Source organism: Photobacterium sp. (genome assembly GCF_057456235.1).
In genome coordinates this window covers 1-57,671 of record NZ_JBVCPH010000018.1, presented here as the reverse complement: position 1 = coordinate 57,671, position 57,671 = coordinate 1, and the positions used below count along the sequence as shown (strand labels likewise).

Below are 57,671 nucleotides of genomic sequence, written 5' to 3'. Positions count from 1 at the left end.
GGTAACGTTGTGCTTACTCCAACTATCCTGCGTGACTCTCAAGCATACTGTGCAGAGAAGTTCGGTATCGCACCTAACGCTCTGAACTTCGTATTCCACGGTGGTTCTGGTTCTTCTGAAGCAGAAATCCAAGAGTCAATCGGCTACGGTGTTATCAAAATGAACATCGATACTGATACTCAGTGGGCGACTTGGGACGGTATTCGTCAATACGAAGCAGCTAACCATGATTTCCTACAGGGTCAAATCGGTAATCCAACTGGCGAAGCTGCGCCAAACAAAAAGTACTACGATCCACGCGTATGGCTACGTGCTGGTCAAGAGTCTATGGTTACTCGTCTTGAGAAAGCATTCTCAGACCTTAACGCAATCGACGTACTGTAATTTATTACGGAACGGTGTAATCCACGCTTAGGCGTTGGACATTGAGATTATTTAAAAGCCCGCATTGCGGGCTTTTTTATTATCCGGAGAAATAAATTGGTATATATTAACAGGTAGAAAAAATCGATTCCTATCAATAGCCTTTCAATCTTTAATGAGAATGTCGAGGATATCGGGGGAGTGTTAATTCTGTCGGGATAAATAAAGAGAGAGTAATAATGAGTGAGAGTGTTACAGACAAGGTTGTTGATACCCTGGCCGATAATCAGTTAACAAATGGCGTACTGAATGCCGGAACCTGGGTGACCGATAATCAGGATCTGTTGATCCAGTACGGGGTTAACCTGATTTCGGCGATTCTGATCCTATTCGTTGGTAATCTTATTGTTAAAGGAATCGCCAACGGCGTGGCGAAAGTGCTGCGTAAAAAGAGCATGGACGAGGCGGTTGTTGAGTTTCTGCATTCGCTCGTGCGCTATCTGCTGTTTGTAATTGTTCTGATTGCAGCACTTGGTCGTTTAGGCGTTCAGACGGCATCTGTCGTTGCGGTTATCGGTGCCGCGGGTTTGGCGATTGGCTTAGCACTGCAAGGCTCACTATCTAACTTTGCCGCGGGTGTGCTGATTGTCGGGTTCCGTCCGTTCAAGTCCGGTGATTACGTTGAAGTTGGTGGCGTGGCGGGATCGGTTGAGTCGATTCAAATATTCTCAACGGTACTGTGTACGCCAGATAACAAAATGGTTGTGGTACCGAATGGGGCGGTTATCAGTAGCCCCATTACGAACTATTCACGCCATGCAACCCGCCGAATTGATTTTGTTATCGGGGTCTCTTATGACGCGGATTTGAAGAAAACCAAAGAAGTGCTCGCACGTGTGGTTGCCGCTGAGCCGCGGGTATTAAAAGATCCTGCACCCACCATCGGTGTCGTGGCACTGGCGGATTCCTCTGTTAACTTAGTGGTTCGGCCATGGGTTAAAACCGCTGATTACTGGCGCGTATACTTCGATTTGCTACAAGCGATTAAAGAAGAGCTTGATAAAGAAGATATTACAATCCCATACCCTCAAATGGATGTGCATTTGAATAAGCTGGAAGGCTAAGATCTGATAAACCAAAATGGAGCCGGGTGGGCTCCATTTTTTTCTGGAATCATTAATCGCCGCGACACGGACAGTGAATATGGTTTAAGCCTGTTCAACCGCTGGCAGAGTGATCACTGGATTCGTTAAGTGCATGAGCAGTTTATTCAGTTCAGCGCTATCAAAGGCAAAGGTATAGTCCGGTTTTCCGGGGGTAAACATCAGCTCTTTATGCTCATAAACCACCGGGTCGACGAGCAAGGTAATATGCTCCGGCAAGCCAAACGGGCACACCGCTCCGGGCACACAGCCAATCTCAACTGCCATCTCCTCATTGCTGCATACCGACACCCTTTTACCCAGCACCTGCTTAACCAGCTTACTGTTCAAACGACGGTCGCGATGGGTCAGGAGCAAACAATAACCCCCTCCCTTAATTTTCATGAACAGGCTTTTGGTTGGTGCTGCTGTCCAGCCCAGTTCTTTAGCAATACGCTCATCGGTTGCAAAATCCAGGATCGGCGCATGTTGCCATTGCCGATAACCGACACCGGCTTTGCTGAACAGGGCAAGATTTTTGCGATAGATAGCTTCCAATTGTTCAGGCAACATATTGTTTAAATAGTCCTTTTAGTGGCTGGCGATGAGAGCATCATAGCGGCAACGGCGAGATCAATACTGCGCTTTACCTTTGATTTTAACAAGGTAGAACCTCATTTTACCGTACCGATAGCAAAAACGACGCGATCATGGCTTTCAAACACCCAGTCATACATATCATCGGCCGTTGATATTGACTGCTCAATAAAACGGCATTCAAAAAAGAGAACAAGGGGGATAATTTGGTGAGTTCTGTTGTCGAACCCATACACGTAACGCATTATCGAATATTCGCCATCAATAATATCTTCAATAACAAGAGAGTAGGAAAGCAATATGAAGAAACATTTACTCGCGGTGGTATTAGTCGGCGCCAGTTCATTGATCTCTGCGGGAGTAATGGCTGCGGATGTTGATTTTCCGCATCTGGAAACCACAGGGATGGGCGAAGTCATGGCCCAGCCTGATATGGCAGTGTTCACGGTTGAAGTTGTCGAAACCCGGCAGACGGCAAAAGAAGCCAAGCTGGCGGTAGATAAAGCTGTCACCGCCTTTAACGAACGCCTGAAGCAGCAAGGTGTGGATCGCACAGATATTACGAGTGCGAATATTACGCTGCACCCACAATACCATTATCCAAAAGATAAACAGCCAGAGCTAACGGGCTATCGTGCCAGTCGCCATATAACGGTAACCGTCAAGTTGCTAGAGAAGTTGAACGAATATTTAGATGGCGCTTTGGGTGATGGTATTAATCGGATTAATCACATCGAGCTGAAAGTCAGCAATGAAGCGGAGTTCATCGAGCAGGCACGTCAGGCTGCGATTAAAGATGCCCGGGAAAAAGCTGAATCGCTTGCTAAGGGATTTGGTGAGAGCATTGAAGGGGTGTGGAAGATCACGTACCACGCCGCTAGCCCACGTCCGATAATGATGAGGGCAATGGCCATGGACGCCGCCGGAGAAACGGCGGCAACCTATCAAGATGCTCACATGACGATTCGGGATCGGGTGGAAGTGGTGTTTAAGCTTGAGGAGTAGAAGATATTTTGAGTTGCGAGATTCTAGTTTCTAGTTTCTAGTCACGAGGAAAATCAAAAGCTTGACTTCAAAATCTGACTCGAAGAGTCTGCCGGACCATAGGACCATAGGACCATAGGACCATAGGACCATAGGACCATAGGACCATAGGACCATAGGACCATAGGACCATAGGACCATAGGACCATAGGACCATAGGACCATAGGACCATAGGACTAAAACACAAAAAGGAGAGCAAATGCTCTCCTTTCTCATATCTCGAAACTAGGATCTCGAATCTCAAACCTCGAAACTAGGCTCTCGATTCTGTCGTTTTGATATTAATGCAGAATACGGGCACGAATGGTGCCGTCGATAGCTTTCAGCTTTCGGAGGGCTTCTTCCGAGCGCTTGGTTTCCACATCAATAACCACATAACCGATCTGGGCACCTGTTTGCAGGTACTGCGCAGCAATGTTGATCCCTTCTGCGGCGAAGATCGTGGTGATCTGATTCAGGATCCCCGGGCGGTTTTCATGAATGTGCAGCAGACGCGAACAGTCGCGGTGCTCAGGCAGTGACACTTCAGGGAAGCCAACTGCTGACAGTGTTGAACCATTATCGGAATATTTCACTAACTTACCGGCGACTTCAAGCCCGATGTTTTCCTGCGCTTCCTGGGTTGAGCCACCGATATGCGGTGTCAACAATACATTGTCAAATTGTGCCAGTGGCGATATGAACGGGTCTTTGTTGGTTTTCGGCTCTACCGGGAAGACGTCAATTGCAGCGCCCGCGAGGTGCTTGCTTTCCAGCGCGCTGCAGAGCGCATCGATTTCAACCACAGTGCCACGCGCGGCATTGATGAAAATAGCCCCTGGTTTCATGCGAGCAAACTCATCAGCGCCCATCATATCCTGAGTATCAGGGGTTTCCGGCACATGCAGGCTGACCACATCACACTTGTTGAGCAGCTCGGTCATTGAGCGAACCTGCGTGGCGTTACCCAGTGAGAGTTTGTTTTCGATATCGTAGAAATAGACTCGCATGCCGAGGTTTTCTGCCAGAATACCCAGCTGCGTACCGATGTGGCCGTAACCAATGATGCCTAACCGTTTGCCGCGCGCTTCATAAGAATGATCGGCAGACTTCTGCCATTCACCACGGTGGGCTTTGGCATTTTTTTCCGGAATACCGCGAAGCAGCAGCAGTATTTCTCCCAGTACTAACTCGGCGACACTTCGGGTATTTGAGAAGGGGGCGTTAAAAACCGGAATACCCCGTTTGCTAGCTCCTGCAAGATCAACCTGATTGGTACCGATACAGAAACAACCCACAGCCATCAGCTTCTTGGCTGAGTCAAAGACTTCTTCCGTTAGCTGAGTACGCGAGCGAATACCGACAAAGTGGGCGTCTTTGATCGCATCAAGCAGTTCGCTACCGGCAAGTGAACCTTTATGGTATTCAATATTGGTGTAACCAGCCTGCTGTAAAACCTCAATTGTAGAAGGGTGGAGGCCTTCCAATAAGAGAATTTTAATCTTTTCTTTATCCAGTGAAACTTTAGCCATTGGGTTCTCATCCTTTAAAACATGAGTGGCAGGAGCTCAGGTTGGGCAACCGGCGAAGCGGAACGGAAAAGGATTTACGGTATTATATAGCGGGCTGCGGGTAATATCCTTTTCCTGCTTGCCAGTAGCCTGAGGCTTACACTCAAACGATTGCTACATGCTGTTCATTAAAGTATCAAATAATAACCAGTAAGGGTAAGAATATTACAAAAAAGACAATAAAAAACGGCATATATTATGCCGTTTCGTAATCTAATAACATAAGCTGCGGGTATGCTTGCTTATTTTTCGAATTTTTTAACACCATCTGGCGAGCCAACCAGCAGAACATCCGCTCCGCGGTGAGCAAACAGACCGACAGTCACCACACCTGGCAAGGCATTGATTTTGTCTTCCATCGCCTTCGCGTCAGTGATTGCCATGTTATGCACGTCAATAATAATATTGCCGTTATCCGTCACAACACCTTCACGGTATACCGGATCGCCACCAAGCTTGACCAGCTCACGACCGATATATGAACGTGCCATTGGGATCACTTCAACGGGCAGAGGGAACTGACCCAGAACGTCTACTTGTTTAGTATTATCAACAATGCAGATGAATTTTTTAGACATTGCAGCAACGATTTTCTCGCGAGTCAGTGCCGCGCCGCCGCCTTTGATCATGTCATATTGTTCATTGATTTCGTCGGCACCATCAACATAAATATCGAGGCCGTCAACGTCATTGGCATCAAAAACCGGAATACCGATTTGTTCCAGACGTTCAGTGGAGGCGACAGAGCTCGAAACCGCTCCTTTGATCTCTTCTTTGCGGGTTTCTAGTGCATCGATGAAGTGATTAACGGTTGAGCCAGTCCCTACACCGACAATGCTGCCTTTTGTAACGTATTCCAGTGCAGCCCAGCCAGCCGCTTTTTTCATTTCATCTTGTGTCATGCCTGTCTCCTAGTAATGGCTAATACCAAACTGAACAAGTCTCTGCTCGAGCAGAGACTTGTTCAGTTTGGTATCACGTTGCGCGGAGCGCTGATTATAGCGAAGAGTGGATGATACGTCAGGGCAAATTTTGACTGAGATCGCTGTTATCTAACTCATAAATCATAATTCTATTAATAACATAGAGTTAGCGGTGAAGGCTGTGGCACATAAATACCAAACGTTTGCGTGGTTCGATTGGGATTGGCTGAGGAGACGTCAGTATTCGTCCATTACCAGGAAAAATGGCAGGAAGGCGTAATAATTTCTGGTAGCGGAACATCCCAGGCTTCGAACGGCAGGTTTTCGACCTGCTGGCAATCATGAGCCAGCCCCAGCGGGCGCGGGCCTTGTTTCTCATGATGCCAGCGATTGAGCGTGCGGTCATAATAACCGCCCCCCATTCCCAGCCGCTGACCGGTATTATCAAAGGCGACCAGCGGGGTGCAGATCAGATCCAGTTCACTTACCGGCTTGACCAGGCGAATATCTAATACCGGCTCTTGGATGTGATATTTATTCAGCGTCATCCGTGTCTCTGGCGTATAGTGCAGAAACAGTAACTGGCCTTTGCTGAATGGATGCAGAACAGGCAGATAAACCGCTTTGCCGTGCTGCCACAGCCAGTCAATCAGTGGCTGAGTATTGATTTCACCGTCATTAGATAAATACAGGGCAATATGATGGGCGTCGATAACACTTGCCACCTGTTGGAATAGTATCAGCAGATCGTGCGCGGCATGCTGTTGTTGCTGAGGGCTGAGGCCACGGCGACGCAGGCGAATATGCTGGCGAATGTGCTGGCGAGAAGATGAGGGTTGAACAGGTGAACTCATAGGTCATCCAATGACAGAGGTAGTTCGGGTAATTATAGAGCGAGTATCTAGTGGAAGAGCGTCTAGAATCTCAATTCTCGTTACGATCGAGGTAGAGGGGATGCCCCAGGGTGCCGTTGCGCATTGTGGCCCTTGAACCAGATGTTCAAGGTGGATCAGCAACATCAACCGCAGGCTTCTCAGTCAGGCTGAGCATGCTCAATAGCTAATAGACAGCTAATCCTGTTTTTTTGCTTATCGGCTCGGGGACGTTAATACGCTGACGTACACCCCAGGGTCAATTCATTATCAACGCTTTGGTTGATTTTGCAATGCTTTATCCAATGTTTCTGCTAGCGTGCTGATTCTATTGGATAAATTTGAAGCACTGCCGTTGTGTTCTCTACGCTCGCTGTGCATTTCACTGCACACGTTTAAACCGGCAAACATCAGCAGTTGCTCGGTGTTTGTTACCTTTGTGCGTTCAGACAGATCTTTCAGACGCTGATCAAAATCTGCCGCCGCTTCTCGCAGCGCATCTTCCTGACCTAATGGACAGTTAACCTTTAAGAACCTGCCTAAAACTTGAATTTCAACTGCCTGAGTACTCATAAATCTCTAATCAGCTCCGTGCAAGAATACTGTCTGCTTAGCATTCCGCTTGCAATAGGAAGATAATATAGGAAAAGCCTTTTCAACATGCAAGTCCACTCATCACGCTTTAGGGGGATGAGTCACTGACTAATCAGAAATTAACCAGTCTGCTGCAATCTGCTGCAACTGCAAACATAGCCCAAGCTTTCCCCAAAGGGTATTAGCCTGATTTGAGGCTAAGTGGTAGCATAACACAATTAAGATTAGCACCAATGAGACGAAGGTGAACCCCCCATGAGCGAAGTTAAAATCCCTCTATATGAAGCTGTTGATACAGCATTAAAAGATCACGGTTTAGCGGCTTCACCGTCAGAGCTTCACGGCCTGCTGAGCGGTATGATCTGCGGAGGCCTGGCGGTAGACGATGAAAGCTGGATCGGTCCGGTAAGCGACTACGCCAACGAGGGTCAACCTTTAACTGATGGTGCGAAAGTGGCAGTTCGGACGGTATTTGATGCCGCCTCCACCGAGCTGGGGGGGGTAGCAACAATATTGTTTACCTCAACGGCTGCTGAACTGGCTCATTACGAATTCAACATTTCTCTACTGCTGCCTGCTGAAGACGCTGAGCTGATGCTGCGCGCCGAAGCATTGAGTGAATGGACGACTAATTTTATTTCAGGCCTGGGTTTGATGGGGCTGGAAAAAGCCAAGCTGTCACCGGAAGTGACGGAAGCCGTGTCGGTGCTGGAAGAGATCGCCCAGTTAGGTATCGATGAAGACGAAGACATGGCAGAGCAGGCGCAGTTGTTCGATAATGTGGTTGCCTATGTGCCTGAATGTGTGTTGGCCTGTCTGGTTGAGTTGAGCCAGCGTCCGGGAGCGGTTGAAGAACCGACTATCCCTGGTATTGGTCAGGGTGAAAAACCGACGCAGCATTAACTAACGCTAAGGGACTGGATGTGAAACAGTATGATGTTGTAATTGCCGGGGGCGCGATGGCCGGTGCGGCATTGGCAATTGCACTGAATAAACTCTGTGGCAATCGTTGCGATAGTGTTCAGGGGTTGCGTATTGCGGTTGTTGAAGCCGTCAAACCGACACTGGATCAGCACCCGGGCTATGATGCGCGCAGTATCGCGTTATCTTTAGGCTCTGCCAATCTGCTGGATAAAATCGGGGTCTGGCCTAAACTGGCTAATGCCGCGACCGCGATTTCTCATATCCATGTTTCTGATCGCGGCCATGCGGGTATGGTTCGTATGGATGCCAAAGAGTTGGCGGTTGATGCGCTCGGTTATGTGGTTGAACTGGCTGATACCGGCACGGTATTTCATCAGCAGCTTAAGCAACAGGATCAGACCGATCTCTATTGCCCGGCGACGATCGCCGACATCTCACGTACTCAGCAGCAAGTCAATCTCACCCTTGGGTCGGGAGAGCAGTTGCAAACCCGGCTACTGGTGACCGCTGATGGTGCCTTGTCGGGGTGTTGTGAACTGTTAGGCATTCCCCGGATCGAACACGACTTTGAACAAGTGGCCGTGATTGCCAATATAACCACCGCAATAGCACACCAGGGTCGAGCTTTTGAGCGTTTTACCCCTTTTGGCCCGGTTGCGATGTTGCCGATGTCGGAAGGGCGGAGTTCACTGGTATGGTGCATTAAGCCCGAGCATCAGGCCGCAGTCATGGGGTGGGACGATGGGCGGTTCCTGGCAGAATTGCAGCAGGTTTTTGGCTGGCGTTTAGGCCAGTTAGTTAAAACCGGCGAGCGTGCAGCCTATCCGTTATTGCTGCGCCAGTCGCAGTCACTGACCTCGCACCGTGTCGCCGTGGTGGGTAATGCTGCGCAAACGCTGCATCCGATTGCGGGGCAAGGGTTTAATTTAGGACTGCGTGATGTCATGTCACTGGCCGAAGAGATCGTACGGGCTCTCGATCTGGGCGAAGATGTAGGTTGTGCTGCGATGTTAAGTCGCTACCGCCAGCGTCGCATGCCGGATCGCGAGGCGACAATTGCCATGACATCAGGGCTGGTGAGCCTCTTTGCCAATGACAGTTTTCCTCTCGTTGCTGGCCGTAATACCGGCCTGATGATAATGAACCTTTTTGATACGTTAAAGGCACCGCTGCTAAGGCGTGCGATGGGACAGGTAGAAAGATAATTAATGGAATTGGTATAATGATGCAGAGTGTTGATGTTGCCATTATTGGTGGGGGAATGGTTGGCCTGACCCTGGCCGCTGCGTTAGCGGACACCGAGCTGCGTGTTGCCGTGATTGAAGGTCAGTTGCCTGAACCTGAGCTTGCTTCATTACCGGATTTACGTGTTTCCGCATTAAGCCGAGCCAGCGAGCGTATTCTTCGCCGGACCGGAGCCTGGTCGGGGATTGAAGCCCGTCGTCTGACTCCTTACCGAAAAATGGAGGTCTGGGAGCAAGATAGCTTCGCCAGCATTCAATTTGATGCCGAACGTTTAGCCCAGCCGAATCTAGGGTATATCGTCGAAAACCGGGTCATTCAGTTAGCGCTGCTGGATCGCGTTAAGCAGTTGAGCAATGTCACTGTGCTGGCACCGGAACGCTGTCAGAATATTGCTTTCGGTGAGAGCGAAGCCTGGCTCAGCATGGAATCGGGTAAAAATCTGACGGCCAAGCTGGTGGTCGGTGCGGATGGCGCTAACTCTTGGCTTCGTCATCAGCTGGATATTCCACTGACTCACTGGGATTACGGCCACAGCGCCATTGTGGCCAATATTCGTTGTGATGAAGCCCATGGCAACACAGCGCGCCAGATTTTCCGGCCGCAAGGGCCACTGGCCTTTCTGCCGTTAGCTGAAAGTGATTTATGTTCTATTGTCTGGTCTGTTCCACCGGAAGAGGCTGAGCAGTTGTGTGGGTTAAGTGACGAAGAATTTAATAAGTCACTCACGGCTGCTTTTGATCACCGTTTAGGTTTATGTCAAGTTGAAGGTGAACGTCAGGCGTTCCCACTGAAAATGCGTTATGCCCGCGACTTTGTTCGAGACCGTGTCGCTTTAGTCGGTGATGCCGCGCACACTATTCATCCTTTAGCGGGTCAGGGGGTTAACCTTGGTTTACTGGATGCGGCAAGTCTGGCTCAAGAACTCAAGGCGTTGTGGTTGCAAGAGCAGGATATCGGCCATAAAGCCAATTTGCGTCATTATGAACGCTGGCGAAAAGCGGAAGCCGCTAAAATGATCGCTGCAATGCAGACATTCCGGGATCTGTTCGACGGTAGTAACCCGGCTAAAAAGCTGGTGCGGGATCTGGGCATGCTGATTGCGGATAAAGCGCCGGGAGTCAAAGACGAGTTTATGCGCCGGGCTCTGGGTTTATCGGGTGAGTTACCGGAATTAGCCAAATATTAATGTCAAATTGTCTATTGAAGCCATCTCCATTGAGATGGTTTTTTTTTACCTGCCAGATAAAAAAGATAAATTGATCACAAAAGGGCTTTTTTCACCTACAGTAAATAACAGGAAATCGATGCCGTGTGAGTTACAGCAAAAACTGTAGGCTGTAGTTGTACCAGACTGATTTGTTAGGTGTTCTCTCAGTGCATTTCATGGTGAATTGACATGGGAGTGAGGCGTTTGGGTCTTAAATCATCTGCTTGAACCGAACCAGTTATCGAGTGATAAGCAGTCTTTTCATAAGGAAGTTACACAATGAGTTATGTTCCCTCTGAATTGAAATTTACCAATACCCATGAATGGGTTCGCCCTGAAGGGGATGGCGTTTTTACTGTCGGCATTACCGACCATGCTCAGTCAATGTTGGGTGATATGGTGTTTGTTGATGTACCTGATCTGGATACAGAGACAGAGGCGGGTGAAGACTGCGCGGTTGCCGAGTCGGTGAAAGCAGCCACTGATGTATATGCGCCGTTAACCGGGGTGGTCATTGCGGTGAATGAAGACTTAGACAGTTCGCCCGAATTGGTAAACAGTGATCCTTATGGTGATGGCTGGTTATTTCAGATAAAAGCAGAAGATGAAGGGGAATTTGAAGATTTACTCGACGCTGAGAGCTACCAGGATCTGGTGGATGAATCGGAGTAATTGCCATCGGTGTCTTTATCACGATGCGTATAGCCTGTTCATTTAAAAGCCCACTACCAGTGGGCTTAAATACACAGAGATCCGCAAAAAAGAAATTTATGCTGGGCATTAATGCTCTCAGCAGACTTCCTTCAAACGTTTTATCTCTTGGTTAACCTCATTGACGGTTTGATAATGCCGTTGTTGAGCTTGTACTGGCACAAGCAACATTCCCTTGTCGAAATGATAGCCTCCTCGGCCATCAATATAAATTCTTCCACTAAATAAACGACTTACATGCTTAGCAATTAACTTCGGCAAGTAGCGTTTGAACATGCGCATAAACAACTCAACCTTGTCTGGTTTTCCTAACGCGACGTATTATAAAACAACTTGCATTACACTTCTGTGACTTTGTCAGCATAATACTAATGTTAAATTCAATTGATTAGATTATTTTTAGTTGTAAATATCATCTTTCGGGATAATATTCTGTTGGTGTAGGGCTGGATAAGCAAGAATTTGTCTTATGAACTTATTTTAAAGACAATTATTTTACTGGATTAATGGTTATTTATTATCATGTTACGCTCTTTTATTCATATTATGCTGCGTTCAGTAGTGTAAAGTTACTTTCTTTTCCGGTCTGATTTTTGTGCATTGTTCGTTTTCATCTCGTTGCTAAATAGCATTATCTTCTGAAATCCCCTTTTCCAGTTGTTCAGTATCTGTTCGGATAAATGTCAGCCTTGCTTCCTCTGGACAGAAAAATTTCGAGAATTGATGCCGCTGTTTGTGTTGGATCAATAAAAGGTTGTTGGCATAGGCTAATAATACAGGGGTTGTTAGCTTATGCCAAAAATGAGGGTGCGATGGCAAGACCTAAAATTCAACGCCGGATTGGTTGTCGTCCGGCATACAGCTGTTTTAAACCGAATGGCGTGCCAATGTCACAGCTGGCGTCGATTGAACTGGCTGCGGATGAATTGGAGGCAATACGTCTGGTTGACATGAATGGCCTCTGCCAAATAGAAGCGGCCAAGCACCTTGGAGTCTCTCGTCAGACGCTGGGAAATATTGTATCCCGTGCTCGTCATAAAGTGGCGCAGGCATTGGTCACAGGACAGGCGATCGATTTGCAAGCTGCGCACTTGCATGAGATTACAGAATAAGAAGAAACCGTCCCTCGACCCGCAATAACCGCTTTATCTTCATTAACTTTCCAGCCATGCGCTGAGGCTGAAATAAAGGAACACTGATATGTCTATTGCTATTGCTATTACTCCTCGCTCTGAAGTCGCCGCTCATTTCGGTAAAGCTGCGGCATTTATGGTTTTTGATCCGCAAGGGGAGATGATTGCTCGTATTGAAAATGGAGGCAGCAAAGCAATTGGCTGCAAGCATAAGAAAATTCTCCAGCGTCAACTAGGTGAATTTGGCGTGACTGAAGTCGTGCTTGGCAATATCGGCCAGCGCTCGTTGGGGCGTTTATTAAATGCCGGATTTACCGTGAGTAAAGTACCTTCACGTAGCTCTGTGCAAGCCGTGCTCGCAGGCAGTGTGGCTAAGATAGCGCTAACGGCAGCAGAGCAGGGGCGTCCCTGCAAGCGTGAAAAAGGGGATTGCGGGTGCGGTTGTGGCAGTAAGAAAAAAGTAGAGCCAGCAAAAATTGGTACGATGATGAATAGAAAACCGTCGCTCCAAGGTCTAATGAAGATAGGAGGGTTCAAGTAAATGCTCTTTGTACTAACACTGGCTATTTTCTTGTTGGTAATTACCGCAATGGCAATAGGCTGGATTGTGAAAAAGAAAACCATCAGTGGTAGTTGTGGTGGTTTGGCTACCGTCGGTGTTGATAAAGAGTGCGACTGTGCCGAACCTTGTGATACCCACAGGCTTTATCAAATACAGGAGCCTGGCGCTAGATCTGTATGATATTACCGCCAAGGCGCTTAGATTTTTCACTGCATCATTTTTCTCCACGCAAGGATGCGACTCGTTGAGTAATGGTCTTGCTGACCACTTGGCGCAGCCACTCGATTTTTGGGTGGCTGCTATTTCGACGTTGCCATAACATATTGATATCAAAGTCCGGGATCTCAACCGGAGCCGGGCACTGGATGAGTTCGTCATTGAAGAGATCCAGTCGTGCCATTAATTGTGACACCACGCAGAGTAAGTTCCGCCCTTTTAACAGGTGGCGTATAGTCAGGAAGTTACTCGACCCTACCGCTATGTGGCGGGTGAACCCCTGATCGTGCAATTGATTATCGATTTGACTGGCTAATTTACCATCCGGCGTTACTAAGGCATGAGGGGTGATGATATAACGTGCCAGGCTAACCGGGGCTGTTAGTCCGGTCGCTTCACTGTCAAACAGGCAGACATGATCTTCTGTATAAAGATATTGGCTGACTAATTCTTTTGGCAGGTTAGTCATAGAGCCGATCACTATATCAACGTCCTGATCATTAAACTTATCGTTGTAGTTATTCCGATCCACATTGCAGAAGCTAAGCTGGCACTGGGGGGAAAGCTGGGCGATGGCGTCAAAGATAGCGGGCGCAAACAGTAGCTCGGCGTAGTCGGTTAAGCCAATCCGGACAGTGCCTGAATAATGCAGAGGATCGAAACTACCTGGCTGTAAAATCTGAGTTGTCACCAGGTTTAAGATATTTTCGATGGTGGGTGCCAACTCAGCTGCTTTCTGAGTGGCGATCATCTGATGACCCTGACGCTCAAACAACGGGTCGTTAAGCAGCAGTCGCAATCGCGACAGGTTATGGCTCATTGCTGACTGACCAATTGAAAGCTTGGCAGCAGCTTTTGTTACGCTCCGGGTTTCCATCAGGGCTGAAAAAGCCACCAGCAAATTGAGGTCAACGCCACGCCAGTTGATATCTTTCATATTACTTGGTTCCCACTTCTGCCAACAGGCATATACACTGCTGATAAGTCAGGGGAAAGTCAACAAGACGATTTCTAAAGCGTAAAATACATAAAGGCGCGTCTGCGCCTTTATGGTCGGGGGACGGATTAACGCCAATTTAATTCAGTTTGCCTTCACCGCATTTAGGGCAGTGATCCCCATCGTTAATCTGAGCGATTCTCTGGGACCAGCAGTGCGGACAGGCATACTTATCTTTTGCGGGATCTAACGTAAAGTGGGCGGCACATTTCCGGCAGCTATGGGTATAAAGCTTACCACTCAGATTCAAAATCATTTTGTGTAGTGCTTCGGCAGCGGCATCGTTAATTTTACCGTTGAGGACGGCATTAATGGTGTGCTCGCTAACACCATAGATGTTTTCGAAGGTGTGACTCAGAGAATTGGCGTTAACGCGGTTGCCATGTTGATCCATGACGTAAGATTTCGGATGAACATTGTTGATCTGGTAGTCACATTGATCACAGGAGATCGCTTGTTGCTTGATCATTTGCTGGGGCATGGAGGATCCTTCTCAATAAATATAATTTATTCATTTATTGAGCGGTTATTCTACATTGATGAAAAACTATTCAAAAGAGGTCAATGATCATTTTATTAGATACGCCACATCAGGATGTAACAAAATGAATCAGTTGCCGTAAATTGTGGTCAACCAGACAGAAAACGGCCCCTAAGTCGTTGCCAGTGAGAAGGCCGCCGTGAGTGAATAAAATCTGTCAGCGACAAATGTCAGCGAACATTGGATCGCACAGCATCAGTAAATCTTCTGTTTCCAGTTCGACACCGGCCATGCGGTCACCACTACTGATGTTGACCTTATGGTGCTTTTTAATCGCATGATCAAAAATGAGCGGCAAGGGGTGTTTTAATCCGACCGGAGCCACCGTGCCGATCACTAAGCCTGTCACTTTTTCGACATCGGTGGCATCGGCACAGGTCATGCGGCGACAGCCAAACATCGCACGTACTTTGGTCGGATCAACCTGAGAGGGGCCCGGTACACAGGCTAAGACATGAAAACCACTCATGTCGCGCAGCAGGATTGATTTCACCATCTGCTCCGGAGCGACGCCGCGCTCTTGCGCCGCGTCTGCAATGGTTTTGGCCGGCTTCGTGTGGGGAAGAAGTCGATAGTCGACCCCTTCTTTTTCTAGGTAGTCAATAACGGATGTGTTCATGACTTACTCGTCATCCAACGTGTAAGGCAGATCCTGCTTCGTCCAGATGAATTCTGGTTGAGCAGCAAGACGGAATCGGGTATCTGCATCCAGGTTGTTTGGCAGTACAACGAGGGCGACGGCCTGGTTATCGGCATAGTGATAACCGGCAATGATCGTGCCGCCTTTACGCCAGTTTTCACCGATGTTTCGCTCTAATGCATCACCTGCCTGCGGGCATTGCGCCGCTTCACCACTGACGACATACATTGCACGTTTATTGATGCCACGGTACTTAGCGCGCGCGACCGTTTCCTGACCGGTGTAGCAGCCTTTTTTAAAGCTGATGCCATCGACGGCTTGCAAGTTCATTGCCTGGGGAATGAATTCAAGTTCTGTTGCGGCATCTATACGGGGAATCGCATATTGAATATCGTACAGATCCCACAGCGTGCTATCAGATAGCCGTACGTCATTGCAGGCTTCAACAATGGCGTTGACGACCGTTTCTGCTTGCTCTGCGGCGACAGCAACCAACCAACGGTTATCGTCAATTTTAACTGCGGTACCTGCTTGAATAGCGCGTACCTCACCTTCGCTGGTAAAAAGTTGATCAACGACAGTTTGTGCCTTGTCTCCCGTTAAGCCAAGTAATACGTCATCGCTTGCCTCGATATCAACCTTAGAGAAAACCGCGTATTTCTTAAGTTCAGGCAGTTGGCTGGCCATTACGCTTTTGCGTTGTAGAAAACCATAACCGTTATTGTGGTTGAACAAGCGGAAGATTGTGCGCATTTTGCCCTTGGCATCACAATGTGCTCCTAAGATTGAAGCATCTGCCGGTAAGGAAACCACATCACAGGTTACCTGACCTTGCAGGTAGGATTTTTTATCATCGCCGATCAGGGTGATCAGACCCCAATCATCCAGATTAACCAACGCCAGGTCTGGCAGGTTATCTTGTGCTGTCAATGGGATTTTTTTGAAATTCAGTGCGTTAGACCAGGTGCTCATAGGACATTCCATGATTAACGTTGTAACGGCAGCTCAAATTACGGTTTCTTGCTTGTGAGGCAATGAAACGGCAGGGGTGAGACTGGCCATCACAAAGAGATGGTGAATAACTTTATGACCACTATGTTAAATCGCCGGCTACCATTTGTCAGCCTGTTGACGTCATTATCGCAAATAATACCTGACTGAAGTATCGTACTATTTTTTGATCATATGTCTCATCTTGGTTGTTTGCTTGTTTTTGCTCATGGTCGAGGGGGGAAGCGGCTGTTAATATTGGTTACAAATCCTAGCGCGGTATAGGGCAAACCTGCTTTTCGCCAGGAACGGTCAGACAGATAATTGAGGTTGTATATGTTGAGTGCAGATGAAAAAGCACGCCTTAAATGGGCATGCCGACGTGGTATGCTTGAGCTAGATGTGCTTATCATGCCTTTTTTTGAAGAGTGTTTTGACGATTTGTCAGGGCAGGAACAACACGATTTAGTCTCATTACTGACATGTGACGATCCTGATTTGTTCACCTGGATGATGGGTCACGGTCGTAGTGAAAATCCAGCGCATGCGGTAATGGTGGACAAAATTGTTGCCCACAACAACAGCAAACTTCGCTGATCTTTTATTACGTCCGTCCAAACTGACAATTGCCGCACTGAGCCTGTTATATCTTTGTGCGGCAATGTTTCTTCTGCTTGCTGTCTTGCGCTCTTCGATTCCCTTCATTGCCGCGGTTATTATTATTGAATGCTTGTGGCTCGAATGGCTTCAGCTATGGCAGTACAGTTTTCGGCATCAAGGCCGTATCAGTATCACTGTGTCGGGGCAGGTCACCTGGCAGCGACAGTCCTGGCAAATCATCCAAATCAAAGTGATCACACGTTTTTTTATCTTGCTAAAGGTGAAACAAGCCGCGCAGCAGCGTTGGTTGCTGATCTGTCATGATGCCTGTGATGACAAAGACTTTCGTACCCTGAGTTTATTGTGTCGCAATGCTGACTTTCATTCACCTTAAAAAGCGGTAATACAAAACACCTAGCAGATGTAATTGGTTGTAATTCTCTGATTTTTGGTTTTTTATTTTATAGATGGCTTTTTTCTCCTTATTATTTAACGCTACCTATTAAAGATAAGCCCTGTCTGGTCGATTAACTATAGTACCTCTATCGTTAGTCGGCGGTAGATGAAATCAGGCGGAATGTATTTGCAATGAAAATAAAACATAAGCTACTGGGATTAACCGTTATCTCTGTGACGGCGTTACTGTTGATTTTAGAAATGAGCTGGCTCGCCAACGAACGCGTGATGGCGATGAATCATACCGCCGTTTCTGCCAGCGAGCTGGAAGTCACACTATTAAATCTGCGTCGGAACGAGAAGGACTTCCTGTTGCGAATGGATAGTAAATACCAGCCGAAATTTCAGGCTAACTACACCCGTTTTCAGGCGCAATTGGCCGATATGTCGGGAGATCTGGCAGAGGCATCCATCGCCATCTCTGGATTGCAGGCACTGCCGGGGGCGATGGAACGTTATCATGACGGTATGATAACGCTGATAAAAGGGTATCAGAAGATTGGACTCAGTCATAACGAAGGACTGCATCGTCCATTTTTTTCCCGTGCGGATCAATTGCTAGGGATTGCTGATAAACAGAACTTAGATACATTGGAAATCTATAGCTTAACACTGACCGCGAAGCTGTTTACCCTGACTAAAGACGCCAATTATCTGAACGAATACCGTGCGGATTATGAGAAAAACGGACTGCTGTTAGAGCAGGATTTTGGCGATATATTTGTTGATTTTCATCGTACTTTCGAACAGATTGTTGCACAACATGAACTGATTGGGATGAACCACAATGATGGCTTGCGCGGTGAAATCCGGGCGCTATCCCATCAGGTCGAAAAAGTGTTCGCTGATGTCCAGCAGCAGCTGGCTGAGGAAATTGCGGCGGATAGCAAGCTAACCAAGCAGTTGATTATCATTGCGGTGGTAATCATTATCATTGCACTCTTGATGTTGTCTTGGCTGATCAGTCGTTCAATTCAGCGCCGGGTTCAGGGGCTGAGTGATTTGATGGCAACCATTGCCCATAGCCATGATCTGACACTGATTGCTGATGAGAGCGGCGACGATGAACTGGCGCAGATGGCACGTAATTTTAACCATCTGTTATCGAGCCTGCGCCAGCTGGTGGGCAATGTTCAGGGGGCGATCACCGAGCTTGGTGTGGCGTCAGAGCAGTTGCAGCGCCGCAGTAAAGAATCCGAGATGGCAATGAACCAGCAGCAGGCAGAAACCGATTCAGTCGCCACCGCGATCACTGAAATGGGGATGACTATTCGTGAAATTGCATCGAATACTGAAACTGCTGCCGCGAACGCAGATCGCAGCCACCATGGTGCAATGGAAGGTCTGTCCGAGGTGAGCGCCACCAAAGAACGCATTCGCTCGCTGTCTGGCGATTTATCACAGACCAGTGATGAAGTTGCCAGCCTGTCGAACTTGTCTGAAAACATTGGTTCGGTATTGGATGTTATTAAAGCCATTGCTGAGCAGACCAACTTGCTGGCTCTGAATGCGGCAATTGAAGCTGCCCGGGCGGGCGAGCAGGGCAGGGGCTTTGCTGTGGTTGCCGATGAGGTACGTTCCCTGGCACTGCGGACACGTCAGTCAACCGAAGAAATTACCACGATCATTGCCTCTTTGCAGGAACAGACGGATCAGGTGGTGGTACATATCGGGCGTTGTCGTGAGCAAGGGGATCTGAGTGTTACTCAGGCAGACAGTGCGGAAGTAAGAATTAACCAGATCATGACAGATATGCAGTTGATCATGGATACCAGTACCCAGATCGCCGCGGCCGTTGAGCAGCAGAGCCTGGTTTCTGATGAAATTGGCCAGAACGTGACGTCGATCCGTGATATTACCAATACCAATTCAGATGTTGCCCACGAAAATGCCCAGGCTGCCTATGCGGTGGCCGATCAGGCGAAATCACTCGATGAGGCTATTGCGGAGTATCGGGTTTAAGCTGGCACAAGGATCTGTTGGCCCCTGACAATAAAAAATCCCAGCTAACGCTGGGATTTTTTTATTCTAGTTTCGGTGTTGCTTAACACGGCTGATCAGGCGTCAGGATGGTCGGGCCTGAATCGGCTTTGGATTCTTGGTAATCCAAGGTGTAATGCAGGCCGCGGCTTTCTTTTCGTTCCATGGCGCAGCGAACGATCAGCTCTGCGACCTGTACCAGGTTTCTCAGTTCCAGCAGGTTGTTGGATACTCGGAAATTACTGTAGTACTCATCGATTTCCTGCTTGAGGAGCTGAATACGGCGCATTGCCCGTTCTAACCGTTTGGTTGAGCGCACAATGCCGACATAGTCCCACATGAACAGGCGTAGTTCATGCCAGTTGTGCTGAATGACAACTTCTTCATCGGAACAGCAAACCTGGCTTTCATCCCAGCTCGGCAGTGAGCCGGGCATGCTGACGTGCTCCAGTTTCTTAGTAATGCTTTCTGCGGCAGCCCAGGCATACACCACACATTCGAGCAGAGAGTTAGACGCCATGCGGTTTGCACCGTGCAAGCCGGTATAGCTCACCTCGCCTATTGCGTACAGGCCATCCAGATCCGTACGGCCTTCAGTATCAACCATGACACCGCCACAGGTGTAGTGGGCGGCAGGGACGATAGGGATGGGCTCTTTGGTAATATCAATGCTGTAACCCAACAGTTTTTCATAAATCATCGGAAAATGTTTTTTGACAAAATCCTCTGGCTTATGACTGATATCCAAATACATGCAGTCGGCACCTAGGCGCTTCATCTCATAGTCAATTGCCCGTGCCACGACATCACGCGGTGCCAGTTCGCCACGCTCATCGAAATCAGGCATAAAACGGCTGCCATCTGGGCGGCGCAAATAGGCCCCTTCGCCACGAAGTGCTTCTGTTAGCAGGAAGTTACGGGCATCCGGGTGAAACAGACAGGTTGGATGGAACTGATTAAATTCGAGGTTGGCAACGCGGCAGCCCGCCCGCCAGGCCATGGCAATGCCATCGCCGGATGAGACATCCGGATTGGAGGTATACTGATAAACTTTTGAAGCACCACCAGTGGCTAACACCACAAACTTAGCGCGAACGGTTTCAACCACTTCGCGATTTCGGTTCCAGATGTATGCACCCAGCACGCGGTTAGGGTGATCATGGTTGCCCATTTTCTGCTGGGTAATTAAATCGAGTGCGTTATGGCGCTCTAAGACTTCGATATTAGGGTGGTTAAGAACGTTTTCCTGCAGCGAGTTCTGTACGGCCATGCCCGTTGCATCAGCGGCATGTAAAATTCGACGGTGGCTATGGCCGCCTTCACGGGTGAGATGATAACGAGGGCTGTTATCGTCATTGTTGTTTTCTTCACGATCGAAAGGCACGCCGCCATCAATCAGCCACTGTACACAGTGTTTGGCATTTTCGGCAATAAAGCGAACGATAGCTTCATCGCACAAATTGGCACCGGCAACCTGAGTGTCCTGAACGTGAGAATCAATGCTGTCTGATTCATCAAAGACTGCGGCGATGCCACCCTGAGCGTAATAGGTGGCGCCTTCACTACGCGGGCCTTTGCTTAAGACGATAACTTTACCGAGTGGTGCTAAGCGCAGCGCAAGTGATAAACCAGCAGCACCGCTACCAATAACTAATACATCACAAAGATGTTCACTGTTTTCGTTCATATCGATTCATATCCCTGTGGCAATCCGCCACATCTTACCAAATTCCATCTGGATTGGTCATTGTGACCATCAAATACCAATTACCATCAATTAGGAGAAAATAATCACAATATAGAGCCAATAGTCTTAATGTAAAAAGTCTGAGCTTGTTTGAACACCGATGACAGGCTCTTAATTACTCTGATAATTAATGGAATTGGTATAACGTTACGCACTTATCGCTGTATAATGCGCCATCGTGATAAAAAAATCGCGCACTATTGTTGAGATCTTATTTCATCCGGTCCGGAACTTTGCCGTTATCTCTGGGTCGTAGATAGTGCTCATGCTCATAAATGTTTCATACTGTTGCTATTTGACCCGTGGTTGTAGAGGGTGTTGAAAGCGACATTCAACCCATGCCAGGCTAAAGCTTTAATGAAACAACGAGTGCAATACTGATATAGGAGTACACGCTCGAATGAGCGAGCAGCAAACAGATCAGGTATTAATAGAACGAGTACAACGAGGCGATAAGCAAGCGTTTAATCTTCTGGTGATTAAGTACCAGAATAAAGTTTGTAACCTCGTCGCACGTTATGTCAGCAACTCGGGCGATGTCCCGGATGTTGCGCAAGAAGCTTTCATTAAGGCGTATCGCGCCTTGCCGACTTTTCGTGGCGAAAGTGCCTTTTATACATGGCTATACCGTATTGCTGTTAATACTGCGAAGAATTATTTAGTCGCTCAGGGGCGCCGTCCGCCAGCATCCGATGTTAATGCTGAAGATGCGGAATACTATGAAAATGGCAATGCATTGAAAGAAATTTCGAACCCTGAGAACCAAATGTTGTCTGATGAATTAAAGCGGGTTGTCTTTAGTACCATTGATGCATTACCTGACGATCTTAAAACCGCGATCTCCTTGCGTGAACTGGATGGTTTAAGCTATGAGGATATTGCCGAGGTGATGGGTTGTCCTGTGGGTACAGTAAGATCACGAATATTCCGTGCACGAGAGGCGGTCGAAAAACGTATCCGTCCTCTAATGCAGCGATAATGTTGGGCCAAACGGTGAAAAAAATGGCTGATAAAGAAAAAATTTCGGCGTTACTAGACGGCGAAGAACTGGATCAGAGCATTATCAATGCGCTGGCCGTTGACAAAGAGAGTGAGCAAGCTTGGCAGAACTTCAGCCTGATTGGTGATGTGATGCGTGGCGATGCTCCGCAAGGCAAAAAATGGAATATTGCTGCAAATGTCGCGCTGGCGTTAGAAAATGAACCTGCTCATACCGGGGTTCCAGGCTTAAGTGCCGAGCCAGAAGTGGCTGCACCTGTTGTTGATATAAGAGCCGCACAGAAAACGCCTGAATCTCAGCCTACACCGCGTCAGGCAAAACGCTCACTGCCGGCATGGTTTACCCAGTTTGGTCAGGTAGCCATCGCTGCATCCGTATCATTAGCGGTTATTGTCGGCGTACAACAATACAATGGCGGTGATGACGGTCTGGTTGCTGAAGCAACCAATACCCAATTACCCGTTCTGCAGACTATCCCCTTTGCAGGCAAAGCTGAGCCAGTCAGCTTAACCCGTGATTCTGTCCGTACCGGTGCGCATAACAATGCCCCTAATGAAGCGCAACTCATGGAGCAGCGCCGTCGTATTAATGCGATGTTGCAAGACTATGAACTTCAGCTGCGTTTCAACGCTGAAGATGGCAGTATTGACAGAACGTTGTTAGAAACTAATTCATCTGTGGCGGACTAATGATAAAAATTCTGGTCGGTGCCGTGACACTGGTCAGCCTGATGATGCCTTTGCAAGCCTTTGCCGAAGAGCCTATCGCTTCAGCAGAGGCTTTGTTGCATCAGATGGATGAGGCTAGTCGAGAGCTCAGTTACGAGTTGTCGTACATTTTAATTAAGAAAAACAGTATTGAACCGCTACGATATCGTCATGCGTTAGAAGATGGTCAGACGTACGCACATCTGATCTACCTCAGCGGACCGCCGCGTGAGGTGATTCAGCGTGGCAATGAGATCAGTTATTTCGAGCCCGGGCTGGATCCTTTTACGATCGATAGTAACAAGATGGTGGCTCCCCTGCCGCCGATTATGCAGTCCGATATTAACGCGTTGTCGGCTAATTATGACTTCATCTCGATGGGGCGGGCTCGCGAGGCGGGCGTTGCCTGTGATGTCGTACGTATCGCTCCTAAAGACGGCGCACGTTATTCTTATTTGTTGTGGATTGATCATCGCAACCGTTTAGTGATGCGTGCAGATTTGCTCGATCGCGACGGTGAACCGTTAGAGCAGTATCGAGCGGTGTCATATGTTGTGAACCCGAAAGTCGGTGAGGTACTGCAAAGCCTGCGCAGTGTTGATTTACCCGCCGTTGTTCAGTTGCCGCCGCAGCCTCAGGCCGAACTGAGCTGGCAGGTAAACTGGTTACCTCAGGGGTTTGAGTCAGTCTCTCGTAACCGCCATCGCCTGGTCCTGACTCAACGGCCAGTTGAAAGCAAAATGTACAGTGATGGATTATTTAGCTTTTCTATCTATGTTTCAGAAGCAGACAGCTATACTGTACGTGAACAATTGGTAAGACAAGGGCGCCGTACGTTGCATAGCCATCTTCAGGGTAAGAAAGAAGTGACTGTTGTCGGCGATATTCCTCCGGCCACGGCACGTCGGGTTGCAGAGTCGATCGCTTTTGTCGGTTCAAAAAAAGGGGCTGATTCTACGGCTGAAAAGGCTGCGCCATGATGAACACACTGGCAACCGTCGTTGCCGTTGAACCGGGCAGTATTACCGTCAGTTGCCAGCAACAGACCAGCTGTGGTCATTGCGGGTCCCGGGACACCTGTGGAACGGGCATCGTGAGTAAAGTGGTGCCGGGACGAGCTCATCAGGTAAAAATCACCACGCAAAAGTCGCTGACGATCGGGCAGGTAGTTGAAATTGGTCTGTCTGAGCAGAGCATACTGAGTTCTGCTCTGTTGGTTTATGTTGTGCCTTTGCTATTTTTACTGCTGGGGACAGCGTTAGGGCAGTGGTGGTTTGTCGAATTATCAGGCACCAGCGAAGTTGGTGTGGTGCTGGCAGCGGTTATCAGTGCTGGCATTGGCTTGCTGATAGCCAAGTATTATGCCAGGCGCTTAGAGGGAGACTCAGCCTACGAACCGAGCTTGATTAGAGTGCTGGGGCAGCCTCTGTCAGTGGATAAGATGATAAATGCCGCATCGAAAGATAGCGAGTAGCCCTGAAATTCGGTAGAATCCGTCAACTTGATCAAAAGATCCCATTCATTTTAATCACGAGCTAGTCACGCCATTCATGAAGCACATTCGTAACTTTTCGATTATTGCACATATCGACCATGGTAAGTCGACCTTATCCGACCGTCTAATTCAAGTCTGTGGTGGCCTTTCCAACCGTGAAATGTCTGCGCAGGTTTTAGATTCCATGGATCTCGAACGCGAACGCGGTATCACTATCAAAGCCCAGAGTGTCACACTCGACTATACGGCGAAAGATGGTGAAACTTATCAGCTTAATTTTATCGATACACCAGGACACGTTGACTTCTCATACGAAGTATCGCGCTCCCTAGCGGCCTGTGAAGGTGCTTTGCTGGTGGTTGATGCGGGTCAGGGCGTTGAAGCCCAGACATTAGCTAACTGTTACACGGCTATGGAGATGGACTTAGAAGTGGTGCCGATTTTGAATAAAATCGACTTGCCAGCTGCTGATCCAGAACGTGTCGCAGAAGAAATAGAAGACATTGTCGGTATCGACGCGTTAGAAGCTACGCGTTGTTCTGCGAAAACAGGTTTAGGCGTGGAAGATGTTCTGGAAAACATCGTAGCCGCTATTCCCCCTCCACAAGGTGACCCTGACGGTCCGCTACAAGCCTTGATCATTGACTCATGGTTCGATAATTATTTAGGTATTGTCTCTTTGGTTCGAGTTAAAAATGGCTCATTAAAGAAAAATGCAAAAATTAAAATGATGAGTACCGGTCAGGTTTGGAATATTGACCGTCTGGGTATCTTTACACCGAAGCAAGTCGATACGACTGCCCTGAATACCGGTGAAGTTGGCTGGGTTGTTTGTGGTATTAAAGACATCCTGGGAGCACCTGTTGGCGATACGATTACAACGGCCAAAGATGGCTGTGAAGAACCATTACCTGGTTTCCAGAAAGTGAAACCTCAGGTTTATGCGGGTCTGTTCCCGATCTCTTCTGATGATTACGAGAACTTCCGTGATGCACTAGGCAAGTTAAGCCTAAATGATGCGTCTTTGTTCTATGAACCAGAAAGTTCTTCGGCACTTGGTTTTGGCTTCCGTTGTGGCTTCCTTGGCATGTTGCACATGGAAATCATTCAAGAGCGCTTAGAGCGTGAATACGATCTTGCGCTTATTACCACAGCACCGACTGTAGTGTATGAAGTTGAAACGACACGCGGCGACATTATTTATGTCGATAGCCCGTCCAAGCTACCGGCAGTCAATGATATTGCAGTCATTGGTGAGCCCATTGCACGCTGTAATATCCTAGTGCCGTCTGAGTACCTGGGTAACGTGATCACGCTGTGTATCGAAAAACGTGGTATGCAGGTGGATATGGTCTATCACGGTAACCAAGTTGCTTTGACATACGATATCCCTATGTCAGAAGTGGTACTGGATTTCTTCGACCGTCTGAAATCGACCTCGCGTGGTTACGCATCACTGGATTACAGCTTCCAGCGTTACGAGCCATCCAACATGGTACGTGTTGATGTAATGATCAATGGCGAACGTGTTGATGCACTGGCAATCATTACGCATAAAGACAATGCAAATGGTCGCGGTCGTGAGTTAGTCGACAAGATGAAGGAATTCATTCCTCGTCAGATGTTTGATATCGCGATTCAAGCGGCGATTGGCGGCATGATCATTGCCCGTGCAACCGTTAAGCAGTTGCGTAAAAACGTGATTGCTAAATGTTACGGTGGCGATATCAGCCGTAAGAAGAAACTGCTACAGAAGCAGAAAGAAGGTAAAAAGCGTATGAAGCAGATCGGCAATGTCGAACTGCCTCAGGAAGCGTTCCTGGCTATTTTGCACGTAGGTAAAAAATAAGTAATAACGTTTATCTCATCGCAAGCGGGTTTGATGTCAAACAAAGTGCTGATTTATATTCATTAAATCGGCATTTCTGTTTCACGGACCAACCCGTTTGTGATGAGTTGAGACATTCATAGGGAATAAAATGGCAAATACTTTTTCGTTAATTCTGGTTCTGGCCACGCTGTTGACCGGGATTATTTGGGCGTTGGATAAATTTATCTGGGCACCGAAACGTCAATTAAAAATTGATGCGGCAGCAGCTAATGCTGGCGATCAAGTAGCTGCTAAAACCCTTGAAGCCATTGCGCCGCAACCGAGCTGGGTGGAATCAGCCAGCTCGATGTTTCCGGTGATTGCGCTCATTATGGTATTTCGCTCATTTATTTATGAGCCGTTCCAGATCCCATCCGGCTCTATGATGCCGACGTTGCTCGTGGGAGATTTCATCTTGGTTGAAAAATTCGCTTACGGTCTTCGCGATCCGGTATTCCGTCACAAGTTGATTGAAACCGGTGAGCCAGAGCGTGGTGATAGCGTGGTCTTTAAGTACCCGCCTCAACCCAATGTTGACTACATTAAACGTGTTGTTGGTATGCCTGGCGATACGATTCGTTACAGTTCCAGCAAGCAGCTTTGTATTGCCCCGAAAGGTTCTGCAACCTGTACCCCGGTGCCACTGACGAATATGACTGACAGTGAGTTCAGTCAGGGCATGACACGTTTTGTTCAACTCGATGAAAAACTGGGTGATGTAAATCACCAGATTTTAGTGCACCCACTGAAGCGAGACTACACGCTGAAGTACTATCCGCGTCCGGGGATCAGCGAGTGGGTTGTACCTGAAGGCCAGTATTTCATGATGGGGGATAACCGCGATAACAGTTCAGACAGTCGTTTCTGGGGCTTTGTTCCAGAAGCAAATCTGGTCGGAAAGGCGGTCGTGATCTGGATCAGCTTTGAGTTTGAAAGAAGTGCCGAGAGTGTCTTACCATCCTGGATTCCTACTGGTGTGCGTTTTAACCGCATCGGTAGCATAAACTGATCGAGATAAAATGACATCTCCTGCTAATAGACTTCAGCGTATGCTGGGGTATCAATTTAATAACAGCGATTTGATGACGTTAGCACTGACACACCGCAGTGCTAACGGTACTCATAACGAACGCCTCGAGTTTCTGGGCGATTCCATTTTAAGCTTTGTCATTGCAGATGACCTATACCACCGATTCCCGGAAGTGGATGAAGGGGATATGAGCCGTATGCGTGCGACATTAGTTCGCGGTAAGACCCTGGCTGAGCTGGGGCGTGAATTTGAGCTTGGTGAGTATTTACTGCTTGGCCCGGGAGAGTTAAAAAGCGGCGGCTTTCGCCGTGACTCTATTCTGGCTGATTGCGTTGAAGCGATCATTGGTGCGATCTATCTTGATAGTGACACTGAGCAGGTACGGAAGATTATTCTTGCATGGTATCAGTCTCGCCTCGACACCATTCAACCGGGGATTGGCCAGAAAGATCCCAAAACACGGCTGCAAGAGTGTTTGCAAGGTCGTCGTTTGCCGCTTCCGGGGTATACTGTAGTTAAGGTACATGGTGAAGCTCATAATCAAGAGTTCACGGTGCAATGTGATGTTACAGGCTTGGATAAGCCTGTAATTGGTAAAGGCGGCAGTCGGCGCAAGGCAGAGCAGGCAGCAGCAGAACTTGCTCTTAAGCAGTTGGAATCATGACAGATAAGCAACATTGCGGCTTTATAGCCATCGTAGGCCGACCAAACGTTGGTAAATCGACTCTAATCAACCGTCTGGTTGGGCAGAAGTTGTCGATCACTTCACGTAAACCACAGACAACGCGTCACCGTATTATGGGTGTTGATACCCGTGATGGTTACCAGGCGGTGTATATTGATACCCCGGGTCTGCACATTGAAGAAAAACGCACCATTAACCGTTTGATGAACCGTGCGGCCAGCAGCTCGCTGACCGATGTTGAGCTAGTGCTTTTCCTGGTTGATGGCACAATGTGGACTGACGATGATGAGATGGTACTGAACAAGCTTATTAAGAGTGAGCTGCCAACAGTACTGTTGATCAACAAGGTCGACAACGTGAAAGAGAAAGGCGATCTGTTCCCGCACCTTGAAGCGCTGTCGAAGAAGATGGACTTTGTTGATGTGGTGCCAATTTCAGCGAAAAGCGGTACCAACGTTGATGCGGTAGAAAAAATTGTTCGCGAGCATCTGCCGGAAGGTGAATACTTCTTCCCGGAAGATCATGTGACCGACCGTTCGCAGCGTTTTATGGCCTCTGAGATCATCCGTGAAAAGCTGATGCGCTTTACCGGTGAAGAGTTGCCCTATGCTGTGACGGTTGAGATCGAACGTTTTGATTTTAATCCGCGCACGAATGGTTTTGATATTAATGGCTTGATTCTGGTTGAACGAAAGGGCCAGAAGAAAATGGTGATCGGCAAAAATGGCGAGAAAATGAAAGTCATTGGCCGTGAAGCCCGTATTGATATGGAAGATCTGTTCGAGCGTAAGGTGTACCTGGAGCTATGGGTTAAAGTGAAATCGGGTTGGGCAGATGACGAACGTGCACTGCGTAGCCTGGGTTACATTGACGACCTGTAAGGAACACCATGGAGGGGCTGCAACGCTGTTTTGTCCTTCATACTCGCCCGTATAGTGAGACGAGCCTGATCCTCGATGTGTTCAGCGAGGACAGTGGTCGTCTGACTATCTTGTCGAAAGGAGCGCGCCGTAAGCGCTCCAACCTCAAAGGCACATTGCAGCCTTTCACTCCTCTGTTTATGAAATGGTCCGGCCGCGGTTCAATGCGGACATTGAATCATGCCGAACCTATCAGTATCGGCCTGCCCATGCGCGGCTATATCCTCTATTCTGCCCTGTATATTAACGAAGTCGTGGCTCGGGTTCTCGAGAATGACACACCTTACCCTGTGCTGTTTCTGGATTATCTGAATGCGCTGCGCGAGCTGGCGCAAGCTGATAACCCAGAACCGGCATTGCGGCGCTTTGAGCTGGCACTGCTTTATCATCTGGGGTATGGCATCGACTTTCTTCACTGTGCCGGTAGTGGCTTGCCTGTAGAAGACACCATGACCTATAACTACCGCGAGCAAAAAGGTTTTATTGCATCAATCATGACAGGCCAGCTGACCTTTACCGGTAGCCAGCTGAAAGCGATAGCCGCCCGACATTTTGAAACCCCGGATCAACTCAAGGCAGCAAAACGCTTTACACGGATGGCCCTGAAACCTTATCTTGGCGGGAAACCATTAAAAAGCAGGGAATTATTTATCCCTAGAGGAAGGAGTACCCAAAAATGAAGAACATACTACTCGGCGTGAATATCGATCATATTGCCACTCTACGCAACGCCCGAGGTACTCGATACCCTGATCCTGTTCACGCAGCAGAAGTTGCTGAGCGTGCTGGTGCCGATGGTATTACTATTCACCTGCGTGAGGATCGCCGCCATATTACTGACCGAGATGTCCGTATTTTGCGTGAAACGATCCAGACTCGTATGAACCTTGAAATGGCCGTGACGGATGAAATGGTCAGCATTGCATTGGAAACTCAGCCGGAGTTCGTCTGCCTGGTACCTGAAAAACGGGAAGAGCTGACGACCGAAGGTGGTCTGGATGTGGCGGGTCAGCTGGACAAAATTAAAGCAGCAACCGAAAAACTGACGGCAGCTGGCATTAAAGTCTCTTTGTTTATTGATGCTGACCGTAAGCAGATTGATGCGGCAGTTGCCGCTGGTGCGCCTTATATCGAATTGCACACCGGCCATTATGCTGATGCAGAAAGCGAAGAAGAGCAGCAAGCGGAGCTGAAGAAGATTGCTGCGGCTGCAAGTTACGCAGATGATCTGGGTATTAAAGTCAATGCGGGCCACGGCCTGACCTATCACAACGTGAAGCCTGTGGCTGCGCTGCCCGAGATTTATGAGCTGAATATTGGCCACGCCATCATGGGGCGCGCCGTGTTTGATGGTTTGAACAAAGCGGTGGCCGATATGCAAGCCATCATGCTTGAAGCGCGTCGCTAAGCATGGCGATTGTCGGCCTGGGAACCGATATCGCAGATATCGGGCGCGTTGAAAAAGTCTATGCGCGATCGGGTGATGCCTTTGCTGAGCGAGTCTTGTCAGCGCCTGAGCTGGAAATCTTAGCGGGTTTAAAGCTGAAGGGGCGTTATCTGGCCAAACGGTTTGCGGTCAAAGAAGCGGCATCGAAAGCCTTAGGAACCGGGATTGCCTGCGGCGTCTCTTTTCAGGATTTCACCGTCAGTAATGATGAGCTGGGTAAGCCAGTATTGCGTCTGTCAGGTAAAGCCGCAAAATTGGCCGAGGCGATGGGCGTTAACCACGTTCATCTGACCATTGCCGACGAGAAACGTTATGCCGTGGCAACGGTGATTTTAGAATCGTAATAACGGCAGAGCGGTTCTATGGATAAGCAGTGTCGAGTTACTAGGTTCGAGTTGCGAGGAAAAGCAAAAGCTTGACTCTCCGTTAGGGCTCATAGAACCTGCCTTGCAGGCCCCCAGATTTTCATCTGACAAACCAATAAAAAGGAGAGCCTCTATCGCTCTCCTTTTTTGTACTCAAAATATTAGTCCCTAGTGCCTATACGCCTTTGACGCTTTCACCACGTTGTTCATTTCATCGACCAGCTCGTACAGTTCGGGCTCAATGTCCTCGACGGTTGCATTGGCTTTAAGCTCAGTCTCTATGGTATGGCAGAGGTTTTTCAGGCGCGGCACGCCACTGTAGGCACAGCTGCCATGCAACTTGTGAATCGACGACCATAAATCGATCTCTTTGCCGTCTAAGGCTTCATTCACCAGCATTTCCACTTCGGGCATGAAATCGAGCAGCATTTGCAGCATGTCTTTCGCCAGGTCTTTTTTTCCAGCGGCTTGTGCCAGTGCCAGCTCCCAGTCCCAGCTGGTATTTTTGTCAATTGTTACAGCCTGATCCGGGGAGGGGGCTTCAGTGACGTCAGCGGTAACGCCGCCTTCCGTTGCTGCAGAACCCGTGCCATGAGAACTCGTTGTCCACTTTGCCAGTATTTGCTGCAGGATGCGCTCTTCAATCGGCTTGGTGAGGTAATCATCCATCCCGGCATTGAGCAACCGTTCACGTTCGCCGGCCATCGCATGGGCGGTAACGGCAATCACCGGCGTTGTGTGGTTGAGATCCGTTTTGTGGATCTCCTGACAAGCCGTGACACCATCCATTTCCGGCATTTGAATATCCATAAAGATTAAATCAAAGGCTTTCTGATGAGCATACTCCACGGCCTTTCTTCCTCCCGTTGCGGTAATAACCGTTTCTACCCGCTCACTCAGCAGTGCCGCGATGAGCTTCAGGTTTGCCGGATTATCATCAACCGCCATCACGGTCAGAGGCTCGATGGTCTGTGCTGGTTCGGCTAGCAACGGTACATCCTGCTCAACGTGATCATCCGGTGCATTGCTGAGCACTTCAAACAGCTTACGGTGTGCCAGCGGCTTGCCTAAACAGGCCGATACCCCGGCATTGATAAGGCGCTCAGACAATGCCAGCTCTGTGGCTGGCAGACTGACAATCACCTTGTCGGTAATTTGTTCAGCCTTGAATACCCGGTCGAGTAAAGTGGCAATCGGCGGCTGCTCGCCCGGCGTTAGGCACAATAGCGCAAAATGATGGTGTTCGGCATCTTCCGGCATGCTCGAACGGTAAGTCACCTGTATGCCGGCGTTAATTAAGCGTTGCTGAACGACGGAGGCGGCCTGCATGTTTGGTTCAATTAACAGCAGCTTTTTACCGATAAGCGAAGAGGTATCAATCGGCTGAGAAACCGGCAGATCCGTTTTTTGCATTTTTAATGAGAACCAGAAGGTCGAGCCTTGGTGCAATCGGCTGGTGAGACGAATTTCACCGCCCATCTGGGTTACCAGTTTCTGGGTGATCACCAGGCCGAGCCCGGTACCGCCGTAACGGCGGGAAATACTGGCATCGGCCTGGCTGAATGCCTGGAATAACTGTGCCTGCTGGCGCTCAGAAATCCCGATACCCGTATCACGTACCATAAATTGCAGTTCGACATTTTCATCTTTGTCGGATTTCAGTTCGACCGAGACGTCGATATTGCCGCGTTCGGTAAATTTAACGGCGTTACCGATGAGGTTAGTGATCACTTGCTGAATCCGGAGCGGATCACCAATTAGGCCTGCCGGGATCCGGTTATCAATTTTCAGGGTGAGTTCAAGCCCTTTTTCGTGCGCGCTTGGTGCCAGCAGACACATCACCTCATCCAGTGACTCGGTAAAATCAAACGGGATATTTTCCAGCAGTAACTTGCCGGCTTCCAGTTTCGAGAAGTCGAGGATGTCGTTAATGATGGTCAGCAGGTTATTTGCCGATTTTTCGATAGTTAGCAGGTAATCTTGCTGACTCGAACTGAGCCGCGTTTTCAGCATCTGACGGGTAAAGCCGATAACACCATTTAGCGGCGTTCGCAGTTCGTGTGACATATTTGCCAGGAACTCGGACTTCACCCGTGCGGCCTCCTGGGCACGCTTCTTGGCGATATCCAGTTCAACGTTCTGGATTTCCAACTGCTCCAGGGTTTCGCGCAGATCGGACGTTGCCTGATCGATGCTCTGCTGCATCTCAATGTGGTATTCAGAGAGCGATATTGCCATGGCATTGATACCGTTTTTCAAGGTATCCAGTTCACCAAGCAGTTCTCCTTCGATGCGTATATCCAAGTGACCGCGTCGGATCCGATCGACCACACTGACCATGTGCGAGATCGGCCTGGTAACATCCTGCATTAGGCGGTAAGCAAACAGAGAAGACAGTGTTAACCCCAGTAGTAGCACCATCAAGGCGGTGAATACTTCCTGGTACTGCTGGAGACGCAGGGCACTTAAGTCTAATTCTAGGGCGATATACCCGAGGGCCTGGCCCTGGTAATTCAATTGCGGGCTGTTACCAAATTGACCTTCGGTTAAAATCGGGGCGCGCAGGATCAACGAATTATCATTGAGCCGGGTATCGAGCAGCAACGGGATCGGTTGATCATCCGGATACATCAGGATTTCAAAGTTACGATGAAAGTTCGAGGTGACAAATAATTCATTGCTGGCATCAAAGACGGCAATACTGCGGATGATCTGGGAATGCTTGCGGTGGGCATAACTGATCAGGCGACGAACCGCTTCCCGATTTTTATCGGTCATGCCATATTCTGTTGAAATTGCCAGCGGTTCAATAATACTGGCACCAGTAGATATCAGCTGGTGTTCCAGATCACGGTAGCGGCTCATCGTGAAAAAGGCGCTTAATAATAGGCCTATAATCAATGTCGGTGCTAATGTCAGGGTAAAGACCCTGGCACGAAGTCCATATTTGGTCATGGTTCTCTTAATTACAAGAATGCGATTCTGTGGGAGAATTGTCGTCCACCTGTGGCCTTTAGCTTAATGAAACTAGGGCTGCTCGACAATCAACCAATGTCTTTTCAGTGAGTCAAAACACTATGGCACGCTTTTTTAAGCCTCAGAAACGTAAAATAACCGATACTAAGCATAAAGAAATTACAATCAGCCGTTTAGATCACCTTGGCTCTGGTATTGGTCATCTTAATGGTAAATCTGTCTTTGTTGACGGCTTATTACCGGGTGAAAAGGCACTGGTTCAGCTTACTGAAGACAAAAAGCAGTACGCTCGTGCCAAGGTCATCAAGCGTCTTACCGATAGTCAGGCACGTATTAAACCGCATTGCCCGATCTATGACCAGTGTGGCGGGTGCAACTTACAACATTTGTCCCACTCAGGGCAGGTCGAGGCTAAGCAACTGGCATTAACCGAGCTAATGAGCAAGTTTGCCGCCACTGAACAGCCGCAATTTTTTCCCCAGGTCGCTCCGATTGTTGGTCGTGATCTGCATTACCGTCGCTGCGCCCGATTCAGCATTAAGCCGGGGGCGGGAAAATTGCAGTTTGGCTTTCGCAAGAAGCAGAGCAAAGAGATTGTTGACGTTGAGCAATGTCCGGTGCTGGCGCAATCACTGAATGAACTTTTACCGCCATTACGCAGCCTGCTAAGTCAGTTGAAAGGTCACAAACACCTCGGCCATGTCGAACTGGTGGAAGCGGATAACGGCCGGGTGGTCTTAATTCGTCATTTAAAACCGTTTTCTGACAAAGACATGACGTTGATTCGCCAGTTTGCTCAAGCGCATAATGTTATTCTATTCTTAGCTCCGACATCGGATGACATCGAGCGTGTTTACGGTGATGCACCGTACTATAAACTGGATGAACTGAAGCTGAATTTTTCACCAAAAGACTTTATTCAGGTCAACCGTGAAGTGAATAAAAAAATGGTCCGTCAAGCCGCCGATTGGCTGGATGTTAAGCCAGATGATCGTGTGCTGGATCTATTTTGCGGGTTGGGAAATTTTAGTTTACCGTTGGCAAAACGCGCAAAAGCACTGGTTGGTATTGAAGGTATCGAAGAAATGGTTCATCGTGCCACAGAGAATGCGATGTGCAACAAGCAGAGTAATGCAGCCTTTTATCAGGCTAACCTGGATGATGACGTCACTAAGCTGGCGTGGGCGCGCGAACCGTTTAATAAAATTTTATTGGATCCAGCACGTGCAGGCGCTGCGGGTGTGATGCAGCATGTAGTGAATCTTAAGCCTGAAAGGGTAGTATATGTATCATGTAATCCGGCTACGCTCGCGCGCGATAGTCAGGTATTACTGCAAAAAGGTTATCAGTTGGAACGCTTGGGAATGCTGGATATGTTTCCGCATACCGGACACCTGGAGTCAATGGCCTTGTTTACCCAAATGAGTCCGGCTACCCAAAAATAGTGTTTCTTTAACAGAGAAAAACAGGATTAAAAAATGGTCGCAGTTCGCGGTGCGCATTTAAAGGGAAATAATACATTTGAACTTTCATCTTGGGTCGAGAGTTTGCAGCAAGACGCCGAGGTGTCTGGCCGCATTCAAAAAACCTATCAGCGATGTATCGATCTAACGACTGGGGAAGAGTCTGCGCCATTGCTGTTATGGCGTGGCCGCGAAATGGTAGAAATCCTGGTTACCCTGAGTATGGACAGAGATACGCTGATTGCAGCGCTACTGTTCCCGCTGGTGGAAGCTGGCGTTTATGCTCATGAGCAGGTTAAGGAAGATTACAACAGCACGATCCTGCAGATGGTGACAGGGGTCGAGCAAATGGCGGCAATCAGGCAGCTGAATGCGAACACCGACGGTGCCGCGCAATCAGTGCAGGTTGATAATATTCGCCGCATGTTGTTATCGATGGTGGATGATTTCCGCTGCGTGGTCATCAAGCTTGCAGAGCGTATCTGTAACCTGCGTGAAGTAAAAGATGAACCGGATGAGGTGCGTCGTGCGGCTGCGCGTGAGTGTGCCAATATCTACGCGCCATTGGCTAATCGTCTGGGGATTGGTCAGCTTAAGTGGGAAATCGAGGATTACGCTTTCCGCTATCAGCATCCTGAAACCTACAAGCAGATTGCCAAACAGCTCTCTGAGCGTCGTATCGATCGCGAGCAATATATTGACTCTTTCGTGTCAGATCTTGCGGAATCAATGCGGGCTTACAACATTAATGCTGAAGTGCATGGCCGCCCGAAGCACATCTACAGCATCTGGCGCAAAATGCAGAAGAAGAATCTGGCCTTCGATGAGCTGTTTGACGTACGTGCCGTGCGTATTATTGCCGATCAGCTCCAAGACTGTTATGCCGCATTAGGTGTGGTGCACACCAAGTATCGTCATCTGCCGAAAGAATTCGACGACTATGTCGCCAACCCGAAGCCCAATGGCTATCAGTCTATCCATACAGTGGTACTGGGGCCGGAAGGCAAAACGATTGAAATTCAGATCCGCACCAAGCAAATGCATGAAGAATCTGAACTCGGGGTTGCCGCGCACTGGAAATATAAAGAAGGCTCGTCTGGCGGTGCAAAATCATCCTACGACGAAAAAATTAACTGGTTGCGTAAGCTGCTGGTGTGGCAGGAAGAAATGTCAGATTCTGGCGAAATGCTGGAAGAGTTACGGAGCCAGGTCTTTGATGACCGCGTTTATGCGTTTACGCCGAAAGGGGACGTGGTTGATTTGCCGCTTGATGCGACGCCGCTTGATTTCGCCTACCACATTCACTCGGAAGTCGGTCACCGCTGCATTGGTGCCAAGGTCGAAGGCCGGATTGTCCCTTTCACCTATCACTTGCAAATGGGTGAGCAGGTCGAGATTATCACTCAGAAAGAGCCCAACCCGTCACGTGACTGGTTGAACCCCAACCTTGGTTTTGTTACCTCAAGCCGCGCCCGAGCCAAAGTCCATGCCTGGTTCCGCAAGCAAGATCGTGACAAGAACATGGTTGCCGGGCGTGAAATGCTTGAAGTCGAACTGCACAAAGTCGGCGCAACACTCAAAGACGCAGAGGCATATGCCTTAAAACGCTTTAATGCCAAATCACTCGATGAGTTGTTTGTGGGTATCGGCAGTGGCGATTTGCGTATCAACCAGGTTGTTAACCATATCAACACTATGGTTAATAAGCCGACCGCAGAAGAAGAAGATCAGCAGCTGTTAGACAAACTGACAGAGGCGGGAGCGAAAACCAGCACCAGTGCGAAAAAACCGCAACGTGATGCTGTTGTGGTTGAAGGGGTGGATAACCTGATGACCCACCTAGCTCGCTGTTGCCAGCCGATCCCTGGCGATAAAATCGTTGGTTTTGTTACCCAGGGACGAGGTATTTCGGTGCACCGTAATGACTGCGAACAGCTGGAAGAGCTCCGTCACCATATACCGGAGCGTATAATCCATACCGTATGGGGCGGAGGATTTGTCGGTAACTATAATATTACGGTGCGGGTCACCGCGTCTGAGCGCAATGGCTTGATCAAAGATCTGACCAATACCTTTGCCAATGAAAAAGCCAAAGTGGCGGGTGTGAAGAGTCGGATCGACTACAAGAAACAGATGTCGGTGATGGACTTTGATTTAGAACTGACCGATCTGGATGTGTTGAGCAAGGTTCTGAAGCGGATTGAGCAGGTGAAGGATGTCGCCGAGGCCAAGCGTCTGTATTAACGGGAGCCGAATATCGAGAAGCGAGAATCGAGTATCTAGAAATGAGAGCCTAGAACCTCGATACTAGAAACTAGAACCGGGAAGCCATTGTGCTTCCCGTTTTTTTAACATCAGAGCAAAAAAGAATAGTGACTATGAGCGATAAACAGCAAACACCGATTGAGCAGCTTATTGAGATTATGGCGACATTGCGGGATCCAAGCCAAGGGTGCCCGTGGGATCGTAAGCAGACCTTTGCCTCGATTGTGCCCCACACCATTGAAGAAGCTTATGAAGTCGCTGATGCGATTGAACAGCAAGACTGGAACGATGTACGGGAAGAGCTGGGGGATTTACTGTTCCAGATTATTTTTTACAGCCAGATGGGCAAAGAGCAAGGGTTATTTGATTTTAATGACGTGGTGAATGGCTTGAATGAAAAGCTGATCCGCCGCCATCCGCATGTGTTTGGTGAGACTGATTTTGCTGACGATGCGGCGATCAACGCCCACTGGGAAGCTGAAAAAGCCAAAGAGCGTGATGCGAAAGGCCAGGATAGCAGTCTGCTGGCCAATATTCCGCTGGCTCTGCCGGCGCTGAGTCGTGCTGATAAAATTCAGAAGCGTTGCGCAAAGCACGGCTTTGACTGGGATTCTGTGGGGCCGGTGGTTGATAAGGTGAAGGAAGAGCTTGATGAAGTGATGGATGAAGTCATTCAGGTGTCAGTTGATCACAGTAAGGTTGAAGAAGAAATGGGGGATTTACTGTTTTCGGTGGTGAACTTGAGCCGTCATTTGCAGGTTAAACCCGAACAGGCACTGCAGCGAGCCAATAAAAAATTTGAGCGACGTTTTCGCGAAGTTGAAAGAAAGGTGCAGCAACAAGGGAGGCGCATTGATGAATGCTCTCTGGATATGCTCGATGCCGAATGGGATAAAGTTAAAAAAGAAGAGTGATTAATGGCAAAACAGGGACGATAGGTGAAAAAAATGTCCCATTTTCTTTTTTTTGTTGGTGTTGTTTTCTCGGCTTTATCACGCGAAACGTAATCGCTATAAGTATAATTGATTTGAAACAAAAAAAAACGATGAGTGCTGTGATAGTTTTCACGTTGTGGAAAAAAATGTGTCTGGTATACTAATTTCCCGTCCAGATAGCTTTTTAAATCCTCTATAACCAATCTTCCAGGTTAAACATGACAACGAATTACATTTTTGTTACGGGCGGGGTCGTATCCTCACTTGGTAAAGGTATTGCTGCAGCCTCTCTGGCAGCTATTCTTGAAGCGCGTGGTCTTAAAGTGACCATGATGAAGCTAGACCCTTACATCAACGTTGATCCAGGCACAATGAGCCCGATCCAACACGGCGAAGTATTCGTTACGGAAGACGGTGCAGAGACCGACCTCGATTTAGGTCACTATGAGCGTTTCATCCGTACAAAAATGACCAAGCGTAATAACTTTACGGCTGGTCGTGTATACGAAGAGGTGTTGCGTAAAGAGCGTCGTGGTGACTACCTCGGTGCCACTATTCAGGTAATCCCGCATATCACGAACGAGATTAAAGATCGCGTGATTGCTGGTGCTGAAGGTCATGATATCGCTATTGTTGAAGTGGGCGGTACTGTCGGCGATATCGAATCACTGCCATTTATGGAAGCGATTCGCCAGTTAGCCGTGCAGCAAGGCCGTGAACGTACCATGTTCATGCACCTGACGTTGGTTCCTTACCTGGCAGCGGCCGGTGAAGTGAAAACGAAGCCGACTCAGCATTCAGTCAAAGAACTGCTTTCTATCGGTATTCAGCCTGATATCTTAATTTGTCGTTCAGACCGTGTTATTCCGGCCAATGAGCGCGCTAAGATCGCACTGTTCTGTAATGTGCCGGAAAAAGCGGTTATCTCGATGAAAGACGTAGATTCAATCTACAAAATCCCTCAGCTAATCAAAGCACAAGGTCTTGACGATCTGGTATGCAAACGCTTTGGTATTACAGCGCCGGAAGCGGATTTGGCGGAATGGGAGCAGGTGATCTACGAAGAAGCAAACCCTACTGATGAAGTAACAATCGGTATGGTCGGTAAGTACATTGAACTGCCTGACGCTTACAAATCGGTTAACGAAGCATTGAAGCACGCAGGCCTCAAAAACCGCCTGTCTGTGAAAATTAAATATATTGATTCACAAGACGTTGAATCTAAAGGCACGGAAGTGCTCGAAGGGCTAGATGCCATTTTGGTTCCTGGCGGCTTCGGCGGTCGTGGTGTTGAAGGTAAGATCCTGACTGCACAATATGCCCGTGAAAACAAAATTCCTTATCTGGGCATTTGCCTGGGTATGCAGGTTGCTCTTATTGAATTCGCACGTAACGTTGCGGGTCTTAAAGATGCACACTCGACTGAATTTAATCCTGAAACCAAGTACCCGGTTGTTGGTCTAATCACCGAGTGGGTTGATGGTGAAGGTCAGGTAGAGAAGCGTACAGAGACATCAGATTTAGGCGGCACAATGCGCCTTGGTTCTCAGCTATGCCACCTGAAAAACGGCTCTAAAGCGCGTGAGCTTTACGGTAATGCTACAATTCATGAGCGTCACCGTCACCGTTATGAAGTCAATAACAACCTGCTTCCTCAATTAGAGAAAGCGGGACTTAAAATTTCTGGTCTGTCAGCAGATAAGAAATTAGTCGAAATTATCGAGATCCCGAACCATCCGTGGTTCGTGGCTGCTCAGTTCCACCCTGAGTTCACATCAACACCTCGCGATGGTCATCCTTTATTTGAAGGTTTCGTGAAGGCAGCAGGCCAAAACCTGCGTGGTGAGCTTAAATAAGTAAGGATTACGGATAGCTGTAGTGATGATAGCTACAGCTGTTTTTTAGCTTTTAAATTGAAGATAAAGCAAGAGGAAACACAATGTCTAAGATCGTTAAAGTTCTAGGTCGTGAAATCATCGATTCACGTGGCAACCCAACTGTTGAAGCTGAAGTTCACCTGGAAGGTGGTTTCGTCGGTATGGCTGCAGCCCCTTCTGGCGCATCAACGGGTTCACGTGAAGCTCTTGAGCTACGTGACGGCGACAAGTCTCGTTTCCTAGGTAAAGGTGTTCTTAAAGCAATTGAAGCGGTAAACGGCCCAATCGCTGAAGCTCTACTTGGTAAAGATGCAAAAGACCAAGCGGCTATTGATCAGGTAATGATCGACCTAGACGGTACTGAAAACAAGTCTAAGTTTGGTGCTAACGCAATCCTGGCTGTTTCTCTGGCGAATGCTAAAGCAGCTGCTGCAGCTAAAGGCATGCCTTTATACGAGCACATTGCTGAGCTAAACGGCACAGCTGGCGTATTCTCTATGCCTCTTCCAATGATGAACATCATCAACGGTGGCGAGCACGCTGATAACAACGTTGATATCCAAGAGTTCATGATCCAGCCAGTTGGCGCGAAAACGCTTAAAGAAGCACTGCGTATCGGTGCTGAAGTATTCCACAACCTTGCTAAAGTACTTAAGGCTAAAGGCCTAAGCACTGCTGTTGGTGATGAAGGTGGTTTTGCTCCTAACCTAGAGTCTAACGCTGCTGCACTAGCTGCAATCAAAGAAGCTGTTGAAGCTGCAGGTTACGAGCTGGGTAAAGACGTTACTCTGGCAATGGACTGTGCTGCATCTGAGTTCTACGACAAAGAAGCTGGCCACTACAACATGAAAGGCGAAGGCAAAATCTTCACTTCTGAAGAGTTTAACTTCTACCTACAAGACCTTGCTAACCAATACCCAATCGTATCTATCGAAGACGGTCTTGACGAATCAGACTGGGCTGGCTTCAAGCACCAGACTGAACTGCTAGGCGACAAACTTCAAATCGTTGGTGACGATCTATTCGTTACAAACACGAAGATCCTTGCTGAAGGTATCGAGAAAGGCGTAGCTAACTCTATCCTGATCAAGTTCAACCAGATCGGTTCTCTAACTGAAACTCTAGCTGCAATCAAGATGGCTAAAGACGCTGGTTACACGGCTGTTATCTCTCACCGTTCAGGCGAGACTGAAGATGCAACTATCGCTGATCTAGCGGTAGGTACTGCTGCAGGCCAAATCAAAACTGGTTCTATGAGCCGTTCTGACCGTGTTGCTAAGTACAACCAGCTAATTCGTATCGAAGAAGCTCTAGGCGCGAAAGCACCTTTCAACGGCCTTAAAGAAGTTAAAGGTCAAGCTTAATTATTAAGCACTGACTTTGGGTAATTAACCCTTATTCTTCTGAAACCGCCTCTTTTGAGGCGGTTTTTTTATGTCTGAAGAACTTTTTATATCTGAATAACGCAGACTAAAAGCCTAACGCTAGTCACCAACAATGGTTTGTGGGATTATTACAAGTTGGATATTTTTAAAGAGTATCCATTCCCCCTGACTCGTTGCCCTGAAGAGGGTGAAACGAACGAGAGGAATGAATACTTACCCTAATACTAATCAGTATAATACAACTGGTCTAACGTATTTAACGCGAAAGTGGGGACATGCATGCGTCTGTTAACCGTGATGCTGCTGGCTGTTTTAGTTTGGCTGCAATATGACTTCTGGCTCGGGAAGAATGGCCTGATGGATTATTTAGCAGTAGAAGGCAATGTAAAAATACAACAGAAAGCAAATGCTGAACTTGTCCAGCGCAACCAGCAGATGTATGCCGAAATCCATGATCTTCACCGTGGTCAGGAAGCGGTAGAAGAGCGCGCCAGAAATGAACTTGGTATGATTAAGCCGAGTGAAACATTTTTTCGCATTGTGGGTGAAAGCAGCCCAAATTATTAACTCTTAACGAAACCTTGCCATGACCCAACAACTTACCGCCGTCGTACCTGCTGCCGGGGTCGGTAGCCGTATGGCGGCTGACCGGCCTAAGCAATATTTAGCCATTGCAGGTAAAACGATTTTGGAGCACACCGTTGATCGCCTGTTCAGCCTCCCGCAGATTGAACGGATAATTATTGCGATCAGTAACGGTGATCCCTATTTTCCTTCGCTGCCGCTTGCCAGCGATCCTCGGATTCAGGTTGTTGAGGGGGGGGCTGAGCGAGCAGATTCGGTGTTTGCCGGTCTTGCTGCCATTGTCGATGAGAACAGCTGGGTGCTGGTACATGACGCGGCAAGGCCATGTGTACGATTAGCGGATCTGGTGCGGTTGGTGGCGGCTGCGCTGCAAAGTGAAGATGGTGCGATTCTGGCGGCCCCTGTACGCGATACCATGAAGCGCGGCAGCCGGTCGCCTGTTAATAAACAGCAAAGTAATGTTCTGCATCACAACAGCCTGCCAGTTATTGCTGAAACCGTCGATCGTGACAACCTCTGGCATGCACTTACCCCGCAGATGTTTAGAGTGAAGCAATTACGGGAGTCATTGCAACAAGCGCTCAAAGAGGGTGCGGTTATTACCGACGAAGCGTCAGCTCTGGAATATTGTGGGTATTCCCCACTGCTGGTTAAAGGGCGGGCCGATAACCTGAAAGTAACCCAGCCTGAAGATTTAGCTCTTGCCGGCTTTTATTTGGAACAACTGATTAAGGAGCAGCCCTGATGCGAATTGGACATGGTTTTGATGTGCATAAGTTTGGCGGCGACGGCCCGGTGATCATTGGCGGGGTTGCTATCCCTTATGATCAGGGCTTAATTGCCCATTCTGATGGTGACGTTGCGCTTCATGCTGTGTGTGACGCTTTGCTGGGTGCCATTGGTGCCGGGGATATTGGCCGCCACTTCCCGGATACGGATGCTGAGTGGAAAGGGGCTGATAGCCGTTTCTTACTGCGTGACGTCTACAGTAAAGTAAAAGCAAAAGGCTACCGGCTGGGCAATCTGGATGTCACCATCATTGCCCAGGCACCGAAAATGGCACCGTATATTGATGAGATGTGCCAGGCAATTTCCGACGATCTGGAAACGGAAATTGAGAATATTAATGTTAAGGCGACAACCACTGAACGTCTCGGTTTTACGGGACGCAAAGAAGGCATTGCTTGCGAAGCTGTGGTCTTAATTCAAAAGGTATAACGATGTCTAATGTCATGGACAATTTTTGTTGGTTATATGAAAAACCAACGTGTCAGGGGCGGATCAAAGTCCAGCCTGACCACTTTGTAGTCAAAGAAAACTTAGGTTTTGATTTTGCCGGGCAAGGCGAACACTTTATGGTGAAGATCCGCAAGACAGGTGAAAACACCAAGTTTGTGGTCAATGAGCTGGCGAAAGCATGTGGCGTCAAATCGCGAGATGTGAGCTGGGCCGGCCTCAAAGATCGTCATGCGGTAACGGAGCAGTGGTTAAGTGTTCATCTGCCCGGAAAGCCAGATCCTGATTTAACTTTGTTTGTGGCAGAGCATCCGGGAGTTGAAGTCTTGGAAACCACCCGCCACGATAAAAAACTGCGTCCGGGCGATTTAGTCGGCAACTGGTTCCAGTTGCGCTTGCTTGAACTTGATAAGCCGGATGAACTGGCCGCCAAATTAGAGCAGGTGAAGTGCCACGGCGTGCCCAACTATTATGGTGAGCAGCGATTTGGGCATAGCGGTAATAATGTGGTGAAGGCGCGTAGCTGGGGGAATGACGAATTTCGAGTTCGAGACAAGAGTAAGCGCAGCTTTTATTTATCCGCGGCACGTTCTTGGCTATTCAACATGGTACTGTCGACGCGAATTGAGCAGGGCAACGTTCACTCGCTGATGCTGGGTGACAGTTTGCAAAATATGGGGGAAGAGAATGGCTTCCTGGCTGAAACGATTAGCCCTGAACTACAAACGAGCATTGATGAGGGGCGCGTAAATATTACGGCCCCCTTAGTGGGTGATAATGCCTTACCGACTCAGGCTGATGCAGAAGCATTTGAATTATCGGTGATTGAACAAGAGCCATTGCTGCTTAAATTGATCCGTGATAACCGTATGCGTCATGAGCGTCGTCCGTTATTGTTAAAGCCACAAGAGATGGAATGGCAATTCGATGGTGATGATCTCGTGCTGGCATTCGCCCTGCCGGCGGGTTGTTTCGCAACCTCTGTGGTACGCGAGCTAATAATGGAGCGTGAACGAGAGGATGGCGACCATGCGAATTTTAATCAGTAATGATGACGGTATTTTTGCCGAAGGCATTAATACGCTTGCCTCTGTATTGGGTGAGCTGGGGGAGGTTACCGTGGTCGCCCCGGATCGAAATCGCTCCGGGGCTTCAAACTCCCTATCACTTGATAATCCGCTGCGTATTCGCGAAGAAGGACCAGGTCGGATCTCTGTTGAAGGTACACCGACCGATTGTGTCCACTTTGCCCTGAATGAGTGGCTGGAATACCGCCCGGATATCGTGGTTGCCGGTATTAACCATGGTGCCAATCTGGGGGATGACGTCTTATATTCCGGTACGGTAGCGGCAGCGACGGAGGGGCATTTCCTTGGTGTGCCGGCAATAGCGGTATCGCTGGTGGGTTCCGTATACTTTGACACGGCAGCGCAGGTGGTCAAAGAGCTGGTTCGCAATTTGATTGATAAGCCGTTGCTCAACAATCAGATCCTTAATATAAATGTGCCGGATGTTCCTTTGGCGGAATTAACCGGTTGGCAAGTCACGCGACTGGGGGCACGGCACCGTGCAGAGCAGATGGTCAAAGATACGGATCCTCGTGGTAAAACTCTTTACTGGCTTGGTCCGCCGGGGCTTGGCCAGGATGCAGGTCCCGGTACGGATTTTCATGCCATCGAACAAAAATCGGTGTCTATTACCCCGCTGCAAGTTGATTTAACGGCTCATAATGCCATCGACAGTGTTGAGCTATGGATGAAAGAAGTGGAGATAAAATAAGGATGCGTTATGTGGAAGAACGTCACCGTTTGGTGGCCTTGTTGCGACGGCAGGGAATCCAAAATGAGCAAGTGCTGAATGCAATTGAAGCCGTTCCCAGAGAACTATTCGTTGATGAGGCATTTTCCCATAAGGCTTACGAAAATAATGCCTTACCCATTGGTAGCGGGCAGACGATTTCACAGCCTTATATCGTGGCTATAATGACAGAGTTACTGGATCTCAACCCTAACTCCAGAGTCCTGGAAATTGGCACCGGCTCGGGCTATCAGACGGCAGTTCTGGCACACCTGGTTAACCATGTTTACTCCGTGGAGCGAATAAAAGCACTGCAGTGGCAGGCTAAACGTCGCTTAAAACAGCTCGATCTGCATAATATTTCGACTAAACATGGGGATGGTTGGCTGGGGTGGCATAACAAAGGGCCTTTTGATGCCATTATTGTTACCGCTGCCGCAGAAACTATTCCTGAGGAATTACTTAAGCAGCTGGCTGATGGTGGCCGGTTAGTCATTCCTGTCGGTGATGAGTATCAGGTCCTGAAACAGATCACCCGTACCGGTGATACGTTTTCTTATCAGGACATTGAAGCCGTTCGATTTGTTCCACTGGTGGCTGGGGACTTAGCGTAAAGCCATGGAAGTGCGAGTGAGCAAGAACTTATCGCACTCATTGTCAATAGCAGCCGCTTGTCTGTTGCTATTGTCTGCCTGCAGCAGTCACGTGCCAGCACCGGTTTCGAGTATCGGAAAAGATTATTCACAACTCGATCGCGGCAGTCACCGCGGCAGTTACTACGAAGTTCAAAAAGGCGATACCCTTTACTTTATTTCTTATGTAACGGGGCGGGAGGTGAAGGACATTATTGCCCAGAATAAGATGTCATTCCCTTATACCATCTTTCCCGGACAAAAACTCCAGCTATGGAAACCTAAGTATGTGGCACCGGAATATGGCCATGCCGGTACGGTTGCCGTTATTAAACCCCCAGTAAAAACAACCAATAGCGCTCCCAAGGTAAAACCAAGCCCCAAGCCGCAGAGCAAGGCTCCTGTGAAACAGATAAATTCTGAGCAAAAAATAGCCAATAAAAATGTTGATCAGGATCGCACAAAGGAGTACTCTCAAAACACAAAAAGCAACAAAGTTGTCACAAATAACACAAAGAATACCAACAAGGTGGACCAATGGGCATGGCCAAGCAAAGGTTCGGTTATCGCAACCTTTTCCAGTTCTGATAATGGGAATAAAGGTATCGATATTTCAGGCCGGCGTGGACAGTCTGTGAGTGCATCAGCCGGAGGCAAAGTTGTATATGCCGGAAATGCACTCAGGGGATATGGAAATCTTGTGATCATTAAGCATAGTGATGATTATCTCAGTGCTTATGCGCACAATGACAAGGTGTTGGTTAAAGAGCAACAGACAGTAAAAGCCGGGCAGAAGATTGCTTCGATGGGAAGCTCGGGAACTAGCAGTGTCCGTCTGCACTTTGAAATTCGTTATAAAGGCAAATCCGTGGATCCTCTGAGGTATTTGCCGAAAAAGTAAAAATGAGATAATGAAGTTGTATGTCTTGCCTAGTATTGCTAACTCGCCATCTGGGAGGCGCTATGAGTAGAAGCAACACAGCCGCTAATATCGAAACTTTTAATTTTGATGAAGATATCGATTCAGACACCCCTGCTGTGGTTATAAAATCTGAGTCTGTAGAAGATATTAGCAACGAAGATGTCGATATTTCAAAATATGGGGCGACGAAAAAAGCCCTTGATGCAACGCAGCTCTACCTCGGAGAAATTGGCTTTTCTCCCCTGTTGACAGCCGAAGAAGAAGTGCTGTATGCCCGCCGGGCATTACGAGGGGACGAAGTCGCACGTAAGCGCATGATTGAAAGTAACTTGCGTCTGGTGGTCAAAATTTCCCGTCGTTACAGTAATCGTGGTCTGGCTTTACTGGATTTAGTTGAAGAAGGAAATCTGGGGCTGATCCGAGCCGTAGAAAAGTTCGATCCCGAGCGAGGCTTCCGATTCTCAACCTATGCGACCTGGTGGATCCGCCAAACCATTGAACGCGCGATCATGAACCAGACCCGCACCATCCGTTTGCCTATTCATGTTGTCAAAGAGCTCAATGTGTACCTCCGAACTGCCCGTGAGCTGGCGCAGAAACTGGATCATGAGCCGACAGCCGAAGATATCGCTTTTCAGCTGGAGAAGCCGGTTGATGACGTTAACCGAATGCTGCGTTTGAATGAACGTGTCAGCTCGGTGGATAACCCTATTGGCGGCGATTCAGAAAAAGCATTATTGGATATTATCCCTGATGAGAAAGGCGGTAGCCCTGAAACATCGACGCAGGATGATGATATCAAAACCTCGATTATCAACTGGTTGCAAGAGCTGAATCCTAAGCAGCGAGAAGTGTTAGCTCGCCGCTTTGGGCTGCTGGGCTATGAAGCTTCGACCCTGGAAGATGTTGGCCGTGAGATAGGCTTAACCCGCGAACGTGTTCGCCAGATCCAGGTCGAAGGTTTACGTCGTTTACGTGACATGCTGACCCATCAGGGTTTAAATATTGAATCGCTCTTTAATCAGGAGTTGTAATTCAACCACAATAGTAGCGGATTAAAAAAGGACGCCGGGGCGTCCTTTTTCTATGGCGGAATCGAGTGCCTAGGATCTAGGGTCACTTTACTCGCTTCTTATCCCGGGCTTATAACAATGCTTTCAGGCGATACAGCTCATCTAGCGCCTGACGCGGTGTCATTTCATCAGGGTTCAAGTTGGCTAATGCTTCTTCCGCTTCACTTGGTTCGGGGATCAGCGTCAGCTGATTTTCCTCTTTCGGTACGGCTGATGGCGAGCTTACCGCTTGCTGATGACCACTCGCTTCCAGTTGCTGCAACTTCACTTTTGCCCGCTTGATCACCGATTTGGGTACTCCGGCTAAACTCGCGACGGCTAATCCGTAGGATTTGCTGGCCGCGCCTTCCTGAACGGCATGCATAAAGGCTATCTCATCACCATGCTCAACGGCATCTAAATGGACGTTGGCCAGCCCTGAAAGCAGTGAGGGTAGTTCCGTCAGCTCAAAGTAATGGGTGGCAAACAGCGTCATGGCGGCAATTTTTTCTGCCAGCCATTCAGCACTGGCCCACGCCAGAGATAAGCCGTCATAAGTGCTGGTGCCGCGGCCTATTTCATCCATTAATACCAGGCTGCTGGGGGTTGCATTATGCAGGATGTTGGCGGTCTCGGTCATTTCGACCATAAAGGTCGAACGGCCGGAGGCCAGATCGTCCGACGCACCAATACGGGTAAAGATACGATCTAACGGACCAATCTTCACCGCTTCAGCAGGCACAAACGAGCCCACATGGGCCATCAATGCAATGAGTGCCGTCTGGCGCATGTAAGTGGATTTACCCCCCATGTTCGGGCCGGTAATGATCAACATCCGGCGATCCTGATGCAGTGAGATAGGATTCGCGATAAACGGTTCTTTAAGCACCTGCTCAACCACCGGGTGGCGGCCTGCGGTAATTTCAATGCCCGTTTCTGTCATCAACTGCGGGCGGCAGTAATTGAGGGTATCGGCACGTTCGGCCAGGTTAGTCAGTACATCCAGTTCCGACAGGGCATTGGCTGCGTTTTGCAGTTGCTCCAGATGTGGCAGCAACAGATCAAACAGCTCCTCCCACAGCTTTTTCTCTTGTGCTAAGGCTTTCGATTTAGAGTTGAGTACCTTATCTTCGTGCTCTTTCAGCTCAGGGATAATATAACGTTCGGCATTCTTCAGCGTCTGGCGGCGAACATAATGACTTGGCACCCGGTGGCTTTGGCCACGGCTCACCTGAATGAAAAAGCCATGAACCTGATTAAAGCCGACTTTCAGGCTGTCAATATCGTGATGCTCACGCTCGCGCGCCTCCAGATCGTCGAGATACTTGGTTGCGCCGTCAGCCAGATCGCGCCATTCATCGAGCTCGGCATTATAGCCCGGAGCCAACACGCCGCCGTCTCGGATGATAACCGGAGGATTTTCGATGATGGCACGTTCCAGCAGCCCGCACAGCTCATCCATGGGGGCGGCAAACTGGGCTAATTCACCGATCCGGGGCTGGTCAATTTCAGTCAATAGATCGGCCAGTTCCGGCAGATGCTGAAGCGCGGTACGCATACGGGCCAAATCGCGAGGGCGTGCAGAACGCAGTGCCAGGCGAGCCAGAATACGTTCCAGATCGCCCATATGGCGTAGCACGCCCGCGACATCGGCAAACATCCCGCTATCTTTAAATTCGGCAATGGCATCGAGGCGGTTGTTGAGCTGCTGAGGATCGCGGATTGGCTGGTGCAGCCAGCGTTTTAACAGGCGGCTGCCCATCGGGGTAGCGGTATGATCGAGTACCGAAGCCAATGTATTGTCAAATCCCCCCGCCAGATTTTGGGTCAGCTCCAGATTGCGACGGGTTGCCGCATCCAGGATCACGGCATGATCTTTGCGATCTAAGGTGATCGCGCGAATATGAGGAAGCGCGGTGCGCTGGGTGTCTTTAACATACTGCAGCAGGCAGCCGGCAGCACAGAGACCGCGTTCAGCCGGCTCGACGCCAAAACCGACTAAGTCACGGGTACCAAATTGCATGGTCAGCTGTTGGCGCGCGGTAGCGAGGTCAAATTCCCACACCGGGCGACGGCGCGTGCCTTTTATCGGCTCAACGATTTGTGGTCGGGCAAAGTCTTCCGGGTAGAGCAACTCGGCAGGGCTGGTGCGTTGTAGCTCTGCCTGCATGGCTTCTTCTGTATCCGGCTCTGAAAGCATAAAGCGGCCGGAGGTGATATCCAGGGTGGCGTAGCCAAAGCCCTGACTGTTGTGGTAAATCGCGGCAATCAGGTTATCCCGGCGTTCATTTAATAACGCTTCATCACTGACCGTACCAGGCGTAACAATACGGACTACCTGACGTTCAACCGGCCCTTTGCTGGTTGCCGGATCGCCGATTTGCTCACAAATCGCGACAGAAACGCCTTGCTGAACCAGTTTTGCCAGATATCCTTCAACAGCATGGTAAGGCACACCGGCCATCGGAATTGGCTGGCCGTTGGAGGAGCCGCGCTTTGTCAGAGAAATATCGAGTAATTGAGAGGCTTGCTTAGCATCATCAAAAAATAGTTCGTAGAAATCGCCCATACGATAGAACAACAGAATATCAGGGTTTTCAGCCTTAATTCGTAAAAATTGCTGCATCATTGGAGTGTGTGTCTCTAAACCTTTCACTGTCACGATATTGCCTGCTGTTGGTGCCGGATTAACCTGCTGTTGATGCTGGGTCAAAAATTGCCGGGTTAAATTCTGATAGCTAAGGATACGTGAATCGGGCAGGGTGGCAAAGTAGCAATCGAGATATGAATCGCGAGTGGCGAGGTTCAAGTTTCTCGATTCTGGTTTCTGGTCTCTCTATACTCGATTCTATTGTTAGAAAAAGGGAAGCGATATATGGAAAAAATACAGCAGCTTGCTGAGCGTTTGGGCGAAGCGTTAGAACGCAGAGGTTGGGTTGCGACAACGGCTGAATCATGTACCGGTGGTGGCGTGTCGACCGCCATCACCGATATTGCCGGCAGCTCAGGCTGGTTTGATCGCGCTTTTGTCACCTATAGCAATGAAGCCAAACAGCAAATGCTAGGAGTTCAGGGTGAAACACTGGCTGAACATGGGGCCGTCAGCGAGGCCGTGGTCAGGGAAATGGCCACTGGGGCACTGAACAATTCTAATGCCACGATCAGTGTGGCGATCAGCGGTATTGCCGGTCCTGGCGGCGGCACAGAAACCAAACCGGTAGGGACGGTCTGTTTCGCCTGGGCGGACAGTACCGGTTGGTTGCAGCTTGAGACCTGTTTGTTTGACGGCGATCGCAATGCCGTTAGGCAGCAAGCGATTGAAAAATCCTTATCTGGCATGCTGCAGCGTTTACAGGCTCTGGGCTAAGCAAATCTCCGGGTGAGCGGGGTACAGACAGCAAGAGAAAAAATTTTCATACAGTGCTAGACACTGTATGAATAGACAGTATACTAACCGACATAAGTTTACTTCAGTATTTAATTTAAGCATCCGTTGGAGAGTCGAATGAACGACAACAAACAGAAGGCTCTTGCCGCAGCGTTAGGCCAGATTGAAAAGCAGTTCGGTAAAGGCTCCATCATGAAGTTGGGCGATAACCGTACGATGGATATCGATACGATTTCAACTGGCTCCCTGTCGCTGGATATCGCGCTGGGTGCTGGCGGTTTGCCAATGGGTCGCGTAGTTGAAATTTACGGTCCAGAATCATCGGGTAAAACGACATTAACGCTGGAAACCATTGCGTCTGCGCAACGAGCAGGCAAGACCTGTGCATTCATCGATGCTGAACACGCTCTAGACCCAATCTATGCTCAAAAGCTGGGGGTTGATATCGACCAGCTCTTGGTTTCTCAGCCAGATACTGGTGAGCAAGCTTTAGAAATCGTTGATGCCCTAGCTCGCTCAGGTGCTGTCGATGTGATTGTGGTCGATTCCGTTGCTGCTCTAACGCCAAAAGCAGAAATTGAAGGTGAGATGGGCGATTCGCACATGGGCTTGCAAGCGAGAATGCTATCCCAAGCCATGCGTAAGCTCACGGGTAGCTTAAAGACCTCAAATTGCATGTGTATTTTCATCAACCAAATCCGAATGAAGATCGGTGTGATGTTTGGTAACCCTGAAACCACCACAGGCGGTAATGCCCTGAAATTCTATGCTTCTGTACGTCTGGATATTCGCCGTACCGGCGCGATTAAAGATGGCGATGAAGTGGTCGGTAATGAAACTCGCATCAAAGTGGTTAAGAATAAAATTGCGGCGCCGTTTAAGCAGGCTGAGACACAAATTCTTTACGGCCAAGGCTTCAACCGCAATGGCGAGCTGATTGATTTAGGTGTGAAGCACAAGCTGGTAGAAAAAGCCGGTGCCTGGTACAGCTATAAAGGCAATAAGATTGGCCAGGGTAAAGCAAACTCATGCAAGCACCTGGTTGAAAACCCGGCAATTGCAGAAGAAATCGATAAACTGTTGCGCGAGATGTTATTAGCACCGGCAACATTGGAATCTGCTGACAGCAAAAAAGAAGAGACCGCAGAAGAAAAAGAAGCATTTTAATTACCTAGAGTAGCCGCTGCATCAGCATGCGATGAATGTGAAAAGAATTTAAAAACGGGCTTTGTACTAGGTACAAGGCCCGTTTTTTCCGTTGGAGAATAGTCTGCATGAGAAATAAAACGAATAAGCAATCAGCCCAAGAGGCGGCGGTTGGTTACCTGTCACGCAGGGATCATGCCGAAACTGAATTACGCCGTAAATTGACAACCCGCGGTTTTGAGGCTCAGGAAATAGATCTGGCGATCAGCCATTGTCAGGAATATGGCTGGCTTAACGATACCCGGTATGCCGCCATGATGGTGCGTAACGGTGTTGCCAAAGGCTGGGGTGCATTGCGGATCAAACAAGAAATGAAAATGAAGGGGGTCGGGGAAGATATCGTCAATCATGCTATTGATGAGTCCGATATTGACTGGTACGAACACGGTAAAGAGGTCGCGCAGCGAAAATTTGGTGAAACGGTCATCGATTCTCCGAAAGAAAAAGCACGTCGATTTCGTTTTTTGCAGTATCGCGGCTTCGATTTTGACCAAATCAACTATGCTTTGGCTGCCACAGACGAGTAATTTTCCTTAATTCGTAACATAACATTTCCTGTATTCGCTGTGGTTGTTTTACAATGGCCGCCAAAAAATTTATCTTAGTCCGATACAGTCGCGTAAATGCGATTTTTCTGGTTTCTATAAAAGCATCTATTCAGGATTTCCCAATGTACATGAGCACTGATGAGATTCGCCGTGCGTTTCTAGCGTTTTTTGAGAGCAAAGGCCACCAAATCGTGGAAAGCTCTTCTCTTGTACCTGCGAACGACCCAACACTGTTGTTCACCAATGCAGGTATGAACCAATTTAAAGATACTTTTCTGGGGCTTGAAAAGCGCAGCTACACTCGAGCGACGACAGCTCAGCGCTGTGTACGTGCCGGTGGTAAGCACAATGACCTTGAGAATGTAGGTTTTACTGCCCGCCACCATACTTTTTTTGAAATGCTGGGTAACTTCAGTTTTGGTGATTATTTCAAGCAAGATGCCATTAAGTATGCTTGGGAGTTCTTAACGGAAGAGCTAAAGTTGCCTCAGGATCGCCTGTTGGTAACCATTTACGAAACTGATGACGAAGCGTTTGAGATCTGGAATAAACAAATGGGTATTCCAGCCGATCGAATTGTCCGTATCGGCGACAATAAAGGGGCACCGTACGCGTCAGATAACTTCTGGCAAATGGGCGATACGGGACCATGTGGTCCTTGTACTGAAATCTTCTATGATCATGGTGAACATATTTGGGGTGGCCGTCCAGGCACTCCTGAAGAAGATGGTGACCGTTTCATCGAGATCTGGAACAACGTATTCATGCAGTTCAACCGTCAGGCTGACGGCACGATGGAGCCGCTTCCAAAGCCTTCTGTTGATACGGGTATGGGTATCGAGCGTATTGCTGCAATTATGCAGGGCGTCCACTCGAACTACGAGATCGACATCTTCCAGACCCTGATTAAAAAATCGGCTGAAGTGATTGGTTATGAGGATCTGTCTAACCAATCTCTTCGCGTGGTTGCTGACCACATCCGTTCTTGCGCATACCTGATTGTTGATGGTGTTATGCCGTCAAATGAAGGCCGTGGTTACGTTCTGCGTCGTATCATTCGCCGTGCGGTACGTCACGGTAATAAGCTGGGCGCTAACGGCGCCTTCTTCTACAAGCTGGTGGGTCCATTAGCTGAAATCATGGGCACTGCCGGTGAAGAGCTGAAGAAGCAGCAAGCGATTGTTGAAAAAGTACTGAAAATTGAAGAAGAAAACTTTGGTCGCACACTTGACCGTGGTTTGACAATCTTGAATGACGCTTTAGATAGTTTAAGCGGCAAAGAGCTTGATGGTGAAACGGTGTTTAAACTGTATGACACCTACGGTTTTCCGGCAGATTTAACCAACGATGTCGCTCGTGAGCGTGGCTTTACGATCGATGAAAATGGCTTTAACGATGCGATGGAAGCTCAGCGCCAGCGCGCGCGTGAAGCGGGACAGTTTGGTGTCGATTACAATACCGCAATCAAAGTTGATGTTGAAACTGAGTTCTGTGGTTACAACGCCACCGAAGCCCAAGCCTGCGTTATTGCGATTTACCGTGACGGTGAAGCTGTTGACAGTATTAATGCCGGTGATGACGCACTGATTATACTCGATAACACACCATTCTACGCCGAGGCTGGTGGTCAGTGTGGTGATGCTGGTGTTATGACGGCTGAAGGCACACAGTTTAACGTCGCTGACACCCAGAAATTTGGTACAGCGATTGGTCATAAAGGTGCAATGGTTGAAGGTGCCCTGAAGGTTGGCGATAAGCTAACGGCGCACGTTGACGCGCAGCGCCGTATGGCGATTAGCCTGAACCACTCAGCGACGCACTTGATGCACGCAGCACTGCGTAACCTCCTTGGTGAGCATGTTGCTCAGAAAGGTTCTCTGGTGAAGCCGGAATCATTGCGTTTCGATTTCTCAAATCTTGAAGCGGTAACGCCTGCGCAGTTGCGTGAGATTGAACGCGTGGTGAACGAACAAATTCGGATGAACCACCGTATTGATACCAACATCATGGATATCGAATCGGCGAAACAGAAAGGCGCCATGGCCCTGTTTGGCGAAAAGTATGATGATGAAGTACGCGTACTGAGCATGGGCGATTTCTCGACCGAGCTTTGTGGTGGTATTCACGCGAAGAATACCGGCGATATTGGCCTGTTCAAGATCACTTCTGAAGGTGGTATTGCGGCAGGTATCCGCCGTATTGAAGCAGTCACTGGCGCGGCGGCAATTGATGCTCTGCATGCGCAAGAAGCATTGCTTTCTGAAACGGCTGGCTTAGTGAAGTCAGACGTGTCATCCGTCGTAACCAAAGTGAGCGCGCTGGTTACGCATAGCAAGCAACTGGAAAAAGAAATTCAGCAACTGAAAGATAAACTGGCTGCGCAAGAAAGTGCAGACATTATCAATCAGGCGCAAGAGATCAACGGCGTAAAAGTACTGATCTCTAAATTGGACGGTGCCGACAACAAAGCACTACGAGGCATGGTTGATGATCTAAAGAACCAGCTCGGTAGCGGTATTGTTGTATTGGGCAACGTCAGTGGCGACAAAGTTGGTTTAATCGCAGGCGTCACCAAAGACCTGATCGGCAAAGTAAAAGCCGGTGAGCTTGTCAACATGGTAGCCCAGCAAGTAGGTGGTAAAGGTGGCGGTCGTCCGGACATGGCACAGGCAGGTGGTACTGATGCAAGTGCTCTTCCTGCTGCGCTAGAGTCAGCACAGACATGGATCGCTGAGCGCCTGTAAGGCGCCCTTTAGCAATATGTATGGTAACGGGGTATTAGCCCCAGGACGGTGAAGTAAAGTGACGCAGAACGCGTGTAAGTCGCTGATAGTGCAAAAGTTTGGTGGAACATCAGTTGGATCGATAGAACGTATCCAAGCTGTGGCCGAACGAGTCATTGAAGCCAAAGAAGAAGGCAAGCAACTGGTTGTGGTTGTTTCTGCCATGTCTGGCGAGACTAATCGTCTCCTAGGCCTTGCACAGCAGATCGATGCTGTGCCTGCAGAGCGAGAACTTGACGTTCTCATGTCAGTGGGTGAACAAGTCTCAATGGCTTTGCTCGCAATGATGTTGAATAAAATGGGTCATAGTGCGGTATCGTTGACCGGTTGGCAGGCAGGAATAAAAACTGACAGTCAATATAATGATGCGAACATTATCCATATTGATCCTAGTCATATTCAACAATTGCTTGAGCAAGACCAGATTGTGATAGTCGCTGGCTTTCAAGGCATTACTGATGAAGGGGATATAACAACCCTAGGCCGCGGAGGTTCGGATACCACGGCTGTTGCACTGGCAGGCGCTTTAAACGCCGATGAGTGTCAGATCTTTACCGACGTGGATGGCGTATATACATGCGATCCGCGTTTAGTACCGCAAGCTCGTCGCCTGGATGTCGTTCATTTCGATGATATGACATCAATGGCGCGAAACGGTGCGAAAGTGCTACAATTACAGTCAGTTGAATATGCAAGACAGCATGGTGTTCCACTCAGGGTACTTTCTTCGTTTGAAGAAGGGGAGGGAACACTGGTAAGTTTCGAGTCCTCTGCTGCATCTGATGTCGTGGGGATAGCGCTGAAAAATCAGCAGACGCTGCTTGATGTTGATATGCCAATCTCTGAATTACAGGAACAGCTTAACCTGTTCGGTATGCAGTGCTGGTGTAAGGCGGTTACTGCGGATTTAACACAAATCGTTACAGCAAATGAAGATTTGGCGCGCCTAAAACTCGTGCTGGATAAAAAGATGCACCAGGTGGCAGCCGTTTCTACCTTATCGGTAGTCGGCGATAACGTGCAGGACAAAGTTGATCATGTTTGTACTGTACTCGCGGAAGCTGGCGTTCTGGTTCATCAGAAAAAACGATCTGCTCATTGTCTTTCTCTGTTGATAAATGAGGGTGATCATCAATTAGCTGTAGATGTGGTCCACAAAAGGTTTGTGGTTGAGCCAGAAAGTCTGGATAATCGACCACTTCTCGCTGTTTCTTGAGCAGTGACCATTTACGGGCTTATTAAAACGGGCTCGTAAATATTGTTGGATAATAAACGTTAAATTCTTATAAAATCGAGATAACTCAAGGAGCACACGAATGCTAATTTTGACTCGTCGCGTAGGTGAGACGCTAATGATTGGTGACGAAGTAACTGTCACCGTACTAGGCGTTAAAGGTAATCAGGTTCGCATTGGTGTTAATGCACCGAAAGAAGTATCTGTTCACCGTGAAGAAATCTATATGCGAATTCAAGCGGAAAAAGAAGCTGGTACTCAAGGTTCTGGTAACTACTAATAAAGAAAGGTCGGCTATTCTCGCTGGCCTTTTTTGTGTCTGAAGAAATCCAGTAACCCTCCATCCTCCAATCCTGATTTACTGAAAATACGCCAGATATTTCGGTAGTTACGTTGGTTTAGTTGTCGTATTGACTATTAAGTATCCATGCGTGCTGCGATTGTCGTTTTTGGGCAATAAAGTATTTGACTTATTTTGGCTTGGCAGTAATATGACCCCCCGCAAGACGGTGAGGTGGCCGAGAGGCTGAAGGCGCTCCCCTGCTAAGGGAGTATACGGTTTATCCCGTATCGAGGGTTCGAATCCCTCCTTCACCGCCATTCCTTGTTAAGGATTGCGGAAACAGTTTTACAGTGCGCGCGTAGCTCAGCTGGATAGAGTACCTGGCTACGAACCAGGCGGTCGGAGGTTCGAATCCTCCCGCGCGCACCATCATTTAAAAGCAATGAGATGTTTTTGACAGCTTGTTGTTGTAAACCAAATTTATTGTGCGCGCGTAGCTCAGCTGGATAGAGTACCTGGCTACGAACCAGGCGGTCGGAGGTTCGAATCC

Annotated in this window: 56 protein-coding genes, 2 tRNA genes and 1 other RNA gene (1 of these 59 running past the window's edge); 45 read left to right on the top strand and 14 right to left on the bottom strand. The window is 48.6% G+C overall.

Annotated features, from left to right (window positions below):
* Both fbaA and mscS read left to right on the top strand, forming a co-directional pair.
* Positions 1–384, top strand: the end of a protein-coding gene (gene fbaA / locus AC2204_RS17645; RefSeq protein WP_318926991.1) for a class II fructose-bisphosphate aldolase. The gene continues 693 nt to the left of window position 1, outside the view; the window shows 384 of its 1,077 coding nt (coding positions 694–1,077); the start codon falls outside the window, past its left edge; it ends in the stop codon at positions 382–384.
* Positions 385–602: 218 nt separating this feature from the next.
* Positions 603–1,487, top strand: a complete 885-nt coding sequence (gene mscS / locus AC2204_RS17640) for a small-conductance mechanosensitive channel MscS (RefSeq protein WP_318926990.1) — start codon at positions 603–605, stop codon at positions 1,485–1,487.
* An 84-nt stretch (positions 1,488–1,571) separates the two neighbouring features.
* Here mscS and AC2204_RS17635 read toward each other — a convergent pair whose 3' ends face one another.
* On the bottom strand, positions 1,572–2,078 hold the full coding sequence (locus tag AC2204_RS17635; RefSeq protein WP_318926989.1) for a YbaK/EbsC family protein: 507 nt from the start codon (positions 2,076–2,078) through the stop codon (positions 1,572–1,574).
* A gap of 324 nt (positions 2,079–2,402) precedes the next feature.
* Between AC2204_RS17635 and AC2204_RS17630 the strand changes: the two genes are divergently transcribed.
* Positions 2,403–3,107, top strand: a complete 705-nt coding sequence (locus AC2204_RS17630; protein ID WP_318926988.1) for an oxidative stress defense protein — start codon at positions 2,403–2,405, stop codon at positions 3,105–3,107.
* Between the two features lie 321 nt (positions 3,108–3,428).
* Here AC2204_RS17630 and serA read toward each other — a convergent pair whose 3' ends face one another.
* The 5 genes from serA to zapA form a co-directional block, all read right to left on the bottom strand.
* Positions 3,429–4,658 carry a phosphoglycerate dehydrogenase gene (gene serA, locus AC2204_RS17625; protein WP_318926987.1) on the bottom strand — a complete coding sequence of 410 codons (1,230 nt, stop codon included), beginning with the start codon at positions 4,656–4,658 and terminating at the stop codon, positions 3,429–3,431.
* 281 nt (positions 4,659–4,939) lie between these two features.
* A complete protein-coding gene (gene rpiA / locus AC2204_RS17620; RefSeq protein WP_318926986.1) occupies positions 4,940–5,599 on the bottom strand; it encodes a ribose-5-phosphate isomerase RpiA in 660 nt (219 codons plus the stop codon).
* Positions 5,600–5,871: 272 nt separating this feature from the next.
* Positions 5,872–6,474, bottom strand: a complete 603-nt coding sequence (locus tag AC2204_RS17615; RefSeq protein WP_318926985.1) for a 5-formyltetrahydrofolate cyclo-ligase — start codon at positions 6,472–6,474, stop codon at positions 5,872–5,874.
* A gap of 98 nt (positions 6,475–6,572) precedes the next feature.
* Positions 6,573–6,755, bottom strand: a non-coding RNA gene (gene ssrS / locus AC2204_RS17610) — 6S RNA.
* Between the two features lie 7 nt (positions 6,756–6,762).
* Positions 6,763–7,065 (bottom strand): cell division protein ZapA, encoded by a 303-nt coding sequence (zapA, locus tag AC2204_RS17605; RefSeq protein WP_318926984.1) that lies wholly within the window; start codon positions 7,063–7,065, stop codon positions 6,763–6,765.
* Positions 7,066–7,341: 276 nt separating this feature from the next.
* On the opposite strand from zapA, the gene AC2204_RS17600 reads away from it, so the two are divergent.
* The 4 genes from AC2204_RS17600 to gcvH all read left to right on the top strand — a co-directional run bounded on the left by AC2204_RS17600 (position 7,342) and on the right by gcvH (position 11,134).
* Positions 7,342–7,989: a UPF0149 family protein gene (locus AC2204_RS17600; RefSeq protein WP_318926983.1), complete on the top strand. Its 648-nt coding sequence runs from the start codon at positions 7,342–7,344 to the stop codon at positions 7,987–7,989.
* 20 nt (positions 7,990–8,009) lie between these two features.
* Positions 8,010–9,215, top strand: coding sequence for a 2-octaprenyl-6-methoxyphenyl hydroxylase (ubiH, locus tag AC2204_RS17595; RefSeq protein ID WP_318926982.1), 1,206 nt, complete (start codon positions 8,010–8,012; stop codon positions 9,213–9,215).
* Positions 9,216–9,232: 17 nt separating this feature from the next.
* Complete coding sequence (locus AC2204_RS17590) at positions 9,233–10,441, top strand: FAD-dependent 2-octaprenylphenol hydroxylase (protein ID WP_318926981.1); 1,209 nt, start codon at positions 9,233–9,235, stop codon at positions 10,439–10,441.
* Between the two features lie 300 nt (positions 10,442–10,741).
* Positions 10,742–11,134 (top strand): glycine cleavage system protein GcvH, encoded by a 393-nt coding sequence (gcvH, locus tag AC2204_RS17585; protein WP_318926980.1) that lies wholly within the window; start codon positions 10,742–10,744, stop codon positions 11,132–11,134.
* Positions 11,135–11,251: 117 nt separating this feature from the next.
* Here the strand turns inward: gcvH and AC2204_RS17580 are convergent, their stop codons facing one another.
* On the bottom strand, positions 11,252–11,455 hold the full coding sequence (locus tag AC2204_RS17580; RefSeq protein ID WP_318926979.1) for a DUF1107 domain-containing protein: 204 nt from the start codon (positions 11,453–11,455) through the stop codon (positions 11,252–11,254).
* Between the two features lie 530 nt (positions 11,456–11,985).
* Here AC2204_RS17580 and AC2204_RS17575 point away from each other — a divergent pair.
* The 3 genes from AC2204_RS17575 to nqrM all read left to right on the top strand — a co-directional run bounded on the left by AC2204_RS17575 (position 11,986) and on the right by nqrM (position 13,048).
* Positions 11,986–12,285 (top strand): DUF134 domain-containing protein, encoded by a 300-nt coding sequence (locus AC2204_RS17575; RefSeq protein ID WP_318926978.1) that lies wholly within the window; start codon positions 11,986–11,988, stop codon positions 12,283–12,285.
* Positions 12,286–12,373: 88 nt separating this feature from the next.
* On the top strand, positions 12,374–12,847 hold the full coding sequence (locus AC2204_RS17570) for a NifB/NifX family molybdenum-iron cluster-binding protein (protein WP_318926977.1): 474 nt from the start codon (positions 12,374–12,376) through the stop codon (positions 12,845–12,847).
* Positions 12,848–13,048 (top strand): (Na+)-NQR maturation NqrM, encoded by a 201-nt coding sequence (gene nqrM / locus AC2204_RS17565; protein ID WP_318926976.1) that lies wholly within the window; start codon positions 12,848–12,850, stop codon positions 13,046–13,048.
* Between the two features lie 34 nt (positions 13,049–13,082).
* On the opposite strand, the gene AC2204_RS17560 is transcribed toward nqrM, so the two are convergent.
* From AC2204_RS17560 to ygfZ, 4 genes are all read right to left on the bottom strand, one after another.
* Positions 13,083–14,021: a LysR substrate-binding domain-containing protein gene (locus tag AC2204_RS17560; RefSeq protein ID WP_318926975.1), complete on the bottom strand. Its 939-nt coding sequence runs from the start codon at positions 14,019–14,021 to the stop codon at positions 13,083–13,085.
* A gap of 139 nt (positions 14,022–14,160) precedes the next feature.
* Complete coding sequence (locus tag AC2204_RS17555) at positions 14,161–14,562, bottom strand: hypothetical protein (protein ID WP_318926974.1); 402 nt, start codon at positions 14,560–14,562, stop codon at positions 14,161–14,163.
* A gap of 217 nt (positions 14,563–14,779) precedes the next feature.
* On the bottom strand, positions 14,780–15,241 hold the full coding sequence (locus AC2204_RS17550) for an aminoacyl-tRNA deacylase (RefSeq protein ID WP_318926973.1): 462 nt from the start codon (positions 15,239–15,241) through the stop codon (positions 14,780–14,782).
* A 3-nt stretch (positions 15,242–15,244) separates the two neighbouring features.
* Entirely contained in the window at positions 15,245–16,234 is a 990-nt protein-coding gene (gene ygfZ / locus AC2204_RS17545) for a tRNA-modifying protein YgfZ (RefSeq protein ID WP_318926972.1), read from the bottom strand.
* Positions 16,235–16,588: 354 nt separating this feature from the next.
* Here ygfZ and AC2204_RS17540 point away from each other — a divergent pair, with 354 nt between their 5' ends.
* From AC2204_RS17540 to AC2204_RS17530, 3 genes are all read left to right on the top strand, one after another.
* Entirely contained in the window at positions 16,589–16,849 is a 261-nt protein-coding gene (locus AC2204_RS17540; protein WP_318926971.1) for an FAD assembly factor SdhE, read from the top strand.
* On the top strand, positions 16,818–17,246 hold the full coding sequence (locus tag AC2204_RS17535) for a protein YgfX (protein WP_318926970.1): 429 nt from the start codon (positions 16,818–16,820) through the stop codon (positions 17,244–17,246). The genes AC2204_RS17540 and AC2204_RS17535 overlap by 32 nt, the downstream gene beginning before the upstream one ends.
* A gap of 194 nt (positions 17,247–17,440) precedes the next feature.
* Complete coding sequence (locus AC2204_RS17530) at positions 17,441–19,270, top strand: methyl-accepting chemotaxis protein (RefSeq protein WP_318926969.1); 1,830 nt, start codon at positions 17,441–17,443, stop codon at positions 19,268–19,270.
* 82 nt (positions 19,271–19,352) lie between these two features.
* Here the strand turns inward: AC2204_RS17530 and nadB are convergent, their stop codons facing one another.
* A complete protein-coding gene (gene nadB, locus AC2204_RS17525) occupies positions 19,353–20,975 on the bottom strand; it encodes an L-aspartate oxidase (RefSeq protein WP_318926968.1) in 1,623 nt (540 codons plus the stop codon).
* Between the two features lie 460 nt (positions 20,976–21,435).
* Here nadB and rpoE point away from each other — a divergent pair, with 460 nt between their 5' ends.
* The 11 genes from rpoE (at position 21,436) to acpS (ending at position 30,533) form a co-directional block, all read left to right on the top strand.
* Positions 21,436–22,014, top strand: a complete 579-nt coding sequence (gene rpoE / locus AC2204_RS17520) for an RNA polymerase sigma factor RpoE (protein ID WP_318926967.1) — start codon at positions 21,436–21,438, stop codon at positions 22,012–22,014.
* Positions 22,015–22,037: 23 nt separating this feature from the next.
* A complete protein-coding gene (locus AC2204_RS17515) occupies positions 22,038–22,724 on the top strand; it encodes an RseA family anti-sigma factor (RefSeq protein WP_318926966.1) in 687 nt (228 codons plus the stop codon).
* Entirely contained in the window at positions 22,724–23,722 is a 999-nt protein-coding gene (gene rseB, locus AC2204_RS17510; protein WP_318926965.1) for a sigma-E factor regulatory protein RseB, read from the top strand. The genes AC2204_RS17515 and rseB overlap by 1 nt, the downstream gene beginning before the upstream one ends.
* Positions 23,719–24,216, top strand: a complete 498-nt coding sequence (locus tag AC2204_RS17505; protein WP_318926964.1) for a SoxR reducing system RseC family protein — start codon at positions 23,719–23,721, stop codon at positions 24,214–24,216. Before rseB ends, AC2204_RS17505 begins: the two co-directional genes overlap by 4 nt.
* A 76-nt stretch (positions 24,217–24,292) precedes the next feature.
* Positions 24,293–26,086, top strand: a complete 1,794-nt coding sequence (gene lepA / locus AC2204_RS17500; protein WP_318926963.1) for a translation elongation factor 4 — start codon at positions 24,293–24,295, stop codon at positions 26,084–26,086.
* A 130-nt stretch (positions 26,087–26,216) separates the two neighbouring features.
* Positions 26,217–27,116: a signal peptidase I gene (gene lepB / locus AC2204_RS17495; RefSeq protein WP_318926962.1), complete on the top strand. Its 900-nt coding sequence runs from the start codon at positions 26,217–26,219 to the stop codon at positions 27,114–27,116.
* A 10-nt stretch (positions 27,117–27,126) separates the two neighbouring features.
* A complete protein-coding gene (gene rnc, locus AC2204_RS17490) occupies positions 27,127–27,801 on the top strand; it encodes a ribonuclease III (protein ID WP_318926961.1) in 675 nt (224 codons plus the stop codon).
* Positions 27,798–28,703 (top strand): GTPase Era, encoded by a 906-nt coding sequence (era, locus tag AC2204_RS17485; protein ID WP_318926960.1) that lies wholly within the window; start codon positions 27,798–27,800, stop codon positions 28,701–28,703. Before rnc ends, era begins: the two co-directional genes overlap by 4 nt.
* Positions 28,704–28,711: 8 nt before the next feature.
* On the top strand, positions 28,712–29,422 hold the full coding sequence (recO, locus tag AC2204_RS17480) for a DNA repair protein RecO (RefSeq protein WP_318926959.1): 711 nt from the start codon (positions 28,712–28,714) through the stop codon (positions 29,420–29,422).
* Positions 29,419–30,150 carry a pyridoxine 5'-phosphate synthase gene (pdxJ, locus tag AC2204_RS17475; RefSeq protein ID WP_318926958.1) on the top strand — a complete coding sequence of 244 codons (732 nt, stop codon included), beginning with the start codon at positions 29,419–29,421 and terminating at the stop codon, positions 30,148–30,150. Before recO ends, pdxJ begins: the two co-directional genes overlap by 4 nt.
* 2 nt (positions 30,151–30,152) lie before the next feature.
* The gene (gene acpS / locus AC2204_RS17470; protein ID WP_318926957.1) at positions 30,153–30,533 is read left to right on the top strand and encodes a holo-ACP synthase; all 381 of its coding nucleotides are present in this window, start codon (positions 30,153–30,155) and stop codon (positions 30,531–30,533) included.
* A 189-nt stretch (positions 30,534–30,722) separates the two neighbouring features.
* Here the strand turns inward: acpS and barA are convergent, their stop codons facing one another.
* A complete protein-coding gene (gene barA, locus AC2204_RS17465; protein WP_318926956.1) occupies positions 30,723–33,509 on the bottom strand; it encodes a two-component sensor histidine kinase BarA in 2,787 nt (928 codons plus the stop codon).
* 122 nt (positions 33,510–33,631) lie between these two features.
* Here barA and rlmD point away from each other — a divergent pair, with 122 nt between their 5' ends.
* The 13 genes from rlmD to rpoS all read left to right on the top strand — a co-directional run bounded on the left by rlmD (position 33,632) and on the right by rpoS (position 47,661).
* A complete protein-coding gene (rlmD, locus tag AC2204_RS17460; RefSeq protein WP_318926955.1) occupies positions 33,632–34,975 on the top strand; it encodes a 23S rRNA (uracil(1939)-C(5))-methyltransferase RlmD in 1,344 nt (447 codons plus the stop codon).
* Positions 34,976–35,008: 33 nt separating this feature from the next.
* Positions 35,009–37,237 carry a GTP diphosphokinase gene (gene relA / locus AC2204_RS17455; RefSeq protein ID WP_318926954.1) on the top strand — a complete coding sequence of 743 codons (2,229 nt, stop codon included), beginning with the start codon at positions 35,009–35,011 and terminating at the stop codon, positions 37,235–37,237.
* 134 nt (positions 37,238–37,371) lie between these two features.
* A complete protein-coding gene (gene mazG, locus AC2204_RS17450) occupies positions 37,372–38,172 on the top strand; it encodes a nucleoside triphosphate pyrophosphohydrolase (RefSeq protein ID WP_318926953.1) in 801 nt (266 codons plus the stop codon).
* Positions 38,173–38,411: 239 nt separating this feature from the next.
* Positions 38,412–40,049 carry a CTP synthase gene (pyrG, locus tag AC2204_RS17445; protein ID WP_318926952.1) on the top strand — a complete coding sequence of 546 codons (1,638 nt, stop codon included), beginning with the start codon at positions 38,412–38,414 and terminating at the stop codon, positions 40,047–40,049.
* An 83-nt stretch (positions 40,050–40,132) separates the two neighbouring features.
* Positions 40,133–41,434, top strand: coding sequence for a phosphopyruvate hydratase (gene eno, locus AC2204_RS17440; RefSeq protein WP_318926951.1), 1,302 nt, complete (start codon positions 40,133–40,135; stop codon positions 41,432–41,434).
* Between the two features lie 300 nt (positions 41,435–41,734).
* The gene (gene ftsB, locus AC2204_RS17435; protein ID WP_318926950.1) at positions 41,735–42,022 is read left to right on the top strand and encodes a cell division protein FtsB; all 288 of its coding nucleotides are present in this window, start codon (positions 41,735–41,737) and stop codon (positions 42,020–42,022) included.
* Between the two features lie 19 nt (positions 42,023–42,041).
* Positions 42,042–42,785, top strand: a complete 744-nt coding sequence (gene ispD / locus AC2204_RS17430; protein ID WP_318926949.1) for a 2-C-methyl-D-erythritol 4-phosphate cytidylyltransferase — start codon at positions 42,042–42,044, stop codon at positions 42,783–42,785.
* A complete protein-coding gene (gene ispF / locus AC2204_RS17425) occupies positions 42,785–43,258 on the top strand; it encodes a 2-C-methyl-D-erythritol 2,4-cyclodiphosphate synthase (RefSeq protein ID WP_318926948.1) in 474 nt (157 codons plus the stop codon). The genes ispD and ispF overlap by 1 nt, the downstream gene beginning before the upstream one ends.
* Before the next feature lie 2 nt (positions 43,259–43,260).
* Complete coding sequence (gene truD, locus AC2204_RS17420) at positions 43,261–44,325, top strand: tRNA pseudouridine(13) synthase TruD (protein ID WP_318926947.1); 1,065 nt, start codon at positions 43,261–43,263, stop codon at positions 44,323–44,325.
* The gene (gene surE / locus AC2204_RS17415; RefSeq protein WP_318926946.1) at positions 44,306–45,055 is read left to right on the top strand and encodes a 5'/3'-nucleotidase SurE; all 750 of its coding nucleotides are present in this window, start codon (positions 44,306–44,308) and stop codon (positions 45,053–45,055) included. The genes truD and surE overlap by 20 nt, the downstream gene beginning before the upstream one ends.
* 2 nt (positions 45,056–45,057) lie before the next feature.
* Positions 45,058–45,687, top strand: coding sequence for a protein-L-isoaspartate(D-aspartate) O-methyltransferase (locus AC2204_RS17410; protein ID WP_318926945.1), 630 nt, complete (start codon positions 45,058–45,060; stop codon positions 45,685–45,687).
* A gap of 4 nt (positions 45,688–45,691) precedes the next feature.
* Positions 45,692–46,606: a peptidoglycan DD-metalloendopeptidase family protein gene (locus tag AC2204_RS17405; RefSeq protein ID WP_413466719.1), complete on the top strand. Its 915-nt coding sequence runs from the start codon at positions 45,692–45,694 to the stop codon at positions 46,604–46,606.
* 62 nt (positions 46,607–46,668) lie between these two features.
* The gene (gene rpoS / locus AC2204_RS17400) at positions 46,669–47,661 is read left to right on the top strand and encodes an RNA polymerase sigma factor RpoS (protein ID WP_318926943.1); all 993 of its coding nucleotides are present in this window, start codon (positions 46,669–46,671) and stop codon (positions 47,659–47,661) included.
* A 109-nt stretch (positions 47,662–47,770) separates the two neighbouring features.
* Here the strand turns inward: rpoS and mutS are convergent, their stop codons facing one another.
* Complete coding sequence (mutS, locus tag AC2204_RS17395; RefSeq protein WP_413466720.1) at positions 47,771–50,308, bottom strand: DNA mismatch repair protein MutS; 2,538 nt, start codon at positions 50,306–50,308, stop codon at positions 47,771–47,773.
* A gap of 246 nt (positions 50,309–50,554) precedes the next feature.
* Between mutS and pncC the strand changes: the two genes are divergently transcribed.
* The 8 genes from pncC to AC2204_RS17355 all read left to right on the top strand — a co-directional run bounded on the left by pncC (position 50,555) and on the right by AC2204_RS17355 (position 57,550).
* Positions 50,555–51,046 carry a nicotinamide-nucleotide amidase gene (gene pncC / locus AC2204_RS17390; protein ID WP_318926942.1) on the top strand — a complete coding sequence of 164 codons (492 nt, stop codon included), beginning with the start codon at positions 50,555–50,557 and terminating at the stop codon, positions 51,044–51,046.
* A 138-nt stretch (positions 51,047–51,184) separates the two neighbouring features.
* Positions 51,185–52,234: a recombinase RecA gene (gene recA / locus AC2204_RS17385; protein WP_318926941.1), complete on the top strand. Its 1,050-nt coding sequence runs from the start codon at positions 51,185–51,187 to the stop codon at positions 52,232–52,234.
* 107 nt (positions 52,235–52,341) lie between these two features.
* Entirely contained in the window at positions 52,342–52,800 is a 459-nt protein-coding gene (recX, locus tag AC2204_RS17380) for a recombination regulator RecX (protein WP_318926940.1), read from the top strand.
* 53 nt (positions 52,801–52,853) lie between these two features.
* A complete protein-coding gene (alaS, locus tag AC2204_RS17375; protein WP_413466718.1) occupies positions 52,854–55,565 on the top strand; it encodes an alanine--tRNA ligase in 2,712 nt (903 codons plus the stop codon).
* 58 nt (positions 55,566–55,623) lie between these two features.
* Positions 55,624–56,820 (top strand): aspartate kinase, encoded by a 1,197-nt coding sequence (locus AC2204_RS17370; RefSeq protein ID WP_318926938.1) that lies wholly within the window; start codon positions 55,624–55,626, stop codon positions 56,818–56,820.
* A 100-nt stretch (positions 56,821–56,920) separates the two neighbouring features.
* Positions 56,921–57,118 (top strand): carbon storage regulator CsrA, encoded by a 198-nt coding sequence (gene csrA / locus AC2204_RS17365; protein ID WP_107283806.1) that lies wholly within the window; start codon positions 56,921–56,923, stop codon positions 57,116–57,118.
* Positions 57,119–57,346: 228 nt separating this feature from the next.
* Positions 57,347–57,438: transfer RNA gene (locus AC2204_RS17360), tRNA-Ser, on the top strand.
* Between the two features lie 35 nt (positions 57,439–57,473).
* Positions 57,474–57,550: transfer RNA gene (locus AC2204_RS17355), tRNA-Arg, on the top strand.
* The last annotated feature ends 121 nt before the right edge of the window (positions 57,551–57,671 follow it).

Excerpts from the sequence above, each read along its gene's own strand:
- pdxJ (WP_318926958.1), top strand. The coding sequence starts at position 29,419 with ATGAAGAACATACTACTCGGCGTGAATATCGATCATATTGCCACTCTA.
- rlmD (WP_318926955.1), top strand. The coding sequence starts at position 33,632 with ATGGCACGCTTTTTTAAGCCTCAGAAACGTAAAATAACCGATACTAAG.
- mutS (WP_413466720.1), bottom strand. The coding sequence starts at position 50,308 with ATGATGCAGCAATTTTTACGAATTAAGGCTGAAAACCCTGATATTCTG.
- AC2204_RS17600 (WP_318926983.1), top strand. The coding sequence starts at position 7,342 with ATGAGCGAAGTTAAAATCCCTCTATATGAAGCTGTTGATACAGCATTA.
- ftsB (WP_318926950.1), top strand. The coding sequence starts at position 41,735 with ATGCGTCTGTTAACCGTGATGCTGCTGGCTGTTTTAGTTTGGCTGCAA.
- recA (WP_318926941.1), top strand. The coding sequence starts at position 51,185 with ATGAACGACAACAAACAGAAGGCTCTTGCCGCAGCGTTAGGCCAGATT.
- truD (WP_318926947.1), top strand. The coding sequence starts at position 43,261 with ATGTCTAATGTCATGGACAATTTTTGTTGGTTATATGAAAAACCAACG.
- serA (WP_318926987.1), bottom strand. The coding sequence starts at position 4,658 with ATGGCTAAAGTTTCACTGGATAAAGAAAAGATTAAAATTCTCTTATTG.
- lepA (WP_318926963.1), top strand. The coding sequence starts at position 24,293 with ATGAAGCACATTCGTAACTTTTCGATTATTGCACATATCGACCATGGT.
- recO (WP_318926959.1), top strand. The coding sequence starts at position 28,712 with ATGGAGGGGCTGCAACGCTGTTTTGTCCTTCATACTCGCCCGTATAGT.
- AC2204_RS17530 (WP_318926969.1), top strand. The coding sequence starts at position 17,441 with ATGAAAATAAAACATAAGCTACTGGGATTAACCGTTATCTCTGTGACG.
- AC2204_RS17615 (WP_318926985.1), bottom strand. The coding sequence starts at position 6,474 with ATGAGTTCACCTGTTCAACCCTCATCTTCTCGCCAGCACATTCGCCAG.
- AC2204_RS17580 (WP_318926979.1), bottom strand. The coding sequence starts at position 11,455 with ATGCGCATGTTCAAACGCTACTTGCCGAAGTTAATTGCTAAGCATGTA.
- ispD (WP_318926949.1), top strand. The coding sequence starts at position 42,042 with ATGACCCAACAACTTACCGCCGTCGTACCTGCTGCCGGGGTCGGTAGC.
- AC2204_RS17405 (WP_413466719.1), top strand. The coding sequence starts at position 45,692 with ATGGAAGTGCGAGTGAGCAAGAACTTATCGCACTCATTGTCAATAGCA.
- AC2204_RS17590 (WP_318926981.1), top strand. The coding sequence starts at position 9,233 with ATGATGCAGAGTGTTGATGTTGCCATTATTGGTGGGGGAATGGTTGGC.
- rpoS (WP_318926943.1), top strand. The coding sequence starts at position 46,669 with ATGAGTAGAAGCAACACAGCCGCTAATATCGAAACTTTTAATTTTGAT.
- AC2204_RS17410 (WP_318926945.1), top strand. The coding sequence starts at position 45,058 with ATGCGTTATGTGGAAGAACGTCACCGTTTGGTGGCCTTGTTGCGACGG.
- lepB (WP_318926962.1), top strand. The coding sequence starts at position 26,217 with ATGGCAAATACTTTTTCGTTAATTCTGGTTCTGGCCACGCTGTTGACC.
- era (WP_318926960.1), top strand. The coding sequence starts at position 27,798 with ATGACAGATAAGCAACATTGCGGCTTTATAGCCATCGTAGGCCGACCA.
- acpS (WP_318926957.1), top strand. The coding sequence starts at position 30,153 with ATGGCGATTGTCGGCCTGGGAACCGATATCGCAGATATCGGGCGCGTT.
- mazG (WP_318926953.1), top strand. The coding sequence starts at position 37,372 with ATGAGCGATAAACAGCAAACACCGATTGAGCAGCTTATTGAGATTATG.
- surE (WP_318926946.1), top strand. The coding sequence starts at position 44,306 with ATGCGAATTTTAATCAGTAATGATGACGGTATTTTTGCCGAAGGCATT.
- ygfZ (WP_318926972.1), bottom strand. The coding sequence starts at position 16,234 with ATGAGCACCTGGTCTAACGCACTGAATTTCAAAAAAATCCCATTGACA.
- mscS (WP_318926990.1), top strand. The coding sequence starts at position 603 with ATGAGTGAGAGTGTTACAGACAAGGTTGTTGATACCCTGGCCGATAAT.
- pyrG (WP_318926952.1), top strand. The coding sequence starts at position 38,412 with ATGACAACGAATTACATTTTTGTTACGGGCGGGGTCGTATCCTCACTT.
- rpiA (WP_318926986.1), bottom strand. The coding sequence starts at position 5,599 with ATGACACAAGATGAAATGAAAAAAGCGGCTGGCTGGGCTGCACTGGAA.
- relA (WP_318926954.1), top strand. The coding sequence starts at position 35,009 with ATGGTCGCAGTTCGCGGTGCGCATTTAAAGGGAAATAATACATTTGAA.
- AC2204_RS17575 (WP_318926978.1), top strand. The coding sequence starts at position 11,986 with ATGGCAAGACCTAAAATTCAACGCCGGATTGGTTGTCGTCCGGCATAC.
- recX (WP_318926940.1), top strand. The coding sequence starts at position 52,342 with ATGAGAAATAAAACGAATAAGCAATCAGCCCAAGAGGCGGCGGTTGGT.
- AC2204_RS17635 (WP_318926989.1), bottom strand. The coding sequence starts at position 2,078 with ATGTTGCCTGAACAATTGGAAGCTATCTATCGCAAAAATCTTGCCCTG.
- gcvH (WP_318926980.1), top strand. The coding sequence starts at position 10,742 with ATGAGTTATGTTCCCTCTGAATTGAAATTTACCAATACCCATGAATGG.
- zapA (WP_318926984.1), bottom strand. The coding sequence starts at position 7,065 with ATGAGTACTCAGGCAGTTGAAATTCAAGTTTTAGGCAGGTTCTTAAAG.
- nadB (WP_318926968.1), bottom strand. The coding sequence starts at position 20,975 with ATGAACGAAAACAGTGAACATCTTTGTGATGTATTAGTTATTGGTAGC.
- AC2204_RS17540 (WP_318926971.1), top strand. The coding sequence starts at position 16,589 with ATGTTGAGTGCAGATGAAAAAGCACGCCTTAAATGGGCATGCCGACGT.
- pncC (WP_318926942.1), top strand. The coding sequence starts at position 50,555 with ATGGAAAAAATACAGCAGCTTGCTGAGCGTTTGGGCGAAGCGTTAGAA.
- AC2204_RS17555 (WP_318926974.1), bottom strand. The coding sequence starts at position 14,562 with ATGCCCCAGCAAATGATCAAGCAACAAGCGATCTCCTGTGATCAATGT.
- AC2204_RS17630 (WP_318926988.1), top strand. The coding sequence starts at position 2,403 with ATGAAGAAACATTTACTCGCGGTGGTATTAGTCGGCGCCAGTTCATTG.
- rnc (WP_318926961.1), top strand. The coding sequence starts at position 27,127 with ATGACATCTCCTGCTAATAGACTTCAGCGTATGCTGGGGTATCAATTT.
- barA (WP_318926956.1), bottom strand. The coding sequence starts at position 33,509 with ATGACCAAATATGGACTTCGTGCCAGGGTCTTTACCCTGACATTAGCA.
- AC2204_RS17550 (WP_318926973.1), bottom strand. The coding sequence starts at position 15,241 with ATGAACACATCCGTTATTGACTACCTAGAAAAAGAAGGGGTCGACTAT.
- rpoE (WP_318926967.1), top strand. The coding sequence starts at position 21,436 with ATGAGCGAGCAGCAAACAGATCAGGTATTAATAGAACGAGTACAACGA.
- AC2204_RS17570 (WP_318926977.1), top strand. The coding sequence starts at position 12,374 with ATGTCTATTGCTATTGCTATTACTCCTCGCTCTGAAGTCGCCGCTCAT.
- AC2204_RS17560 (WP_318926975.1), bottom strand. The coding sequence starts at position 14,021 with ATGAAAGATATCAACTGGCGTGGCGTTGACCTCAATTTGCTGGTGGCT.
- csrA (WP_107283806.1), top strand. The coding sequence starts at position 56,921 with ATGCTAATTTTGACTCGTCGCGTAGGTGAGACGCTAATGATTGGTGAC.
- rseB (WP_318926965.1), top strand. The coding sequence starts at position 22,724 with ATGATAAAAATTCTGGTCGGTGCCGTGACACTGGTCAGCCTGATGATG.
- ispF (WP_318926948.1), top strand. The coding sequence starts at position 42,785 with ATGCGAATTGGACATGGTTTTGATGTGCATAAGTTTGGCGGCGACGGC.
- AC2204_RS17515 (WP_318926966.1), top strand. The coding sequence starts at position 22,038 with ATGGCTGATAAAGAAAAAATTTCGGCGTTACTAGACGGCGAAGAACTG.
- eno (WP_318926951.1), top strand. The coding sequence starts at position 40,133 with ATGTCTAAGATCGTTAAAGTTCTAGGTCGTGAAATCATCGATTCACGT.
- nqrM (WP_318926976.1), top strand. The coding sequence starts at position 12,848 with ATGCTCTTTGTACTAACACTGGCTATTTTCTTGTTGGTAATTACCGCA.
- AC2204_RS17505 (WP_318926964.1), top strand. The coding sequence starts at position 23,719 with ATGATGAACACACTGGCAACCGTCGTTGCCGTTGAACCGGGCAGTATT.
- alaS (WP_413466718.1), top strand. The coding sequence starts at position 52,854 with ATGGCCGCCAAAAAATTTATCTTAGTCCGATACAGTCGCGTAAATGCG.